Genomic DNA, 40,881 nt, shown 5'->3' on the forward strand with positions numbered 1-40,881 from the left:
AGAGGCCGGATACATTTACGCAAACTGCTATCGCCGGAACCTAAAATCCTTGCAATGACAGGGCGGACCATACATTTTTTGAAAGCACATCCTGCAGCATGGCCTTGTCCAGCGACAGGTCGGCAACAATCCGCTTCAGCTTGGCATTCTCTTCCTCAAGCTGTCGCAGCCGCTTCATCTCCGAGGGCATCAAGCCCGCGTATTTTTTGCGCCAATTGTAAAACGTCGCGTCCGAAATTCCTGCCTTGCGGCAGACCTCGCCGATCGGCGTGCCATCCTCTGCCTGCTTCAACACGAATGCGATCTGCGCTTCCGAAAACTTCGAGACCTTCATCGAATTCTCCTCTTCTTCCCACCAGGGATCATAAGTGGAAAATTCCAGTTCTAAATGGCCTAATTTAATGGGGGCACGTCAACTTTTACTGACAATTCCGCGCCTTCATCAACACAGCAACGATCCGCCGGACAACATCGCGACCGGCACCGCCGATCCGCTCTAGCGTACAATCCGATTTTGACCTGTTGATACAAACCGGTTGCATCTCCATACAAATCGCTCTGGCATTGAGATAATCTCAGTGTGGGGATATCATGATTTGTCTTGTGAAATCGTTCTATTGTTCCCCGTATCTACGAGATTGCCTGATCAACCAATCCCTGAACAACACAACATTCGGATTGTTCGCTTTTCTTTCAGGGTAAACGACATAATAGGAATCGTCGGAATGTGTAGCTTCTCCGAACGGCATATGTAGTTGCCCGTTTGCAATTTCGTGTTCGATGTAAAACGTCGGCACGACTGCTATACCAAGCCCGCTGACTGCGGCATTTATGATCGTCTCATAGTGACTAAATCGTATTCCCTGAATACGACCGCTATAAGATAATCCGGCAAAACGCAGCCAGTTCAGCCAGAGGCTCGGCCTGCCGGCATTTTGTATCATAGGGAAATTCGCAAAATCGAGTGGATCGAGTTTCTCGCCCAATGGAATGAGGCTGGGTGCTGCAACGACAGCAAGTTTTTCAGGGAAAAGTTCAATCGCGCGGGCATGAAGCCACGTGCCAGCCCCCCTCAATACCGTTATGTCCAGACGTGTCGTTTCAAAATCTGTCGCAGGGGTCGCGAGTGTGAATTCGAGAGGTATGTCGGGAAATGCCGAGATGAACGTGGACAGCCTTTGCGGCAACCAGCGGGCCGCAAAAGTTGGATGCGTTCCCACCATCAGGGAGGAATCCACACTACGGCCCCGAACCGCATCGATCGAGATTTCCTCAAGCCGGTCCAGCGTGAACGCAAGGTCGCGATAATAGTTGGCCCCCACTTCCGTCAGCACCAAACGTGGGCCTGAACGGTGAAAAAGGGTAGTCCCCAGAAAATCCTCCAGATTACGGATCTGCCGACTGATACCGCTCTGCGTGAGACCGAGATCATCAGCGGCGCGCGTGAAGTTCATATATCGGGCAGCAGCTTCGAAGGCATGCAGCGCCGAAAGTGATGGAAGATACCGCCTCAATGCCCAACCCCTTCATCATGACTAAAGCTCATGCAAGGTGGAGTATTCGATGTTTTGTTTTAAATGCAAGATCGTCAAGACTGACTCATCCGGCGAACGTGCCTGTAACCCGAAGGGAAAAGGTAGCTGCCGAGACTGCCACGCGGATAACTGGGAACCCGCCGAAGCAGGAGTACCATCAAATAATGTAAAAAAGGGGATGACATGAACAGACGTGATTTTGGAAGCCTCCTTGGACTTGCCGGTGCGGGCGCGGTTGCAACCGCGCTTGCTGCACCTGCACTCGCACAGGCGCCCGCTGCTGGCTCAACATTTGAACGCATACGCAGCAGTAAGAAGCTGCGTGTCGCCGGGATCGTTGGAACCGAACCATATTATCATAAGGATATCGCGACTGGTGAGTGGTCTGGCTTTTGTATGAGCATGGCCCGCGATCTGGCAAAGTCGCTCGAGGCTGAAGTCGAAATCAGCGAGACCACCTGGGGCAACGCAGTTCTCGATCTTCAAGCCAACAAGATCGACATCATGTTCGGCCTTAGCCCCACACCGTCACGTGCACTGGTGGTCGAATTCACCCGTCCGATCATGCAGAATACCTTCACCATTATCGCCAAGCCTGGCCTTGAACCGAAGACCTGGGAAGAGCTGAACAAGCCGGAAATCCGCATTGCGGTCGATATCGGATCGACACATGATCTTTTTGCCCGTCGCGTTCTGCCAAAGGCGACACTCGTCGCGCTGAAGACCCCTGACGAGGCGACGCTCTCGGTTCAAACCGGTCGCGCTGACGCTGTCATCCAGGTCGCAATGCTGTCACTGGTAACTGTCAAGAAGAACGCGAATGTCGGCAAAATCGTTGTTCCCGGACCAATCGTGCGTCAGCCGACCTGTGCTGGCGTTCGTGCAGAGGACAGCTCACGATTCCGGACTTTTGTAGACAACTGGCTTGAATTCAATCGCTCTTCCGGCGTGGTGACGAGTTGGATTACCTCAAGTCTCGATCTGGTCGGCGTCCAGAAAGAGGATATTCCGGCCGATATTCAGTTCTGATGATCGGGTGTGGACAGGGTCACCCGTGATCCTGTCCCTGTTTCCAACAGGAGCTACCGTTGCGTCATGCACGGCGGCCATTGTATTTTCCGGTGAAATCATGGCCAACTCGCTTGGTATCATGATGCTCGACACAACGTTCGAGCGTCCTTTGGGTGATGTGGGCAACGCGGGAAGCTGGCCATTCCCTGTCGTCTACAAAACTGTCAAAGGCGCAAGCGCCAGAAAGATCGTCAATGGTGAAGACGATGCGGCGTTGCTCGATGCCTTTGTGGCCGCCGGTGAAGAGCTGGCGAGAGAAGGCGCCTGTGCATTGACGACATCATGCGGTTTCCTGGTGCTGCGACAAAGCGCGCTCGCAAGCCGCCTGACGCTTCCTGTCGCAACGTCCAGTCTGCTGCAAATTCCGCAAATCACCGCCTTTCTTCCCGCTGGAAAGAAGGTCGGAGTGATTACATATGATTTCAACTCTCTAACGGATCGTCATTTCCGGGAAGCAGGCGTCAAGGATATTCCTCCGGTTGCCGGACTGCCCAAAGGCGGCGCGTTTCACCAGTTGATCGAGGGCGGCAAGCCCTATGACCGCGAGGCCCTCAGCAACGAGTTATTGCAGACGGTTCAGGATCTCGTCGACAAGCAGCCTTCCATCGGCGCGCTCGTATTTGAATGTACAAACTTGCCGCCTTTTTCAGCGGAGATATCGAAGCGTTTTGGTCTTCCGGTGTTCGATATCCTCACACTTGGCCGGTGGCTTCATGCAGGAGCTTCGATACGTGAAGCGCGCTAGAGCATTTCCAGGAAAAGTGGACGCCGGTTTTCCGTCCGGAAATGCGTAAAACAAAAAGTGGGAACGATATGCAATATCAATGGGATTTCAATTTTCTCATACAGTACCAGAGCCTGATCTGGACGGGTGTCCTTTATACAATCGGGTTTACGATTGGCACTGCGGTTTCAGGCTTGATTGTCGGTTGTCTGGTTGCCCTGGCTCGCCTTGGGAACGTAAAAATCTTCGGCGCGCTTATCACGGGCTTCATCGAGATATTCCGTTGCACGCCGGTCCTGGTCCAGCTTGTGTGGTGCTATTATGCGCTGCCGATCCTGACCGGAATAGAGTTGTCTCCGGGTTCGGCAGCCTTCATCACGTTGACACTTTATGGCGCATCCTTCTTCGGCGAAATCATCCGTGGCGGTATCATTTCAGTCGATCTCGGCCAGTGGGATGCGGGACGCGCGCTTGGCATGCGGCGACATCAGCTCATGGCTCGGATCGTCCTGCCCCAGGCATTTCGCAGAATGATCCCGCCCTTGATGAACCAGACCGTTCTACAGTTGAAGAACACGTCGCTTCTGTCGGTTCTGGCCGTTCCTGATCTGCTTTATCAGGGCCAGTTGATCACATCGGCGAGCTATCGGCCGCTGGAAACCTACACGATGATCGCTGTCATCTATTTCATCCTCCTTTTCCCGCTGACACGCTTCGCCCACCGGCTTGAAGCGCGCGCAGGCCGCTGATCACGAAAGGCTTATCATTATGTCAGAACACACTATGATCGAGCTTGTCGGCGTGAAAAAGTCCTTCGGCGACTTCGAGGTACTGAAAGACATTACGCTGAACGTGAAGAAAGGAAGCGTTGTCGCCCTCATCGGCCCCAGCGGCTCAGGAAAGTCGACATTACTGCGAAGTGTCAATTTGCTGACGGTTCCGGAGCAGGGCTTCATTCGCGTGGGGGATCAAGCAATCGACTTCTCCAGCACGCGAAAGCTGCCCGGCGACAAAGCGCTTGCCGCCTTCCGTGCAAAGACAGGAATGGTTTTCCAGAGCTTCAATCTTTTCCCGCACATGAGCGTCGAGCAAAACGTGATGGAAGGTCCCATCACGGTTCTGCGAAAATCCAAGGCCGAAGCAAGGGAAATCGCCCGCGGGCTGCTCGAAAAAGTCGGGCTCGCCGACAAGTCCATGGCTCATCCGGACAGTTTGTCCGGTGGACAGAAGCAGCGAGTTGCGATTGCACGGGCATTGGCGATGAAGCCCGAAGTCATGTTGTTCGACGAGGCGACGTCGGCGCTCGATCCCGAACTCGTGGGAGAGGTGTTGTCCGTGATCCGCTCCCTTGCCGCCGAAGGTATGACGATGCTGCTGGTCACGCATGAAATGGCATTTGCCCGCGATGTGGCGGACCGTGTGGTTTTCATGCGTGACGGATGTGTCATCGAGGAAGGCGAAGCGCGCCAGGTTATCGACAATCCGGCTCAACCGGCGACGCGATCCTTCCTGAGCCATTTCCATAATGGTCTTGGTCCGAACTGATTTGCCGATTGGCCCACTCGCTGGTCCTGGTTGGCACGCAAACTGAAAAACAGGTCATCCCGGTTCTGCCCCGGGGTCCATTAAAGTGATCGAAAAGCGTTGAACCCAACTTCCGCTCACAGCAGGAGACAGATTTTTGCGCCCATCGATCAGCGATCGTCTAACCGCTGTAATGCTCGGGAATGATAGACATGCACGTAATCGTAATTGGCGCAGGCATAGTGGGTGCAAGTGCGGCGCTGGAATTAATCCGGGACGGCCATCAGGTTACAATTCTTGAAGCCGGTGAGCCGGGTGGGCGCCAGAGCGCCAGCTATGGACACGGCTGCTGGATCAGCCCTGCATCGGTCGTACCCATGTCGATGCCGGGTCTCTGGAAGCAGATTCCGAGTTATCTGTTCAATCCAAAAGGTCCGCTCGTCATCAGTTGGCGGCATATTCTCAAGCTCCTGCCTTGGCTGGTGAGGTTTCTCATTGCCGGCTCGACGGTCGCCCGGGTCGAGAAAACCGCGCGTGCGCTGTCAACCCTTCTTGGAGACAGCCCGCAACGCCACCTCAAACTGGCTGAAGAATTGGGCCTCGGCCATCTCATTCGACAGGAAGGCCTGCTCTACGCTTATCCCGGCAAACAGAATTTCGAAGCGGAAAAATTGTCATGGCATCTACGATCGATGACAGGTTTGCGCTGGAGGGAATTGAATGCCGAACAATTGCATGAGCGGGAGCCACACCTTTCCAGCCATTACACCTTCGGAGTTCTGGCGGAAGATGGCGCCCATTGCGTCGATCCCGGTACATACGTCGCCGCGATTGTTGCAAACGCAGTTGTACGGGGCGCGCGTCTTGTCAAAGCGCGGGCGAAGGATTTTGTTTTCGACGGCGACAAACTGGTAGCAGTTGAGACGGATAACGGTCGCCTCGAATGCGACAGGGCCGTGATCGCATCCGGTGTCTGGTCCAAAGTACTCGCACGCAAGGCTGGCGACCGGATTCCCCTCGAAGCAGAGAGGGGCTACCATGGCGTTCTTGTTTCCGAGGAGAACGGGCCTTCGCGCCCAGTCATGCCAAGCGATGGCAAGATGGCGAATACACCGACATCACAAGGTCTGCGCCTCTCCGGACAGGTCGAACTGGCATCGGTAGAAACACCACCCAACTGGAAGCGTGTCGATATTCTGATCGAGCACGCCCTTGCCACATACGATCACTTGACGCCACGCGCGGAGATGAAGCTCGACCGTTGGATGGGGCATCGCCCGTCTACACCGGACGGTCTGCCGGTCATTGGCGCCTCCTCCCGTTCGAACAATGTTTTCTATGCCTTTGGGCACGGGCATGTCGGGTTTGCGTCTGGTCCGATCACTGGCCGAATTGTAGCTGACATGGTGAGCGGCAAGGTACCCACCTCCGGTATCGAAGCGTTTTCGCCAAGGCGTTTCACCTGAGTGCGTCCGGGCCATGAAAGTTGGGAAAAAATCTCATCATGCCTCCCGCGGCATGGATCGGTCACTGTGATCATCCTCAAACCGCGTCAGGTTTTGACTGAATTTTAAAGTAGCGAAAGGAGACCGTCGTGCGCGGTGCAGATATTCTAGTGGACATGCTGATCGGATATGGGGTCGAAGTGATATTCGGCGTACCGGGGGACACCAACGTTCCTCTTTATGAGGCCTTGCAGGAACGCGAAGACAAGATTCGCCACGTCATGGCACGCGACGAACGCTCTGCCGGTTACATGGCCGATGCCTATGGACGCTTTACCAGCAAGCCCGGCGTCTTCGAGTGCCCATCGGGCGCAGGCGCCATGTATTCGCTGCCTCCGGTAGCTGAATCGAATTCCTCTTCGGTTCCGGTCATTCTGCTGACGATCGACATTCCCCTCCCCGGTGAAGGCCGTGGCGTCTTGACCGAACTGGATTGCGCTCGCCTGTTCGACCCGATCACCAAAATGTCGGTGCAGGTGAAATCAGCGGAGAAACTGCCGGAAATCATTCGTCGCGCATTCCGCGTTGCGTGCTCTGGCAAACCAGGTGCAGTCCACCTACAAATTCCGGAAGACATGCTGCTGGCCGAGGTAGACCCGGCGCGGATATCGCTTCACGTCGAGACGGAATGCAGACAGTTTCCCGCATATCCCACGCTTCCGCCGCAGGACAAGCTAGACGCGGTGATGTCGATGCTGACAAGCAGCAAGAAACCTCTGATCGTTTCGGGCGGCGGCGTCAACCGCTCCTGCGCCGGACCGGAGGTCACTGAGCTCGCTGAACGCCTGAATATTCCAGTTTGCACCACAATGACTGGCCAGGGCACCATGCCTGATGATCACCGGCTGGCTGTGGGCGTCATTGGCGACAACGGATTTCATCCGCATGCCAACTGGTCTCTGGAACACGCCGATTTTGTCCTATTCGTCGGATCAAGAATGGGTTCGGTCGTAACCATCGGTTGGACCTTCCCGAAGATCACGCTCAACAAGCGTGTCGCCCAGATCGATATCGATCCTGAGATCATGGCCAACAACTACGAAAATGTCGTATCGGTACAGGGTGATGCACGCCTTGTGCTCCAACACCTCATCGACATGGCCCCTATTGATAATGATGCGGCAAGGACGCAGGAATGGGTCGATGAACTGAACGGGTTGCGTGCCAACTTCTGGCAGAATGCCGAAGCGCTCTTGAGCTCCGAAGCCGCTCCGCTGCGCCCCGAACGCGCGGTGCGCTGCTTTAACGAGGCGCTCGAAGCCTACGGAAAACCGGCTCACATCTATTCCGACGCGGGCACGCCAACCCCGCACATGACACGCTTTCTCAAATTGAAAGACCGCAGGACCCGATTTGCCATACCGCGCGCGTTCGGCGGCCTGGGGTCTGCGCTGCCAGCCACAGTTGGAGCGTGGTTTGCGAACAAGGACCGGCGGCCGATCGGCATGTTCGGTGACGGCTCGTTCGGCATGACGGTAGGCGAGCTTGAAACCTTGGTGCGCCTTCAGGTTCCCGCCATTCTCCTGCTGTTCAACAACGGCACCTTCGGCTGGATCAAGGGGCTTCACCGCCTGAAGGGCCACAACCAGTGCTTCGGCGTGGATTTTATGCCGCCGCGCGGGCAGGCGATTGCGGAAGCATTTGACGTCAAGGCCTGGACAGCCACCAATTCGAAAGAACTCGACGAGGCACTGGCCGAAGCCTTTGCATATACATCCGGCCCATGCTTGATCGACATTCACGTCGAATCGATCGCTGATCGCGTTCCGCCCGTCTATTCGTGGCTAACCAAGCGCGGCAAAGACCCTCTGAGCATCAAAGCTGAGGAAGTTCGCTACTTCTGAGCCGCAGCACAAAACCAGAGCGCCGGTGCAGTTCACCGGCGCTTTTGTTGCAGGACAGGCGTCGAGGAAACGCTCGCATTGGTCGGCGCCCGGTCCTCCAATGGAATTCCTGGAACGTCCGACAAGATCATCCCGGGCCTCTTCTATGGTTTTTTTTAAAATGGGTCTTTTGAGCCGATAAGCCGATCTATCACCTGCAACGGGTGCGGCAACGACTTCTCCTCAATCACCTTCACCTGCGAGCGGCAGGAATAGCCCGTGGCCATGACCACATTATTCCCGTTTACATTTGACACCGGCGCCGACCAGCTCATGCCGTAAAGCTTTTCGGATATCGCGCGGTTGCGCACCTCATGGCCGAAGGTTCCGGCCATACCGCAACAGCCGACATCGATGATATCGAGGCTTATTCCCAACCCTTCGAAAATCCGTTTCCACTGCCCTCCTGAGGCGGGAATATTGCTGCGTTCGGTACAGTGCAGCAACAGTCCGAAGCTGGAGCCCTCTTCCCGAGGCAGGGTTTCCGGAAGCCGCCCGGTTTGTGCAGCCAGCCACTCCTGTGGCAAAAGAACAGTGGCCTTTAATGCCGCACCCGGCAGCGATTTGTATTCGCTGCGAAACGCCAGCGTCATCGATGGATCAAGCCCGACAAGCGGCACCTTGAGATCGGCAATCGATTGGAGATAACGCGCCGTTTGCGCCGCCGCACGCTCGAAACGGCCGAGATAGCCATATACATGCAACGCCTTGCCATTGATCTGCGGCTCGGCAAGAAAGGGCAAAAGCCCCATCTTGCGGGCAAGCCTCACTGCCGCAAGCACGACATCCGGATCAAAAGAGGCCGTGAACACATCGGGCACGAACACCACCGCCCGGCACCGGTCCGCCGGGGTGAGCTTTTTGATCCGCTCGCGGGTGGCGGTGGGGACGCTGAGGCGACGAACCTGGTCTGAAAGCGAAACGGCCGGCAGCAACGGCAGCGATGTCAGCCCTGCCATATGTATGAACCGCCTGCCCGTTTCTGTCCCGGCAATAAGATTGTAAAGCAGCCGCGCCCGCATCATCAGGGGCAATGTGGTCTCGATAGCAGCAACCAACGGGTCTTTCAGGGGGCGCAGATAACGGCTGTAATAGAGTTCCAGAAACCTGGCGCGGAACGCAGGCACACTGACCTTTACAGGACATTGGCCTGCACAGGCCTTGCAGGCCAGGCAACTGTCCATGGCCTCACGCACTTCATGGGAGAAATCGCTTTTGTTGGCCGGATTAAGCGTGTTTGCCGCCCGACGAATAAATGCCGGCAAGGCCGCAATTCCGACGCGCAACGCCGCAGCCTCCTTTCGCGGATCGGTTCCCTTTTCGGCAAGCAATCGCAGCCATTCCCGCATCAGCATCGCCCGACCCTTCGGCGACAGGCGTCTGTCGCCCGTTGCCTTGTAGGACGGGCACATCGGGCTGGTCTCATCGAAGTCGAAACAGGCGCCATTGCCGTTGCAATAAGCGGCATTATCGAAAGCGGATCGGATTTCGTTGCCGATAATTCGATCGACGCTTCCTCTCAGCGGCACTTCGTCGATTTTCAACAGGGCTTGTGAAGCCGGTGTGGCGATCTTACCGGGATTAAGGCGATTATCGGGATCGAACGCCTGCTTGATGCGCTGCAAATCCGGGTAAAGGTCCTGAAAGAACTGCGGCACATATTCCGAACGCACGCCCTTGCCGTGCTCACCCCACAACACGCCGCCATATTTGCGGGTCAGCGCTACCACGGCATCGCTGATGTGGCGTACCATCGGCATATGGTCATCGCGGGTCAGGTCGAGCGCCGGGCGCACATGCAGAACGCCCGCATCCACATGGCCAAACATGCCGTAGGACACGCCGGCATCATCGAGCAGCGCCCGAAACTCCCGGATATAGGCCGCAAGGTTCTGCGGCGGCACGGCCGTATCTTCCACAAAGGCCACCGGCCTCACCGGCCCCTCGACATTGCCCAGCAGACCGACGGCGCGCTTGCGCATCGCCCAGATCGCTTCGGCATCATCATGACCACGGGCAATGGTATATCCCCGATGGTTGGCGTCAATGTCGAGCGCTGCAATGACCTGCGCCAGATGCCGCTCCAGCTCAGCCTCGTCATCGGCCAGCAGTTCGACAATATTGATTCCGTTGGCTGCACCGGCCGCATCATCGGGAAAGAAACGGGCTATGCCGTTCCAGACGATATCGCCCTTCGCGAGGCGGAGGACCTTCTCGTCAACAGTCTCGACAGACGCAACCTTCAGCGCAGTGAGTTTACGGCCATGTTCCAGCGCGGTATTGAAATCGCCATAGCGAATATTCACCAGCGCCACATGTGCCGGGATCGGCAGCAGATTGAGTTCGGCTTCGCCGATCATCGCCAACGTGCCTTCCGAGCCACACAGAATGGCGTTGAGATCGAAATCACCATTGTCGCGCCGCACATGGGCAAGGTCGTAACCCGTCATGTAGCGGTTGAGATCGGGGAAAATCTCGCGGATACGGGCGGCCTTTTCGCGGGTAATCTGCTCGACAGTGCGGTAAATTTCGCCTGTCCGGTCATCACGGGCCATCGTTTCAGCCAATGCGGCGCTATCCAGCGGGCGTGACCACAGGTCCGAGCCATCCATGAGCACCACGCGCAGGCCGCGAACATGGCCTGAGGTCTTGCCATAGAGGCATGATCCCTGGCCGCAGGCATCGGTGGAAATCATCCCGCCTATGGTTGCGCGGTTCGAAGTCGAGAGTTCCGGTGCAAAGAACAGGCCATAGGGTCTGAGTGCCCGGTTAAGCTGGTCCTTGACCACACCCGCCTCGACACGAGCCACCCGCGTCACAGGATCGATCTCAAGGATCCGACGCATGTGGCGGGAACAATCCACCACAACGCCTGATGTCAGCGACTGACCGTTGGTGCCGGTGCCACCGCCGCGCGGCGCAATGACCATGCTGCGAAAGGCAGGCTCTGAAAGTACCTTGGCAACAATTTTCAGGTCACCGGTATCTTCGGGAAAAAGCACCCCGGCAGGCTCCATCTGGTAGATGGAGTTATCGGTGGCAAGGACCGCGCGAGAGGAAGCCGATGTTTCTACATCCCCTCGGAACCCGGCTTCAATGATACGCTCAAAGAAACCGGCGGGAGCCTGCACTTCTTCGCAAGCGGACCGGAGATGTGGAATCATCGGCTTGCACGTTTCATTGCGTTCAGCCCTTCAGGGCTGCGCAGGCGCGGGCGATACGGTCAAGTGCCTCGACCAGCTCGGCTTCCGACGTCGCGTAGGAAATACGGAAGAAAGGCGAGAGGCCGAATGCCGAGCCGGGAACGACTGCCACATGGGCATCTTCCAGCAGATAATCGGTAAAATCATGATCCGCCTCAATCCGCTTTCCTTTCGGAGTGACCTTGCCGATGATGCCCGCACAGCTGGAAAACGTGTAGAACGCCCCCTCCGGTGTGCGGCACTCCAGCCCCTCGATGGCATTGAGACGCGCCACGACAAGATCGCGGCGATGGCGAAAACTCAGCTGCCGTTCCTTCAGAAAATCCTGAGGCCCGTTGAGCGCTTCGACGGAGGCTGCCTGGCTGATAGAGGAAGGACACGATGTCGCCTGACTCTGGATAACCGCCATTGCCTTTATCAGCGCCTTCGGGCCGCCAGCATAACCGATACGCCAGCCAGTCATGGCATAGGCTTTCGAAACGCCGTTAATGGTCAGCATTCGCTCTTTCAGGCGCGGCTCTATTGCCGCCGGCGTTACAAAGCGAAAATCGTCATAGACGATGTGCTCGTACATGTCGTCAACCATCAGCCAGACATGCGGGTGGCGCAAGAGCACATCGAGCAGCGGCCGGTAATCAGCCTCGCTATAGGCGGCACCGGAGGGATTGGAAGGTGAGTTGAGAAGCACCCAGCGGGTTTTCGGCGTGATCGCCTTCTCGAGCTGCTCTGCCTGCAGCCGGAACCCAGCGCTCGCATCGCTGGGGATCAGAACGGACACGCCTCCGCAAATCTCCACGATATCCGAATAGGACGTCCAGTACGGCGTGGGAATAATCACTTCATCGCCCGCATCGAGTGTCGCCATGAAGGCATTGAACAATATCTGCTTGGCGCCGGTCGCTACGGTGATTTCATCAGGCGTGTAGTCGATGTGATTTTCGCGGCTGAATTTGGCGACGATCGCCTTTTTCAACGCGGGGGTGCCGTCGAGTGCGGTATATTTCGTCTCGCCCGCATCGATGGCCGCTTTCGCGGCATGCTTGATGTTATCGGGCGTGTCGAAATCCGGCTCGCCCGCGCCGAGCACGATGACAGGAAGCCCCTCGCGTTTCATCGCCGCCGCACGCGCACCGATCTGGAGAATTTTCGATACCCCGACCGAGGCAATCCTTGAGGCAGGTCTGAAACCCGCCTCCACTATGGCGGTGGAAATTGTCATAATCACACCTCAGTCGATATCAAACGAAACGCCCTGCGCCAGCGGCAGCGATTTGGAATAGTTGATGGTGTTGGTGGCGCGGCGCATATAGGCCTTCCAGGCGTCGGAGCCGGATTCACGGCCCCCGCCGGTTTCCTTCTCGCCACCGAAGGCGCCGCCAATCTCCGCGCCCGATGTGCCGATATTGACATTGGCGATGCCGCAATCAGAACCATCGGCGGCCAGAAAACGCTCCGCCTCGCGCATATCGAGCGTGAAGATCGATGACGAAAGACCGGCGCCAACAGCATTATGGCATTCGATGACAGCCTCAAGATCGCTATATTTCATGACATAGAGGACAGGTGCGAAAGTCTCTTCCAGCACCGGGCCTTCATGCTTCGGCATCTCGACCAGCGCGGGCTTGACGTAAAATGCCTCCGCAGCAGCGCAATCGACGCGTTCGCCGCCATGAACCACGCCGCCATGCTGGCGCGCCTCAGCCAATGCTTTCTGCATGCTGTCAAATGCCAGCCGGTCGATCAGCGGGCCGATCAAGGCGGAGCCATCCAAGGGATTGCCCACGGAAACGCTGCCATAAGCTTTTTTCAGACGCGGCACGAGCCTGTCATAGACGCTTTCATGGACAAACAGGCGGCGAAGCGTGGTGCAGCGCTGACCCGCAGTGCCCATGGCTCCGAACGCGATGGCGCGCAGCGCCATATCGAGATCGGCGGAAGGGCAGACAATGCCGCCATTATTGCCGCCCAGTTCAAGGATGGCGCGGGCAAAACGTGCCGCGAGACGCGGCCCGACCGCACGGCCCATACGGGTGGAGCCCGTGGCGGAAACCAGCGGCACTTTCTGATGGTCCACGAGGACTTCACCGATTTCGCGATCGCCGATCAGCACCTGCGAAAGACCGTCCGGCGCATCGCCGAAGCGACTGATGGCCCGCGCAAGAACCGCATGCGCCGCAAGCGCCGTCAGCGGGGTCTTTTCCGAAGGTTTCCACACAACGCTATTCCCGCAGACGATGGCGAGCGCAGCATTCCAGGCCCAGACGGCGACCGGGAAATTGAAGGCGGAGATAACGCCGATAACACCGAGCGGATGCCAGGTCTCCATCATCCGGTGGCCCGGCCGCTCGGTGGCGATTGTCAGGCCGTAAAGCTGACGGGAAAGACCGACCGCGAAATCGCAGATGTCGATCATTTCCTGCACTTCACCAAGTCCTTCGGAGGGGATTTTCCCGGCTTCAATGGATACGAGACGTCCGAGATCAGCCTTGGCGGCACGCAGTTCTTCGCCGAGCAGGCGCACCAGTTCGCCGCGCCGCGGCGCAGGAACCAGACGCCACTGGCGGAATGCGTCATCGGCCTTATCGATGGCAGCGTTGGCCTGCTCCGGCGTTACGGTTTTCAGCTTCGCAATTTTCTCGCCGGTGACCGGCGAAAACGAACCCATATCACCTGCGGTATAAAGTGACTTTTCGACACCAAGGCGTTCGAGAATGGCGGCTGCTTCTTCTGCAACGGATGCGGATTTAACGGTGATGTTCATCGTTCAAAACTCCGGTTTGGGAATCGGGAAATTGCCGGTGCGGCAGATCAGCCGGCCAGGAGACGGCTGGAAAACGTTGCAAGGCAGGCCTCGATGGAGGCCTTTTCAATGGTGGCGTAATGGTCGAACTCGTTGAGCACACTCGCCCCAAGATCGGCCTCGAAACGCGTCTGGTTGGGGCTTGCAACAAACTCATGCTGCGCGCCGTCACCGAGATTGGACTGGAATATACCCGCCGCACTTACCGGCAGAAAGTCCTCGTAGACAACAGGATCGAATCGAACGAAGCCGTCTGCAATGAGTGTTTCAAGATCGGGAACAGAGGCGAATTCGGCGCCGGTTGCCTTCGGGGTCAGCGAGTAGCTGAAATATCCCAGACCTTCTGTGCGGATTTGCGCCCAATTATCGGGGAATGCCCCGAATGTGCCGTCCAGGGCAGCTTCGTATTCACGAGCATTGGAGCCATCGGCAGCCGGGCGAACCAGCTTTCGCGTTTGATCAAGCAGCCGGTCGTAGAGGCCACGCCCCTTCGGGGTCAACGCGATGCCCCGCTGCTCTATCTCCCCAAAACGCGCCGTGTGCGAGCCGGTTTTCCATCCCCCCTCGCCATCGGGGAATAAAACGGCTTCTTCAAGCGCCTTGAACGAGGTCTGACGCAAGAGAATCGGACATTCACGGGTCGGCGGCCCCTCGACAACGGCCTTGGGCGCTATATCAAAAGCGGACATCAGCGCCTGCACCTTGTCGATATCCAGCGTGCGTGGCGTGAGGTGATTGATATGCGGGCCACGGAAGGAAACCACATCCGCAATCAGGCGGTGCGCATCATGGAGGCGGTGATACATATTCACATCGACATTGGCCTTGTCATGCCAACGAAATGTTTCCAGCACCTCCTGTACAAAACAATCGGCATCCTCTTTCGACAGGCCGCCATCCCGCTCCGCCTTCTCTACAAGGACGATAGCTCCAGGCGTGAATATCCGGCGTTGCGCCAGAATACGGGCGGCCTCGGTGCGCAAAGCCTCGTCGGGGATCAGATCGAGCCGCAGCAACGATGTGAAGACACGGAAAGGATTGCGCTTCAGCGCCTCGTCACCGACCGGCCGGAAAGCTGTCGAATGGACCGGCACACCCGCCGTCGAAAGATCGTAATATCCTACCGGAGACATGCCCATCACGGCGAAGACGCGGCGCATGGTGGCCAGTTCCTCCGCAGTACCGAGGCGAATGGCCCCATGGCGCTCCTCGGAAATGCGGTCGAGATTGTCGGTTGCCGAAAGGCGCTCCTTGAGATCAGGCTTTTGAGCCAGCGTCTCGTCATTGACGCGTGCCACGAGTGCCATCAGCGTGCCGTAGGCAGGAACCTCCTCACGGTACATTTCTGACATGGCGCTGGAAAACGCTGCACGGATCTCGCTGGTGGAAACATAGTTGGACATGCGGGTGCGGCCCTCTGAAATATTGCGACTTCATTCTTAAAACGCACTATAACAGGTGAATATGAGCCATTGTTGTGAGGAATTATGCTAAGTTGATGCCAAATTGGAATAGATATCCCTGGAGGCATGGTCCCGGATATCGTTATCGAAAACCGGGGCGGAACTACAATGAGGTGCGACCTTACCGATCGCTCGGCGACAAGCCGCCGCCAGCCTTCTTGCAACTTCCCATCTTTTTATGGCCGGGACGGCAGGTTGGAGTTCGCGGGAACCGGGCCTGTCGCAAACGGTTCAGTAGAGTGAGACTACGCTTCGATTCTCAGCATTTTCATGCTTTGTTAACCTTTTGAAGTCCGAAGAGGTACGCGAGCAGATCATTCTGATCGTTGACGTTCCAACTGCCGGAAAAGCCAAAGCCTTTCCGCAACCAGAGCATTGCTTCGAAGCCGGCGATCGTCCGGCGTGCCGTGTTGAAAGATTGGAATCCACCGATCTCCGGCATGTTCTTCCTCACTCTGAAATGGTCGCTTTCGATGCCTTGCTGGAGATGTTTGGTAACGTAGTGCACAGGGTCGGGATGCAGCAGGCCGTCATCGACGGCCGCTTTGATCGTTAAAGGAAAGGTATTGGCGCCGTCGGTGCCTAACTTGCCCGGCGAGAGCAGGGGCTCGTCCTTCAGCATCTTGCGGAAGAACCGCTTGGCGGCATCGAGGTCACGTTTTGCGGTCAAAAGGAAATCCACCGGGTTTCCATGCTTATCGATGGCGCGGTACAGGTAGCGCCACTTGCCGCGGATCTTGACGTAGGTTTCGTCAATGCGGACCGAACCACAATGCAATCGGAGAAACTGGCGCAGCCGTTTCTCGATCATCGGCGCGTAGGCAAGAACCCATCGGTTGATCGTGCTGTGATCCACTTCGAAGCCGCGCTCTCGGAACATCTCCTCCAAATCGCGATAGCTCAGCGGATAACGCAGGTACCAGGCAACAGCCTGAACAATGAGCCATGCCTCGAAATGCCGCCCCTTGAAGTCGTCCTTCGATTGGCGCTTCAATTTCTCCGTAATGGCATTCAGAATCATCGGTACGCTCCATAATTCGGGAGCGCGAATTTCTCCGCTGATGGTCAACAGGCCGTTAACTACGAAAATTTGCGACAGGCCCTGATTCTGCTCGGTGTTGATCGTGGAGACAAGCATTCACCCTTCATGAGAGAGGTGACGTGACAGAAAACCACGGAACCGATCCGTTTGGGGATTGGTCATGATCTCTTCTGGCGGACCTTGCTCGACCACAACGCCACCATCCATAAAGACAACCCGATCGGCGACCCCCCTCGCAAATCCCATTTCGTGGGTAACAACAATCATTGTCATGCCTTCTTCGGCCAACTCGCGCATGACTTTGAGTACTTCCCCGACGAGTTCGGGATCGAGCGCCGACGTGACCTCGTCGAAGAGCATGACGGATGGTTCCATCGCAAGCGCCCGGGCGATAGCTACGCGCTGCTGTTGACCACCCGAAAGTCGCCCGGGATAGGCGTCGGCCTTGTGTTCCATTCCGACCTTGGCAAGGAGCTTCATGGCGATGTCACGCGCCTTGCTGTTGTCCATGCCCTTCACCTTGACCGGACCCATCATTACGTTCTGAAGAACGGTACGATGGGGGAAAAGATTGTAGCTCTGGAACACCATGCCGACGTGTTGGCGAAGGCTGGCGTTGTCAACTTCGCTTACCGGCCTGCGCGTGCCGTTCACCATCTTGTAGCCGACCGGGCGGCCCTCAACGGTAATGGTCCCCTGGTCGAAGTTCTCAAGGAAATTCACACAACGCAACATTGTGGATTTTCCCGACCCGCTCGGCCCAAGGATGACGACGACTTCACCGCGCTTGACGGATATGTCGATGCCCTTCAGGACTTCGAGTGTCGAGTAGGATTTGCGGAGACCTCTGATAGCAACAATATCGTCGCTCTGAGAAATCGGGGCAGCAGCTTGGTTCATGTTGGTCTCCTTAACTGTCAAAGGCCAAACGTTTGTCGAGCGCGCGTGCAGCGAGCGAAAGCGGGTAGCAGATGATGAAATAGATGAGCATAACGCCGAGAAAGATCTGGAATGCAGCAAGAGTGCGCTCCACCACTTCGCGGGCAGCGAAGGACAGCTCCCACGCTCCTACAATGGATGCATAGGATGTCTGCTTGATTGCCATAAGTGAGATATTGAGGACTGGCGCGATAACCAGGCGCATTGCCTGCGGAATGACAATCTCCCGCATCATTTTGCCTTTGCGCATTCCAAGGCTTTTAGCAGCCTCTGTCTGTCCCGTCGGCACGCCGGCAATCGCCCCGCGCGTCGCTTCGGCAACAAAAGCACCCACATAAACGATCATGGAAATGGCGACCGCCGTATATGCATCCAGCCGCAAACCCAAAGCGGGAAAGCTGTAGAAACCGAGAAACATGATCACCAGAACCGGCACGCCACGGAACAGGAAAATGTAGGCAGTGATGATGGAACGGAGGATTGCTCCGCCAACAGATGCCAGGACGCCAATCCCGACGCCGAGCGCCGTGCCGCAGGAGACGACGATTGCTGACAGTATGACGGTGTATACCGCGCCTTGTAGCAGGTAAGGCAAATTCGATTGAAGGACAGGAAACATCAGCCATACCTCCGGGCCGCACACACTTCGATGATACGAAGGACCAGGCCGAGCGTGCTTGTGAGAATGAGGTAGAAGAACGCGACTGCAATGAAGGCTTCAAAGGACGCGCCCGATCGTTCGATCGTCATCTTACCGGTCAAGGTCAGATCCATGACGCCGATGGCCGATACAAGTGAGGTGTCTTTGACGAGGACGATGAGTTGGTTACCGAGCGCCGGCAGCACCTTGATAAACGCCTGCGGCAGAATGACGAGACGGATGACCGCGAATCTGCGCATGCCAATCGCGCTACCGGCTTCCCATTGCCTCTGGCTTAGGGATTGAATTCCGGAACGCAGGATCTCGGAAAGAAATGCCCCGTGCTGCGAGGCGATTGCGATTACACCGCAGACGATGCTGCTCCAGAAGAGGCCGAGAAGAGGCAGCCCGAAATAAAGCAGGTACATTTGCACCAGAAGCGGCGAATTGCGCATAACCTCGACATAGGCATCAACCAATCTGCTGGCCCATGTCCAGTGGGCGAGCCGGGGTATAATCAATACAATGGCCCAAATCAGTGCCGCAGGGGCGGCGAGAGCCGCTACCCCCGCAGTAATCAGGAACCCATCGGCAAACGCCGGAAGATATCTGGTGAAGAAAATTACGAACGCGTCCAATGGTGTTCCCCTTGTTATTTTGAAGCCAAAGACCGACTACTTCTGTGGCTGATTGAGATACCATTTGACGTTCAAGGGCTTCGTACCAAACCACTTTTCATAAATCTTGCTGTAGTCGGCAAAGAGGTATCCACCGGTCATTTCGCTGACCGTGAGATCTAGATACTGCCACAGGCGGAAGTCGCCGGGTTTCATGAAGATGCCAGTATTTACGACATCTGTCAGCCGCTCCTCGATGACGCGCATGTCGGGGTTCTGTTTGACATACCAGGCGGCGACCGGGCCATCCAACTGTGCCCCTTGCGTACGACCAAGCTTCACGGCATTGAATTGGGCCGCAATGCCGTCGAAGGTGGCGATCTGTGCACTCGGGAAGAGGCGTTTGGCGCGTTCCTCCTGGGTCGGCGTCGTCAGATTGGCAATCGTGACGTCCGACTTGTTGAAGTCGGCGAGCTTCTGAAACGGCGCGTCCTTGCGAACGATCATCACGACACCACCGTCGATGTAACTACGGGTGAAAGCGACCTTCTGAGCGCGATCAGCATAAATGCTCGTAGTCTGCGCGCCGAAGTCGATTGTGCCGTTCTGAGCATTCGGCCAGCGTTGGGCTGCACTCTGACGTACAAACTCGACCTTGGTTTCGTCGCCGAATGTCGCCTTAGCAATCAGCTTGGCTATGTCGATATCGAAGCCGACCAGTTCGCCCTTCTCATCGACAAATCCGAACGGGGGAGATTCGCTCGACACGCCAACGATCAGTTTTCCGCGGGACAGAAGCTCATCAAGCCGCGATGTTTCTTGGGCATGGGCTGCTCCCGCAACGACCATGGTTGCCAACGCGCCGGCGAAGACCGAACGCAGCTTAGAAAGAAATCCATATTTCATTTTCATTCCCCTTTTGGTTATATTGCGCCTGCACAATCAGCGCAGCGCGGGTCGAACGATCCCCTCGATAATCTCGGAAATCGCAAGATGGGTGAAAAGTGGTATACCATCGACATTTGCGTCGATCAGTCCGTCGACAGAGTTGATCAGGCCGATATCGACACCACGCTTGAGAAGAGTGGCTTCCATTTCTGGCTTGTGAAGGAGCCGGATGTCCTTCAACCGAGCGGCGAGCGCGCCGACGATAGCGTAGCAACCCCAATTTGAGACCGCCGCCGTGACGAGAATATCGGAGCCGGTCATGGCGCCGATCCCGGCGCCACCTTCCGGTCGCGCGTCACCAAAACGGACGTGCTTATGAACTGCTTCCTTGATCGCACCCATTCCGATTTCATTGCCGCCGTCGCCGACTGCCACGGTCAAAACGCCGCGCTTGTTGGCTTCATCGAACACATAATCGATGCGCGCGCGGTCCATGCCGTAGTCCACACCACGCATGCTGCAATAGATGCCGTCGGCATTGCGACCGACGCGTTCCGTCGAAAACAGCAGGACCGGCTTTAATTCGTCCAGAATGCGGCAAGCTTCGGCGGGGGCGTCCTCATCCTTGGTCGTAAATGGCAGAAGCGATACGACGGCGAGGCTCTTGTCGCGGGCGGCAATCTTAGCCTGTTCGACTGGAACGACGGTCAGGCCCGCCGTCGTCATGAGTTTGCCGATTGGCTCGATCAAGGTCGCCTCCGCGAGAACGATACACAGCGCCTTGCGGGAAAGGCTGATTGCGCGCACCACCGCCGCCAGACCAGCCGGACCGTCATTCTCGCCGATCTCTGGGGAGATCCAGGCGCGCGAAACCGAACCCGTTGTAACCAGTACGACATCCTCGTGGTTCAGCGCGGCAAGTTTATCGGCCGCTGCTCCCACCGGCGATGCTCCAAGCAATAGACGGGTAGCCGCAGAAAGATGCTCGACGCCGCGGCCGCCCAGGTCGAGATTGACCAGCCGGTCGAGCCGATCGTCCATGGCGGCGAAATTCGAAGTGGTCATGCTAAATCTCCTAGGATCAGCGTCTTCATTGCGTTTTTATCCGTGACGATGGCTGCAACCTTGGCAATGCACTCATCGACTGCATCGACGACGGCGCTCACGCCACCGACACTTGCAAGAGCATCAAGAGTCGGTTTCAGACGCAGCGAAACGCGCGCACCGGGCTGGCCATGCGTATTGACCGTCAAAATGCCGTGGTCTGCCAGAAGGAGCATGCCGAGTGCTGCGGTCGCCTCGCAGGGCACGACGCTGAGCGCACCGGCCGAGATCGACGCACGTTCGAGAATGATAGCGAGCACGGCGTCTTCATTGATCATGGGTCCAAGGTCGCTGCGCATGACAACGCCCCCGCCCATCGCTGCCTCAAGTGCGGCGGCAAGTTCCTGACCGGCCGCCGCCTCCTGTTTCAGATGACGAGGATCGAATTTTTGAAGAGAGCGAAGCACGGCCGCCGCGATTGGAGCACGAGCTTCCATACCATACTCGGCAGCTTTGGCGGCTGCCGCCATGACGAGACCGGAGCGGCCGACCAGCACGCCAGCGCGCGGCCCCGAAAGTCCGGCCTTATCGCAATTGGTGATCGCGATATCCGCACCGAGTGCAAGAGCTTTCTGCCCTCCGTGCAGCACAGGGCGAAGGCGAGCGCCGTAGGCTTCATCGAGAAAGACAATAGCTCCAGCTCTGTGGGCTTCCTCGACCACGGCTATCGTAAGAGCGTCATCGAGCCGAGCCAGCGCACTCGTAACGGTGGTTACGATAACCAGATAGCAATCCGCAATGTGAATGCGCCAATCTTTGTCTGAGGTAACTTCCTTCAGCCCGACCCTGGCGAGTGCACATCCACGTACGACCGACGCGTGAGATCGATCGCCGGCAGGTACGACCGAAAGAACCGGCTTTCCGCCGGCGAGTGCGGCGATCGTCGCTACGATCCCGGCGCTGGTGCGATTGAAGACGGCACATCCGTCGTCACTTCGTCCGCCAAGATGTTCGATGGCGACCGTGCGGAGCTCCTCGGCATAAAGACCAGGGCCAATCCATTCCTCGCAATTCGTGTTGAGGTCTTCCGGACGAACTGGAAAATCGCGCTGGTTTCCTGTGAAAACGCCGATCGATCGCGGTCCAAGTGCCTGGACGCGCTTTGCCGCGACGGTCTGTCCATGGCGAAGGCGTTTAGCCTCCTCGATACTGGATTTGATGATCGAGCCACGTGCGAAACCGACGACCGGATCGATCTCATTCCCGAAGGTATCCCGGCGAGCAGTCTGACTTTCGCTCTTTTGCGTGGATAGGCTCATAGGTGATAACCTCCTTTGGCCTGGGCATCATTGAGCACCGAAAAAATCGGCAGGTCCGCCTCGCTGGATGCTGTGACCGCGTTTTTGAGTTCGAATTTCGAAGTTGCAGAAATTGCGATGCTGCGCATCAGCTCGGCGACGCCTGAGTGACCACGCCAGTCGATACCATCCACAGCGAGAGCGGGCCGCGACGTTGCCCCGTCAAGCGCGCCCGCTGCAATGCAAGCGACAATGAATGCATGTTCCCGATCGCCACTGTGCGCGAGGTTCTCATCGTCGAGCGCTATCGCGAGAGCCCCGGAGACCGCATAGGCTCCCCAATTGGATACGGATGCACTGACGAGAACGTCGGTTTCGGTGATGGTGACCACACCCGTCTCGTCAGGCTGCGAGCGACCGCCGCATGGCAAGAGGGCGGCGACCGCTTCACGAATTTTTCCGAACCCGATTTCGTTACCGCCGTCGCCGATTCCGACCGTCAGCACGTTTCGCTGTCTCGCCTCGTAGGCCAGGCGATAGACATCTGCGACGGTTCCCGGCGGGCGGCGATCGCCGCGAATGCCATGATAGTGGCCAGCTTCGTTCGGACCATCGCGCTCTACGAAAATGACGGCCGTCGGTTTCAGACGATCAAAAATATCGGTGGCGGCGGCTAGACCTTCTGCCTCGCCTTTCGGAAAAATGGCTGTGGTGATCGAGCCCTGCGACTGCGCAACGTCCTCGATGACTCGAACGCAGGCATCGACAGCGGGCATGTGCTCGTCCTGGGCGACAAGCGTAACATTCGCGCCAAATCCGAGCGCCAGGCTGCGCGCCAGCGCCACAGCACCGGGCGGACCGTCGGTCTCCCCGAGAGGCAGCTTCGGCGCAACGCCTGCGCCGGTCGCGACAATGACATCTGAACCTGGGCGTATCGCTGCAAGCAGCTTTCTTGCCGCGAGTGTCGAGGAAGGCTCGCCTTGTACCGCGCGACAGGCCAGATACGTCGGGACGACGATTCCAGCCGGAAGCCCGCCCGTTAGCGGGCGGACCTCTAGTGTCATAAGTCGATCGAAACGCTCGCCAAATACGCATAGGCGCTCGATATCGGCCGTCGTCAGCTTGCTATTGATGGAAAGCGTTTTGGGCATCGACTTGGCTCTTATCCGTAACTTCAGAGGTTGACCGTGACGCTTTTGCGGGCCGTATAGGCCTCAAGAGCACCTTCGATGGAGTATTCGGATCCAATACCGCTCTGCTTGATGCCGCCATAGGACATGCCGGGGATCTGGCCGCCGGCGCGGTTGATCTGGAGCCAACCGGCGTCGATCCGGCTCGCCGCATTGAGAGCCGTGGTTAGGTCATTGGCAAAGATATAGGCGGCAAGGCCATAGTGGGTGTTGTTTGCCCACTCGATAACCTCGACTTCACTCGTCCATGGAATGGCAACGAGAACAGGGCCGAACACCTCTTCCTGCACGATGCGCCAGTCGTTGGTGAGGCCTTTGAGGACGGTCGGCTTCGGGAAGAATCCGACGTTCCTGCCAGCCGCGGGCGGGACTTCACCGGTTACCACTTCGGCGCCCGAGTTAACCGCCTCGGAGATGAACTCCCGAACAGCGCTGTAGCGCTCCTCGTTGATGATCGCGCCGATGTCGGTCTCTTCGTCAAGGGCGTCGCCGATCTTCATTACGGCAAGCTTCTCGACGACCTTCTTCAAGACAGGCTCGAATACGTCCTGATGGACATAAAGACGTGAACCGGCAGTGCAGGACTGCCCCTGACGAGCAAACCGCATCGCATTAATGATGTTCGCTGCAAGGCCATCGATCCTGTCGTCGGTCGCGGCGTCCGGATAGACGATGGTTGGGCTCTTGCCCCCAAGCTCCAATGTGGCGCGAGCAATACGGTCGGCGGCGGCATGGGCGACCAGTTTACCGACCTCGACCGAACCCGTGAAAGAGATCTTTGCAACGTCCGGATGGCCGGATAGGGCAGCACCTGCTACTTCACCTACGCCGGTCACGACGTTGAAGACGCCGTTCGGGAACAGATCGGCTGCAAGCTCTGCGACTCGGATGACCGCAAGCGGCGCGTCTTCGGCAGGCTTCAGGACGAGCGTATTGCCAGTGCCGAGAGCCATGCCTATCTTGACGGCGGCGAGAACCAGCGGTGAATTCCACGGTATGATCGCACCGACGACGCCAAGCGGCTCGCGCGTCGTGTAGCTGAACAGACCCGGGCCAAGCGGAAGCGTTTCGCCCTTTTGTTCGGCGACCGTTCCGCCATAGTAACGCAGCACTTCAATGGAACTCATGACTTCCGGACGGCTCTGCGTACGCAGCGCGTTTCCGGTTTCTGCAGCGAGAATGCGAGCGATCTCTTCCGAATGCGCTGAGACACGATTGGCAAGCTCCGTCAGGAGCGCGCCGCGCGTACGCGATGCCAGACGCCGCCACGAGGGAAACGCTGCCTTCGCCGCGGCAACTGCAGCATCGACATCTTCTCTGTCCGCCACGCCGATCGTCGTAATGACGCTGCTGCGGCAGGGATTGATGATGTCGAGCATCGCGCCAGATACGGGCTTGACCCATGCTCCATTGATCAGTTGACCGGAAAGGCCAGCGGTTGGCAAAATGACTTCCGCCGTGTCATTCCGGACTTTAGCTGTCTGAGACATTGTTCGTTCCTTGGTTGAATGCGGGTGATCAGGCGCTTGCGGGCAGGCGCAGTTCGACTTTCAGAAGATTTTCGAAAACTTCTGCTACGCTCGTGGAATCCTTGCCTCCAAGGCCTTCGGCGCGTGCCATATTGTAGATTTGGCGGACCATCTGACCGAGCGGCATGGGGTAAGCCGAGAACTCCTCGAGGCACAGGGAGATGTCCTTGTGCATCAGATCGAGTGCGAAGTTTGCAGGCCGCTCTTCGGTGAAAAGCGTTTTTGGGAGGTAGTCGAGCATCTTGCTGCCCGCGAGTCCGCCGGACAGGACTTCCGTCAGAACAGATAGGTTCGCGCCGGATTTGACGCTGGCGGCAAGCACTTCGCCTAGGGCAACGGTATTGATTGCCGTCAGGAGGTTATGGGCGAGTTTGGTCAGTTGGCCAGAACCGACAGGGCCGCAATGCACAATGTGGCCGGCGATCGGGCCGAGGACCGGGCGGGCTGCATCGAGAACGTCTTGGCTTCCGCCAGCCATAACCAGAAGAGTCCCGGCGCTGGCGCCGGCGACACCGCCGCTGACCGGCGCGTCCATGAAGTGAACGCCCTTCGCTTCGCACTGTGCTGCAATGGCCTTGGTTGTCGATGCATCGACTGTGCTGAAGTCGATAACCGTAGCGCCCGCGGCCACTTTCTTGAGGATACCATTCTCGCCGGTAATGGCGTCGCGAAGAGTGGCAGGACTCGGCAGGCTGCTGAGAACAAACATGGCTGGCGCGGCGGCGGCACTCGGCGATGCCTCAACGACAGCGCCTTTTACAGCAAGCTCAGCGGTAGCTGCCGTGTTGGGATCAAAAACGTGGACCACATGACCTGCATCGAGTAGGCGAAGCGCCATTCTCGAACCCATCCGACCAACACCAATAAAAGCAACCGTAGTCATCTTGTACCTTCCTCGTGATGAGCCAATAGACTCTGTCCAAAAAAGGGGAGGCCAAGAAAGACGATCCGACAGCACGCGCGGTCGAGCGATCACTCTCTAATTGTTCCCTTTTTTTACGTATTGATCGCAGAAAATGAGTGAAAGAAAAGGCGACGCTTGATAACACTACATGTAAGAGAAACTTACGGACTGCGTTTATCATGCTCAATCTCTCACGGCTGCAACTTCTTCATGAGCTCTCGGTCCTTGGCACGATTTCGGCGGTTGCAAGATCCCTGAACCTGACGCGGCCCGCTGTCTCGCAGCAACTCTCTCTCCTTGAGAAGGAGCTTGGCCTCGTTCTGTTCGAGCGCTCCGCGAGAGGTGTACGCTGGACATCGGCCGGCGAGCGTTTGTTGGCCGGCATTGGCGGAATACTTCAGGCCGTGAACGAAGTAGAAGCGGATCTCGCGCGAACTGCACAAACGGTGACCGGCGACTTGCGTATCGCTGCCTTCGGTTCAGCAGCTGCAACTATCATCCCACAAGCGATTACCCAGCTGGCAAAACAGCACCGCTCGCTGGAGATCTTTTTCAACGAAATGGAGCCGGGTGACGGCCTCAAAGCGACTGCGACGAAGCAGGTCGACATCGCAATCGTAGACGATCTAACTGGGACGGAAAACTTCGCGCACCAGCTGGACTTCCAGCCCCTTTACATCGACCCCTTTAAAGCCGTTGTTTCAGTCGATCACAGATTAGCGGGCACTGGACGAAAGTCGGTCGAACTATGGGAACTTGCCCAGGAAAAATGGGCCCTGAACCAATCAGCCATTGGCTATCAGACGTTCATCGTGAACGCGTGCCATGCGGAGGGATATACGCCACAAATCATGTCGAGCTGCCGCAACATTGCAGCGACATTGGAGTTTGTGCGAACCGGAAGCTTCGTTACCGTTCTTCCAGGTCTTGCGACGCACAATATACTGCTCGATCCCGATTTTCGGTGCCTGGACCTACGCCCTGTAACACAGCGGCGACTTTTTTCGGCATTCGCAAAGGGAAGCAAAGCTCGGCCCGCCATTTCTGCTGCATTGGAAGCGTTCGAACACGCATGTTCGATATTCATCGATCATCGATGATCGCCAACCAGACAGGAGAAGCTCGCACGGCTCGGTTTGTCTGAACAGTTTCGGGCGGGTGTGACCTGGCCCTGGTTTGGAGGCGTTAGGGCGACGGTATATTGTCTCGATGCCCACCTTGTTTATCAGTGTGGCGACGTGCCGCCGCCCAGTTTCCAGGCCTTCTCCTCTCAAGAGTCCTTGCAAGATACGACTTCCGGCAAAAGGGTAGTCGAGATGTAGTTCGTCGATCCCCGAGCGAATGCGACGCATTCGTCCGCCGCCGCCTCAGAGCCAGATCGCTGTGCCACACTGAACGTGGAGAATAGTAGACGGCTGCCACGGCTGAAGCCGAGAAGCTTCACCTGGCGCACGACGGATAGCCTATGATCGCGGTCGATCATTTGTTGTCCCGCATCAATCCGCCTTGCCCAGCGCACCGGATAAAAAATCGTTCTCCAGCGTCAGTGCGCCGATTTTGGCGTGCAGCGTTTTCACATCGACGGTTGGACGCGCCGGTTCCGCCTTCGCTTCATCACCGAATACGCCTGTCGCCCCCTCAAGGAGCGGTCGTCTTGTATGGTCTCTCCTGTTCCCGGCATCTAAGCCGAAGTCAGGCAGAAATTCTACCTATCCTAGCTGTGCAGATTTCCCGAGCCAGCTCTTACTACGACAACGAGGAATTCCATAAGGCGATCTATGCGGCCAGCCGAAGCGAGTTTCTCGAGGAACAATGCCTGTAACTGCACCGGCGCCTGCGCGCCCTACCGCCGCCTGCAATTGCGCATGCGCAATCGGTTGTCGACGTCTTTCTCGGAACATTGCGCCATCGTCGATGCGATCTTTGCTGGAAACGGAGAGGACGCCCGCCGCCTGCTGCGGGGACATGTCGGCATTCAGGGCGAGCGGTTCAGCGATCTCGTTGCAAGCATGGCGGCCAGACCATCCCGGCAACGCCGAACGCACGGGTATTGTCGCTTAGCAACGCTGGTCGGTCAGCCAGTCGGCAAAAATGCGTGCCAGTCGCCTCTGGCTGCCCGATTTCGGATAGGCGATATAATGCCCGATATATCGGTTGTCCCGGAATTTCCCGGCAAACGCTTTGACCAACCTGCCGCTCTCGAGCTCTCTCCGGGCGAGAACATTGGATTCCAGCGTTATCCCAAGGCCGTTGGCTGCCGCGTCTATCGCCAGGAAACTTCTGTCGAAACTAATCGACGGAGCGGGGGGAGGGCCAAGGTCATTGATTTCGAACCAGTCGATCCACTGAATCCGTTTTAGATCGCTCCGGATGAGAGGCAGGCGGAAGAGGTCCCTCGGGGATTTAATCTGTACCGCCATCTCCGGCGAGCAAAGCGGGGCTATGATTTCCTCAGACAGTGGAATGACGATGAGGTCTTCGCGGTTGAGGGGCTCTCCGTAAACGACATCGGCATCGAACAGACCGTCGACAAAACGGGCATAACTTGTGCTGGCCGCCACTCTGACCTCCACGCCCGGGTTCTCCTTCAGAAACTGCGGCAATCGCGGCGAAAGAACCTGCGCAGCAAAGCTTGGGGCACAATGGAGACGCAGCAACTGCGCTTTATTCGATGAAATTTTCTCAACACCTCTGCGCAGTTCCTCGAAGGCATTCGAGGCATGCGTCAAGAGCGTCTGGCCGGCAAATGTCAGCTTGACACTGCGCGTGCTGCGTTCGAACAGCGCGACACCCATGTCTCTCTCCAGCCTGAAAATCGCGTGACTTATGGCACTTGGCGACAGATTCAGCTCCTCGGCAGCGGACCGGAATGTTCCGAGCCGTGCGGCGGATTCGAAAATACGCATGGCGGATAGTGATGTCATGTGCAGCATCGGATTAGTGAATCACAGTCACCTACCGATGTAAACTTGGCGTTTGTCGAACATGCCCCTTTCAGCCACAAATTCCAGCAGCAGCCTTGATCCGCTGCCGGAACATCAACCAGATGCTTTGAGAAAGGCATTGGGAGGAGACATAGATGCTACTGAAGGGGAAGACCGCGGTCATTTCGGGCGCGGCGAGCAAACGCGGCATTGGCCGTGCGACTGCAGAACTGTTTGCAGAACATGGAGCGCGTCTCGCCATACTGGATCTTGATGGTGAATCCGCGAAGGAAGCGGCCCAGACTTTGCCGGTGAATGGCCAGGGTAGCCACATCGGCCTTCGCTGCGACGTTTCGAACAAGGCTGAATGCGATTCGGCCGCCCAAACTGTAGTATCGGCATTCGGCAAGGTTGACGTGCTGATCAACAATGCGGGCATCACCCAGCCCGTCAAGACGCTCGACATCACAGAGGCCGACTGGCATCGCATTGTTGACGTCAACATGACTGGCATCCTGTTTCTCAGCCAAGCCTTCATTCCCAATATGCGCGACAATGGCGGCGGTTCCATCGCCTGCATTTCGTCCGTTTCCGCACAACGTGGCGGCGGCATCTTTGGTGGGGCCCATTATTCCGCAGCCAAGGCAGGCGTGCTCGGGCTCGCAAAAGCCATGGCGCGCGAGTTCGGGCCGGTCGGCATCCGCGTGAACTCCGTCACACCCGGCCTGATCCAGACCGACATCACCGGCGGAAAGCTGACGGACGAAATGCGCGCCGACATCATCAAGGGCATTCCCTTGAGCCGGCTCGGCGACGCACGCGACGTCGCGAATATCTACCTGTTTCTCGCATCCGATCTCTCGGCCTATGTCACGGGCGCGGTGATCGACGTCAATGGCGGCATGCTGATCCACTGATCCGGCTCAGGCTCGCCACAGGAGAATTCAATGACCCAGATCGGTCACAATGTAAGCCTGCCGGAGCGGGCAAGACGCATCCGGCACCACGCCTTGCGGATGGGCGAAGTTCAGGGCCAGGGTTATATCGCCCAGGCGCTCGGGATCGCGGATGTTCTGGCTGTATCCTATTTCCATGCGACGAATTACCGCCCGGACGATCCCGAATGGGAAGAACGAGACCGCTTTCTGCTGTCGATCGGCCACTATGCGATCGCTCTGTACGCTGCTCTGATCGAGGCAAAAATCGTGCCCGAGGACGAACTGGAAACCTATGGCACAGATGATAGCCGGCTGCCCATGTCTGGAATGGCGGCCTATACGCCAGGCATGGAAATCACCGGCGGTTCGCTTGGCCATGGGCTCGGAATTGCTGTCGGCATGTGCCTTGGCCTGAAGCGCAAGAATTCCAGATCCTTCGTCTACAACCTGTTCTCCGACGGTGAACTCGATGAGGGATCGACTTGGGAAGCAGCGATGTCGGCCGGCTCGTACAAACTGGACAACCTGATCGCAATCGTCGATGTCAACCAGATGCAGGCCGATGGCCCTTCCCTTGGCGTCATGAACTTCGAGCCGCTCGGTGCAAAGTTCGAGGCGTTCGGCTGGTTCACGCAGCGGGTCGATGGCAACGACATCGAAGCCGTGGTCCGTGCATTCGATGCCGCGCGCAACCATGTCGAGGCACAGCCCCGCATGATCATCTGCGATACCAGGATGGCGAAGGGCGTGCCGTTCCTCGAAGCAAGGGAACGCAACCATTTCTTGCGAGTGGAACCGGAGGAATGGGTCGAAGCCCTCAGGATCATTGATGCGGGAGTGACAGCATGAGGCGCTCGAAGTACATTCGTCCGGATTTCCTGACTCTGGGCGAAAATCGCCCCCGGTTGACGACGTCGGCGATGATCGCGTCGATTGCCGGGGCCGACCAGTCGACTAGACCTGCTCCGTTTGGCCACACGCTGGCGACACTGGCGGAGAAGAACGAGCGCATCGTCGGCATGTCCGCGGATCTTGCGAAATACACGGATCTGCACGTCTTCAGGGCCGCCCATCCGGATCGCTTCTATCAGATGGGCATGGCCGAACAGTTACTGATGATGGCGGCAGCGGGAATGGCACGCGAAGGTTTCCAGCCTTGGGTGACTACCTATGCCGTCTTCGCGTCACGCCGGGCTTACGATTTTATATGCCTGGCGATCGCCGAGGAAATGCTTGACGTCAAGATCGTCTGTGCATTGCCGGGCCTGACAACGGGCTATGGCCCAAGCCATCAGGCAACCGAAGACTTGGCCATGTTCCGCGGCATGCCGAACCTGACGATTATCGATCCCTGCGACGCCCTGGAAATCGAGCAGGCGGTGCCTGCGATCGCCGCCCACAAGGGGCCCGTTTACATGCGCCTTCTGCGCGGCAACGTGCCGTTGGTCCTCGACGAATATGGCTACACGTTCGAACTGGGCAAGGCAAAACTCCTTCGCGGCGGTCGTGACACACTCGTGATTTCGACTGGTCTCATGACGATGCGTGCGCTGGAGGCCGCAAAAGAGCTTCAAAAGGACGGGGTCGACGTGGCCGTCCTGCATGTCCCTACAATCAAGCCGCTCGACGAGCAGACCATTCTTGCCGAATGCCGCAAGCAAAACCGGCTCGTCGTGGTCGCGGAGAATCACACGGTCATCGGCGGGCTTGGCGAAGCCGTCGCGGCAGCCCTGATGCGCTCGGACGTTCGGCCTACCGGCTTCCGGCAAATCGGTCTGCCTGACGAATTTCTCGACGCCGGTGCCCTGCCGACGCTTCATCACCGTTACGGCCTTTCCACAAATAGCATTGCAACGTCGATCCGGCGATGGCTGGGCACATGACAAACATATCCGGTCCTGAAGGGAGGAGCCGTCAGGGCCGGGTTTCATGAAAGTAAATTCGGGAGGAGACTATGAACTTGCCTATTGATAGACGCGCATTCCTGGCAACTGCGGCAATAGCAATTGCCGCACCGGCAATCCTTGCAACCGTGCGACCCGCGAGGGCAGCCACGACACTCACCCTCGGTCACGGAGCAGCGCCGGGGAACCCCCGAACGGTTGCCGCCGCGAAGTTCGCCGAACTTGTCTCCGAAAAGACATCCGGCCGGGTGACAATCAACGTCGCAGGTGCGGAAACGCTCGGCAGCGATGCCGCCATGCTGACCAGCCTGCGGACAGGTGCCCTCGACTTTACGGCAAACAGTCAAGGCGCGACATCCGCCCTTGTGCCCGAATTGGCTGCCCTCGGATTGCCCTTTCTGTTCGAAAATGCAGAAAAGGCCATTGCACTGCTCTCAGGGCCCGTCGGGTCGGAGTTCAATGCGCGTTTTGACGCCGTCGGCGTTGTGCCGCTTGATTGGTGGGACAATGGCGTCCGCCATCTGACCAATTCCAAGCGCAAGGTGGCAATCCCGGAAGACGTTGCCGGCCTGAAGATTAGAACGCCCGCCGACCCGATGACGATCGATATCTTCCAGGCTCTGAGTGCGAGCACCGAGCAGATTGCGTTTGGAGAGCTTTATATCGCCCTTCAACAAGGCGTGGTCGATGGCCAGGAAAATCCGCTCGCCAATGTCGAGAGTTCAAAGCTCTACGAGGTGAACAAGTACATCAGCCTCACTGCGCACAAATGGGAATCGACACCCTTCCTGATGTCGAAAATCGCCCAAGGGCGCGTCGGCAGCGATATGGAGGCTATCCAAACGGCAGCCAGGGAGGCGGGCGAACTCCAGCGTCGCCTGTCGACGCAGAAAGCCGCCGAGGTGCTTGCAAGCTTCAAGGGCAATGCTGCGATCGAGGTGAGCGATGTTGATCGCGCCGCCTTCATTAAGGCCACTGCGCCGGTCTATGACCTTTGGAAGGCCAAGCCATTCGGAGACTTCGTCAGCCAGATCGAAGCTGCAGCGAGGGCTTAAGGCTCTCGCACTCACCCGGAGGCTATCATGGACATGCTGCAAAACCTCGTAGAGGCAGTAGCGCGGCTCGTCGTGCAGGGTTCACGTGTTGTTACAATCGTCACTGGTATCGCCCTGACGCTGGTGACAACGGCAAACGTCGTCGCGCGCTACACGCTGAAAAGTGGCGGTTTCTCGTTCGCGCAGGAACTGCCAATGCTGATCTTTCCGTGGTTCATCCTCGCGGGAATCGTGCTGGCGGCCCATGCCGGAGGCCATATGGCGGTCGAATGGCTGTACGACAAACTGGAGGGACGATCTCGTTTCATAGCCTTCAGCGTCGTCAATGTTATCAGCGTAGCGACGTTTCTGGTGCTGGCCTACCAGGCGGGTGTCGTCGCCGAGATTGCAGGGATCGAGCGCAGCTCGGTTCTGCAGCTGCCCAACAGCATCGGCTACTACTCCCTGGCCATAGGAGCCCTCTTCGTCTCCATCGTTACGGTCGCGGCGACTCTTCGCGTCCTGCGCCTGGGCTGGGATCGTCGGGTCCAAATGAGTGCTGAGGAGGTGTCGCTATGACCCTGATCATGATCGTTTCGTTCTGTATTCTAATGGTGATGGCCGTGCCAGTCGGTTACGCCCTGATCATCGCGGCCGGTGCTGCCGTCCTCTTCAATGGTTACGTGCCACTGTCAGTCGTCGCCCAGCAGGTTTATGATCAAACCCAGTCCTTCCCGATGCTCGCCTTGCCGTTCTTCATGCTCGCAGGCACGCTCATGCTTGGCGGCGAACTCGGACGGCAACTGCTGGAACTCGCCTCAAGAGCGATGCAACGCTGGCGCGGCGGACCTTTGTCGACAACCGTCGTCTCTTCGGTGGTCTTCGGAGGCGTCTCCGGCTCGGCGGTGGCGAATGCCAGTGCGCTCGGTTCCGTCCTCATTCCATGGCAGAAAAAGCACGGCTATCCACCGGCACTCTGTGCTGCAAACAACGCGACGTCCTCTGTCATCGATGTGCTCATTCCGCCATCGATCCCGATGATCCTCTTTTCACTAGTGAGCGGAGTGAGTGTCGGCAATCTCTTCATAGCAGGGATTCTGCCTGGTCTGCTGATGGCTGTTGGCTTCATCTTCGTCTGCTGGTTCATTGCGGTGCGCCGCGGCTACGAGACCAGCGCCGAAGCCATACGTAAACGCGATCTGGGATTGTTGTTTCTCACAAGTTTCCCGGCCATTCTTCTTCCGATCCTGATTATTCTCTTCCTGCGGTTCGGACTGGCGACGCCTACCGAGGTTGCAGTGCTGTCGGTGGTCTACTCCTTGCTGCTGAGCCTGCTATTTTACCGGGACCTGACCTGGAAACGCTTCTGCGACAACGTCGTCGAGGCGGGCACGGGCACGGGAATCGTCATGCTGGTCATCATGGGCAGTGCTGCTGTCGGCTGGGTGCTGACATTCGACCAAGCTCCGCAACAGATGGCGGCTTGGGTGTCCAGCAACATTTCGAACCCCATCATGATCATCCTGATGATGAACCTGATCATGTTGGTGGTCGGCATGCCTCTCGATATGCCGCCGGCAATCCTTCTTCTCGGCCCGATCTTCGTGCCACTGGCGGATTCCATCGGTCTCGATCGCGTGCAACTGGGCCTGATGATGGTGGTCAACCTCGGCATCGGCCTCTACACGCCGCCGATCGGGACAACCTTGTTTATCTCGTCGTCGATCGCAAAGGCCCCGTTGGGCGAAACAACCCGTGAGCTCTGGCCCTTTTTCACCATGGCCATGCTCGTGCTGTTCTGCGTGAGCTTCATCCCAGCACTGACCATCTATTGAGGGCAAGACATGGGCGCGACACGTCAAATCGTCCTTTCAGTCAGCGGACTAACTAAGGCCTATGGCGCAACATCTGTCCTGAAGGGGGTGGATTTCTCCGTCGATCGCGGTGAGGTGCATGCCCTGCTGGGGGGCAATGGCGCGGGCAAATCGACGATGATCCGGATCATCACCGGGTCAGCTGCAAAAGATGCCGGCGACATCGTGTTTCGTGGCCCCTCGGGAGAGCTTCGAACAGAAACCGAAGGCCGAAGGAAGATTGCCGTCGTGCATCAGGAGCTGGCCCTTTTGCCGCATCTGAGCGTCGCCGAAAACATCGCCCTTCCCTACTTCGTCCATGGCGCCGCCCTGTTCAACAGAAAGCGTGCGGCCCGGCAGGCCTACGATGCCCTCGCGATGATCGACCGTGAGTTTGCGGGAACGTCTCTCCAGCGGCTCGTCGGCGATCTGAGCCTGCACGAGGGACAGATGGTCGAGATTGCCCGCGCGCTCGCCTCGGGCGCCGAGCTTATCCTGCTGGACGAGCCGACGGCCAATCTGACCGCCCAGGAAACGGAACGGCTTTTCATGGTGGTGCGACGGCTTACCCGGGAGGGCGGGCTGTCGGTCGTCTTCGTCTCCCACCGCATGAAGGAAATCCGCGAGATAGCCAATGTCTGCACCATCATCCGTGATGGACGCACCGTCGTCGATCGCGCCGCGACCACCAGCCTGACGGATGCGGATATAATCGAGAAGATGGGTCAGGCGGCGACCTCCCATACGCCGGAGCGCAAGGCCCCGACGCGACGCGCCTTTAACGGCGACGCATTGACCATACGGGAAAGCGATTTCAGTCTCGATCTCAAGCCGGGGACCATTCTCGGTGTCGCCGGTGCGCCGACAGGCCCTTCGACGCTCATCGCAACGCTGGTCGGGGCGGCGCGGTCCAGACGCTGGACGGTATCCCATGCGTCCTGGCCGGGCAGTTTCAGTTCTCCGCGTCAGGCCGCCAGGCTCGGCTCCGGCTTCATCACCGGCGATCGTTCCCACAAGGGAATCCTGCACAGCCTGCCCATTGTCGACAATGTCCTTGCGTCCCGGCGTGTCGTCCGCGGCAGCATGCTGACCGGTGCGCATGAACGGACGGAATGTCTCGACCTGATGCAGGCACTCAAGGTGAAAGCCGCCTCGATCTGGAATCTCCCCAGCACGCTTAGCGGTGGCACGCAGCAGAAGCTGCTGCTTGCCCGCTGGCTGGGACTGCCCTCCAGGCTGCTCGTCCTGGAAGAGCCCACCCGCGGCGTCGATATCGGTACCAAGCGGGAAATCTATCAGCTTATCCGGCAGATGGCGGCGAGCGGGACCGTCATCGTCTGGTGGTCGACCGAGAATGCCGAACTGCTCGAGGTCTGCGACCGCGTCATGGCATTCGATTCGCAAGGCCGCTGCGCCGGGGTGATCGAGAATGAAGACCTGAGCGAGGACAGGCTCGCGGAACTCACGGGAATGGCAGCATGACAGAGAATACGACCCAGGCGTCGGCGGACCCAAAACAGACGGCATTTCAGATTCGACACAGGGAAAGCATCATCGGATCCTACCGGACCGAGATCGCAATCGCGATTGCCATCATCGTTCTGGCGCTCGCCGTTGGATCGCAGGTTCCCCAGGCTTTGAGCTGGGGCAATTTTGCCAATATCACCCAGGCGGGCGCGCCGCTGATCATCATGTCGCTCGGGGTTCTCCTCGTGGTTATCACCGGCGGCATCGACCTTTCGGTCGGGTCGGTCTTCTCGTTGACGGGCATGGTCACAGCCCAGGCGATGGCCTACGGTTTCGACGGCTTGGAGGCAAGTTTAATCGGACTGTCCGTTGGGCTTGTGTTCGGTTCGATCAACGGATTTCTCGTCACCATCGCCGGGCTTGCCCCCTTCGTCGTCACGCTCATCACCTTCGCTGTCGCGGGCTCCCTCGCCTTCATCGTCACCAATGGCCGCTCCATGCCCATCGGCGATCCCGACTTCTGGCTTCTGAACAGCGGCAGCCTCGTTCCCGGCATGCCCAACTACATTATGTTCTGCATCGTGCTACTGGTGGTGATCGAGCTTTTTCTGAAGAAGATCGTGGCCGGACGCTGGTTCTATGCCGTTGGTAGTAGTGCGGCGGCGGCCCATCTGCTCGGCATCCCCGTGAAGCGCACGACATTCTTTGCCTACGTCGCCTCGTCGCTTCTCGCCTCGTTTTCCGGGCTACTGACGATTTCCTACATTCTGAACGCAGAATCGACAGCAGGCTCCAGCCTTATGCTGCAGGGGATCGCCGCGGTCGTGATCGGCGGGGCAAGTCTTCTCGGTGGAACAGGCACGGCGGTCGGCGCGGTGCTTGGCGCCCTGATGATCACGGTCATTCAGAACGGCGTCAATCTGATCGGCATCAACAGCTTCTGGCAGGGCTCGGTCACCGGCGTGGCGATCCTGATCGCCGTCCTGATCGATCGTTTCAGCAAATCCCGGCGGGGAGCCGGATGAAGAAAGGCCGGTACAGTGCTGGCATCGTGGAGGAGGAAGAAATGAAAAACAGTCTGCATAGACATGCCACGCTGGCGACGGTTGTTGTCGCGATGGCACTTGGCGCGGGCGTGGCGCACGCGCAGGAGAAAAAGACGGTCGCCTATCTCGCGCCGTCGCTCGACATCTCCTACTGGCAGTGGGTTGGCTACGGCGTCAAGCAGAAGGCAGAGGAACTCGGCATGGACTATGTCGAGCTCACGTCCGAAAACTCGCCGGCCAAGCAGATGGACAATGCCCGCACGGCCGTGACGAAAGGTGTCGATGCGATCGTGATCGGGCCGGTCAGCTCGACCAGCACGCCACCGCTGCTGGCATACCTGAAATCTCAGAATATCCCGATCGCCTTTGCCGGCATCGGTCCGCAGCCGGGACAGACCGACTACACATCTTCGGTTACCGCCAACAATTACGAGACGGGCAAGGCGCAAGGCAGCTTCGTCTGCAAGCTCGCAAAGGAGCGCGGCGGCAACCAGGTGGGCATGCTATCCCTGCCCCAGGATCGTGAGAACGCCCAGAAATACCTCAAGGGAGCCGAGGAAGCCTTCAAGGCGGATGGCTGCGATCTCGCGCAGATGCTGGAGACACGCGGCCTGACGATCAACGAGGCGGTCACCCAGGCAAACGACATGCTGACCGCCCATCCCGATATTAAGGCCATTTATGGCATGTATGACGAGGCGGGTACCGGGGCGGCCAAGGTTCTGGAGACGCGCGGGCTGACCGGTAAGGTGGGCATCGCCGTCGCCGACGGCAGCCCGACCACCATCGGATTGCTGAAAGCAAACGCCATCCAGGGCATTTTCTTCCAGGAAGCCGTCGGCCAGGGTATCGACGGAACGCAACAGGTCTACAATGCGCTGACGGGTGCAGCCGTCGAGAAGGATCTGGCACTGGTCATGCCGCTGGTCACCGCCGACAAGGTTGATTCACCGGAGGCCAAGGCCGTCATCGCGCGCGTTTTCCCGCCAGCCAACTGATAGTCGACGGGGGTGTCCGTGCTGAAACGGGCACCCCGATTGTCCACCCGATCACGATCACTGGAAGCCACCATGGAAGATTTTCCCATCATCGACCCGCATTTCCATCTCTGGGACCTCGAGAACGGCTACTATCCCTGGCTGTCCAACGGTGTGAAGCCGTCGGCATTCGGCGATTATACCGCCATCAACAAGACCTACCTGATCGATGATTTCCTGGCCGATGCCAGCGGACAGAACCTGGTCAAAGCCGTGCATCTCGACGTCGGATATGATCCGGCGGATCCGGCGGGTGAAACCCGCTGGCTGCAGAGCATCGCGGACCGGCATGGATTTCCGCACGGCATCGTCGGTTATGCCGACCTGCGCAAGCCGGATGTCGGAAGACTGCTCGATGAGCACGGGCAATACGCCAACTTCCGCGGTATCCGCCAATCCATGAACTTTCATAAGGACCCCGCTAAGACCTATCTGACGGAAACCGAAGTCAGCCGCACGCCGGAATGGCGACGCGGTTTCCGGGAGCTTGCCCGACGGGGCCTGAGCTTCGACCTGCAGCTCTACTACTGGCAGATGGAAGAGTTTCTCGAACTCGCCCGCGATTTCCCAGACGTCCAAATCATTCTCAACCATACCGGCATGCAGGTCGACGGCCCCGCGCATTTCGACGGCTGGAGCAAAGCCATGAAGACGCTTGCGCAGGCGCCAAACGTCGCCTGCAAGATCTCGGGCCTCGGCATGGGTGACTGGACCTGGACCACTGAAAGTATTCGCCCCTATGTCGAGGAGGCAATCGCCGCCTTCGGGGTCGAGAGGGCGATGTTCGCCTCAAATTTCCCTGTCGACAAGCTGTTCTCGAGCTATGACGCGATATGGAACGCTTTCAAGGATATCACAGCGGGCTATTCGGCATCGGAACGCTCGGCACTTTTCCACGACAACGCCGAGCGACTATATCGATTGTAACAGAGTCGCCTGTAAGATCAGCAGGTGGGCTATTGGTCACGGCGCAACCAATGGGTCCCACGAAATGGTGCGGCGATGTATACCGGACCTCGCTGCGATGCCTTAAGCAGAACTCCCTTGCCGACCGGTATCAATAAAAGGTCCGATACCGTTACAATCGGCTCGGGCCTCAAGAGGGGCGCATACCGTTGTCCGCGCGGAAGTCAGACGTTTCCGAGTTATCGCTGTCGCCCCGCCACCAGAGTTCGCCATAACCCCATTTTGACGTTCACCACGATGACGCAACTACTGAAATCCGCACTCAATTTGGGCTCTGCCATTGTGGCGAAATGAATAGATGGCGTGGTTGCCGCTCTACCCACCCGGCACGTTCTGTCAGAGGATGGTCGGGTTAAATCCAACGGGTGGAAGGATGGCAGCATGACATACGACACGATGATTGGGATCGATCTGGCGAAGAACGTTTTTCAGGTTCACGGAGCTTTGCTTTGCGGAGAGGTGAAGTTCCGGCGGAAGCTATCCCGGCAGCATTTTCGCAGATTTATGGCCGGGCAAGGCGCTTCGATCGTCGTGATGGAGGCGTGCGGGAGTGCTCATTACTGGTCACGCGAGATGACGAAACTCGGTCATGAAGTACGGCTGATAGCGCCACAGTACGTTCGTCCGTTCGTGAAGCGTCAGAAGAACGATGCCGCGGATGCCGAAGCGATTGTCACAGCCGCACAGCGACCTGGGATGCGCTTCGTTACGCCGAAGCTCGAGGAGCAGCAGGCACAGGCGCTTCTTTTTCGTGGGAGAGAACGACTTGTACGTCAGCGTACTGAGTTGGTAAACGCATTGCGATCAGCCCTCTACGAGTTCGGGCATCCAATTCCTCCGGGCATTGGGCAGCTTACGCGGATTGAGGCGATGGTTGAGGCTGAGAACAGCGATCTGCCAGAACTGGTTCGCGACGAATGCCGCGATCTTCTGCTGCAGATCGCCGAGAAGACGCAACGGATCGAGGTGAAGACAAAACAGATCGGCGCTCTGGCATCACTGACTGACACAGCACGCCGTTTGCAAACAATGCCGGGCATTGGACCAATGAGCGCGTTGGCCGTTGAAGCGTTTGCTCCACCCATGGAAAGCTTTCGGCGTGGGCGAGACTTCGCGGCTTGGTTAGGCCTGGTGCCACGGCAGCATTCGTCAGGAGGAAAGGAGCGGCTCGGACGAATATCAAAGGCCGGACAAGCCGATATACGCCGGCTTTTGATCATGGGAGCGATGTCGCGCTTGAACTGGCTCGGGCGGAGAACGATCCTGGAAAGGTCTTGGCTATCTGGAATGCTGGCCAGGAAACCGAGAATGCTTGTGGCTATCGCGCTCGCGAACAAAATGGCCAGAGCGATCTGGGCCATGCTGACAACAGGCAAGGATTATCAGAACCCGGCACAGACTGCTGCTGCGTGACAGAGGTGTGGCACAAGGTAGTTTAGAGCCGGTGACGGAGGTGTGAGAAAGTCGACGACCCATATGGGCAAAATGATCGAACAGATCTGGATCAGGAAAACCAGTTCGGGGCATAGAGCCAATCAGCTCGCTGAATAGATTTGGACCTGATCCGCTGATCACCATATCGGCCAGCGGCTTCTAAAGTGCCGCATTTAAAGGCCTGACAGAAGACCGCACTCGATCACACCCAATGGTTCAGAAACTTCTTGCATTACGGGCGGCAACCACAGAAGGACTGCAATCTTCCGCGCCGTCGCTGTCACTGCCTTCTGCTTGCCGATGCGCCCTGCCAACCGTCGGTAAAACGCACCAAGCGCGGTGTCACTTCGCCCGATCGTGGTGGCAGCCAACCGCAACAGCGCCGCTGCGCGGCTAGAGCAGAGAGCTGGCTCGGGAAATTTGAACAGCGGGGATAAGTGGAATTTCTGCCTGACTTCGGCTTAGATGCCGGGAACAGG

General features: G+C 57.9%; 34 protein-coding genes and 4 pseudogenes. 19 read left to right on the forward strand and 19 right to left on the reverse strand.

Annotation, left to right across the window (positions count from 1 at the left end):
• Window positions 1-76 precede the first annotated feature (76 nt).
• A pseudogene (locus V6R85_RS25045) lies at window positions 77-334 on the reverse strand (transposase); the annotation flags it as partial.
• 280 nt (window positions 335-614) lie between these two features.
• Window positions 615-1,514: a LysR substrate-binding domain-containing protein gene (locus V6R85_RS25050; RefSeq protein ID WP_111785190.1), complete on the reverse strand. Its 900-nt coding sequence runs from the start codon at window positions 1,512-1,514 to the stop codon at window positions 615-617.
• 204 nt (window positions 1,515-1,718) lie between these two features.
• Between V6R85_RS25050 and V6R85_RS25055 the strand changes: the two genes are divergently transcribed.
• The 6 genes from V6R85_RS25055 (at window position 1,719) to V6R85_RS25080 (ending at window position 8,203) form a co-directional block, all read left to right on the forward strand.
• Window positions 1,719-2,564 (forward strand): transporter substrate-binding domain-containing protein, encoded by an 846-nt coding sequence (locus V6R85_RS25055; RefSeq protein ID WP_111785191.1) that lies wholly within the window; start codon window positions 1,719-1,721, stop codon window positions 2,562-2,564.
• Window positions 2,565-2,664: 100 nt separating this feature from the next.
• On the forward strand, window positions 2,665-3,351 hold the full coding sequence (locus V6R85_RS25060; protein ID WP_111785192.1) for an aspartate/glutamate racemase family protein: 687 nt from the start codon (window positions 2,665-2,667) through the stop codon (window positions 3,349-3,351).
• Window positions 3,352-3,419: 68 nt separating this feature from the next.
• On the forward strand, window positions 3,420-4,079 hold the full coding sequence (locus V6R85_RS25065; protein ID WP_111785193.1) for an amino acid ABC transporter permease: 660 nt from the start codon (window positions 3,420-3,422) through the stop codon (window positions 4,077-4,079).
• Window positions 4,080-4,098: 19 nt separating this feature from the next.
• Window positions 4,099-4,875: an amino acid ABC transporter ATP-binding protein gene (locus tag V6R85_RS25070; protein WP_111793151.1), complete on the forward strand. Its 777-nt coding sequence runs from the start codon at window positions 4,099-4,101 to the stop codon at window positions 4,873-4,875.
• 191 nt (window positions 4,876-5,066) lie between these two features.
• Window positions 5,067-6,320, forward strand: a complete 1,254-nt coding sequence (locus V6R85_RS25075) for an NAD(P)/FAD-dependent oxidoreductase (protein WP_111785194.1) — start codon at window positions 5,067-5,069, stop codon at window positions 6,318-6,320.
• 128 nt (window positions 6,321-6,448) lie between these two features.
• On the forward strand, window positions 6,449-8,203 hold the full coding sequence (locus tag V6R85_RS25080; RefSeq protein ID WP_111785195.1) for a thiamine pyrophosphate-binding protein: 1,755 nt from the start codon (window positions 6,449-6,451) through the stop codon (window positions 8,201-8,203).
• A gap of 155 nt (window positions 8,204-8,358) precedes the next feature.
• Here the strand turns inward: V6R85_RS25080 and ydiJ are convergent, their stop codons facing one another.
• From ydiJ to V6R85_RS25150, 14 genes are all read right to left on the reverse strand, one after another.
• Window positions 8,359-11,406: a D-2-hydroxyglutarate dehydrogenase YdiJ gene (ydiJ, locus tag V6R85_RS25085; protein ID WP_111791480.1), complete on the reverse strand. Its 3,048-nt coding sequence runs from the start codon at window positions 11,404-11,406 to the stop codon at window positions 8,359-8,361.
• Window positions 11,407-11,428: 22 nt separating this feature from the next.
• Complete coding sequence (locus tag V6R85_RS25090; protein ID WP_111785197.1) at window positions 11,429-12,664, reverse strand: pyridoxal phosphate-dependent aminotransferase; 1,236 nt, start codon at window positions 12,662-12,664, stop codon at window positions 11,429-11,431.
• Window positions 12,665-12,673: 9 nt separating this feature from the next.
• The gene (gene amaB / locus V6R85_RS25095) at window positions 12,674-14,206 is read right to left on the reverse strand and encodes an L-piperidine-6-carboxylate dehydrogenase (protein WP_111785198.1); all 1,533 of its coding nucleotides are present in this window, start codon (window positions 14,204-14,206) and stop codon (window positions 12,674-12,676) included.
• A 47-nt stretch (window positions 14,207-14,253) separates the two neighbouring features.
• Entirely contained in the window at window positions 14,254-15,648 is a 1,395-nt protein-coding gene (hglS, locus tag V6R85_RS25100) for a 2-oxoadipate dioxygenase/decarboxylase HglS (protein ID WP_111791479.1), read from the reverse strand.
• 328 nt (window positions 15,649-15,976) lie between these two features.
• Window positions 15,977-16,729 carry an IS6 family transposase gene (locus tag V6R85_RS25105; RefSeq protein ID WP_111785221.1) on the reverse strand — a complete coding sequence of 251 codons (753 nt, stop codon included), beginning with the start codon at window positions 16,727-16,729 and terminating at the stop codon, window positions 15,977-15,979.
• A gap of 117 nt (window positions 16,730-16,846) precedes the next feature.
• Window positions 16,847-17,650, reverse strand: coding sequence for an amino acid ABC transporter ATP-binding protein (locus V6R85_RS25110; protein WP_014857732.1), 804 nt, complete (start codon window positions 17,648-17,650; stop codon window positions 16,847-16,849).
• A 10-nt stretch (window positions 17,651-17,660) separates the two neighbouring features.
• The gene (locus V6R85_RS25115; protein WP_111785200.1) at window positions 17,661-18,308 is read right to left on the reverse strand and encodes an amino acid ABC transporter permease; all 648 of its coding nucleotides are present in this window, start codon (window positions 18,306-18,308) and stop codon (window positions 17,661-17,663) included.
• The gene (locus tag V6R85_RS25120; protein ID WP_111785201.1) at window positions 18,308-18,967 is read right to left on the reverse strand and encodes an amino acid ABC transporter permease; all 660 of its coding nucleotides are present in this window, start codon (window positions 18,965-18,967) and stop codon (window positions 18,308-18,310) included. Before V6R85_RS25120 ends, V6R85_RS25115 begins: the two co-directional genes overlap by 1 nt.
• 36 nt (window positions 18,968-19,003) lie before the next feature.
• Entirely contained in the window at window positions 19,004-19,852 is an 849-nt protein-coding gene (locus V6R85_RS25125) for a transporter substrate-binding domain-containing protein (RefSeq protein ID WP_236760352.1), read from the reverse strand.
• 36 nt (window positions 19,853-19,888) lie between these two features.
• Window positions 19,889-20,899: a glutamate cyclase domain-containing protein gene (locus tag V6R85_RS25130; protein WP_111785203.1), complete on the reverse strand. Its 1,011-nt coding sequence runs from the start codon at window positions 20,897-20,899 to the stop codon at window positions 19,889-19,891.
• Entirely contained in the window at window positions 20,896-22,197 is a 1,302-nt protein-coding gene (locus tag V6R85_RS25135) for a selenocysteine synthase (RefSeq protein ID WP_111785204.1), read from the reverse strand. Before V6R85_RS25135 ends, V6R85_RS25130 begins: the two co-directional genes overlap by 4 nt.
• Window positions 22,194-23,327, reverse strand: coding sequence for a glutamate cyclase domain-containing protein (locus tag V6R85_RS25140; RefSeq protein WP_111785205.1), 1,134 nt, complete (start codon window positions 23,325-23,327; stop codon window positions 22,194-22,196). Before V6R85_RS25140 ends, V6R85_RS25135 begins: the two co-directional genes overlap by 4 nt.
• Before the next feature lie 23 nt (window positions 23,328-23,350).
• Window positions 23,351-24,856 carry an aldehyde dehydrogenase family protein gene (locus V6R85_RS25145; RefSeq protein ID WP_111785206.1) on the reverse strand — a complete coding sequence of 502 codons (1,506 nt, stop codon included), beginning with the start codon at window positions 24,854-24,856 and terminating at the stop codon, window positions 23,351-23,353.
• A gap of 28 nt (window positions 24,857-24,884) precedes the next feature.
• Window positions 24,885-25,778 (reverse strand): NAD(P)-dependent oxidoreductase, encoded by an 894-nt coding sequence (locus tag V6R85_RS25150; protein WP_111785207.1) that lies wholly within the window; start codon window positions 25,776-25,778, stop codon window positions 24,885-24,887.
• A 137-nt stretch (window positions 25,779-25,915) separates the two neighbouring features.
• Here V6R85_RS25150 and V6R85_RS25155 point away from each other — a divergent pair, with 137 nt between their 5' ends.
• Complete coding sequence (locus V6R85_RS25155) at window positions 25,916-26,899, forward strand: LysR family transcriptional regulator (RefSeq protein ID WP_236761784.1); 984 nt, start codon at window positions 25,916-25,918, stop codon at window positions 26,897-26,899.
• A gap of 60 nt (window positions 26,900-26,959) precedes the next feature.
• Here the strand turns inward: V6R85_RS25155 and V6R85_RS25160 are convergent.
• Window positions 26,960-27,508: pseudogene (locus tag V6R85_RS25160) on the reverse strand (IS3 family transposase); the annotation flags it as partial.
• 35 nt (window positions 27,509-27,543) lie between these two features.
• Between V6R85_RS25160 and V6R85_RS25165 the strand changes: the two are divergent.
• Window positions 27,544-27,820: pseudogene (locus V6R85_RS25165) on the forward strand (FCD domain-containing protein); the annotation flags it as partial.
• Between the two features lie 36 nt (window positions 27,821-27,856).
• Here V6R85_RS25165 and V6R85_RS25170 read toward each other — a convergent pair.
• Window positions 27,857-28,732 carry a LysR substrate-binding domain-containing protein gene (locus V6R85_RS25170; protein ID WP_111785208.1) on the reverse strand — a complete coding sequence of 292 codons (876 nt, stop codon included), beginning with the start codon at window positions 28,730-28,732 and terminating at the stop codon, window positions 27,857-27,859.
• A gap of 146 nt (window positions 28,733-28,878) precedes the next feature.
• On the opposite strand from V6R85_RS25170, the gene V6R85_RS25175 reads away from it, so the two are divergent.
• The 11 genes from V6R85_RS25175 (at window position 28,879) to V6R85_RS25225 (ending at window position 40,381) form a co-directional block, all read left to right on the forward strand.
• On the forward strand, window positions 28,879-29,640 hold the full coding sequence (locus V6R85_RS25175; protein ID WP_336377334.1) for an SDR family NAD(P)-dependent oxidoreductase: 762 nt from the start codon (window positions 28,879-28,881) through the stop codon (window positions 29,638-29,640).
• Between the two features lie 30 nt (window positions 29,641-29,670).
• Window positions 29,671-30,510 carry a transketolase gene (locus tag V6R85_RS25180; protein ID WP_111785210.1) on the forward strand — a complete coding sequence of 280 codons (840 nt, stop codon included), beginning with the start codon at window positions 29,671-29,673 and terminating at the stop codon, window positions 30,508-30,510.
• Window positions 30,507-31,544 carry a transketolase family protein gene (locus tag V6R85_RS25185; protein WP_111785211.1) on the forward strand — a complete coding sequence of 346 codons (1,038 nt, stop codon included), beginning with the start codon at window positions 30,507-30,509 and terminating at the stop codon, window positions 31,542-31,544. The genes V6R85_RS25180 and V6R85_RS25185 overlap by 4 nt, the downstream gene beginning before the upstream one ends.
• Window positions 31,545-31,615: 71 nt before the next feature.
• A complete protein-coding gene (locus tag V6R85_RS25190; protein ID WP_111785212.1) occupies window positions 31,616-32,620 on the forward strand; it encodes a TRAP transporter substrate-binding protein in 1,005 nt (334 codons plus the stop codon).
• Between the two features lie 27 nt (window positions 32,621-32,647).
• Entirely contained in the window at window positions 32,648-33,178 is a 531-nt protein-coding gene (locus V6R85_RS25195; protein WP_111785213.1) for a TRAP transporter small permease, read from the forward strand.
• Window positions 33,175-34,434 (forward strand): TRAP transporter large permease subunit, encoded by a 1,260-nt coding sequence (locus V6R85_RS25200; protein WP_111785214.1) that lies wholly within the window; start codon window positions 33,175-33,177, stop codon window positions 34,432-34,434. Before V6R85_RS25195 ends, V6R85_RS25200 begins: the two co-directional genes overlap by 4 nt.
• A 9-nt stretch (window positions 34,435-34,443) precedes the next feature.
• Window positions 34,444-35,934 carry a sugar ABC transporter ATP-binding protein gene (locus V6R85_RS25205; protein ID WP_111785215.1) on the forward strand — a complete coding sequence of 497 codons (1,491 nt, stop codon included), beginning with the start codon at window positions 34,444-34,446 and terminating at the stop codon, window positions 35,932-35,934.
• Window positions 35,931-36,944: an ABC transporter permease gene (locus tag V6R85_RS25210; RefSeq protein WP_111791809.1), complete on the forward strand. Its 1,014-nt coding sequence runs from the start codon at window positions 35,931-35,933 to the stop codon at window positions 36,942-36,944. Before V6R85_RS25205 ends, V6R85_RS25210 begins: the two co-directional genes overlap by 4 nt.
• A 41-nt stretch (window positions 36,945-36,985) precedes the next feature.
• On the forward strand, window positions 36,986-37,963 hold the full coding sequence (locus V6R85_RS25215; protein WP_111785223.1) for a substrate-binding domain-containing protein: 978 nt from the start codon (window positions 36,986-36,988) through the stop codon (window positions 37,961-37,963).
• A 72-nt stretch (window positions 37,964-38,035) separates the two neighbouring features.
• Window positions 38,036-38,929: an amidohydrolase family protein gene (locus V6R85_RS25220; protein ID WP_111785217.1), complete on the forward strand. Its 894-nt coding sequence runs from the start codon at window positions 38,036-38,038 to the stop codon at window positions 38,927-38,929.
• A gap of 420 nt (window positions 38,930-39,349) precedes the next feature.
• Window positions 39,350-40,381, forward strand: a complete 1,032-nt coding sequence (locus tag V6R85_RS25225; RefSeq protein ID WP_111785218.1) for an IS110 family transposase — start codon at window positions 39,350-39,352, stop codon at window positions 40,379-40,381.
• 266 nt (window positions 40,382-40,647) lie between these two features.
• Here the strand turns inward: V6R85_RS25225 and V6R85_RS25230 are convergent.
• Window positions 40,648-40,797: pseudogene (locus V6R85_RS25230) on the reverse strand (IS110 family transposase); the annotation flags it as partial.
• Window positions 40,798-40,881: the final 84 nt, after the last annotated feature.

This window comes from Agrobacterium sp. CCNWLW32 (assembly GCF_037083425.1).
Lineage (GTDB): Bacteria > Pseudomonadota > Alphaproteobacteria > Rhizobiales > Rhizobiaceae > Agrobacterium > Agrobacterium radiobacter.

Bases quoted from the DNA above. Each gene is read 5' to 3' on its own strand.
- ydiJ (WP_111791480.1), bottom strand. From the start codon at position 11,406: ATGATTCCACATCTCCGGTCCGCTTGCGAAGAAGTGCAGGCTCCCGCC.
- V6R85_RS25220 (WP_111785217.1), top strand. From the start codon at position 38,036: ATGGAAGATTTTCCCATCATCGACCCGCATTTCCATCTCTGGGACCTC.
- V6R85_RS25135 (WP_111785204.1), bottom strand. From the start codon at position 22,197: ATGAGCCTATCCACGCAAAAGAGCGAAAGTCAGACTGCTCGCCGGGAT.
- V6R85_RS25205 (WP_111785215.1), top strand. From the start codon at position 34,444: ATGGGCGCGACACGTCAAATCGTCCTTTCAGTCAGCGGACTAACTAAG.
- V6R85_RS25090 (WP_111785197.1), bottom strand. From the start codon at position 12,664: ATGACAATTTCCACCGCCATAGTGGAGGCGGGTTTCAGACCTGCCTCA.
- V6R85_RS25070 (WP_111793151.1), top strand. From the start codon at position 4,099: ATGTCAGAACACACTATGATCGAGCTTGTCGGCGTGAAAAAGTCCTTC.
- V6R85_RS25110 (WP_014857732.1), bottom strand. From the start codon at position 17,650: ATGAACCAAGCTGCTGCCCCGATTTCTCAGAGCGACGATATTGTTGCT.
- amaB (WP_111785198.1), bottom strand. From the start codon at position 14,206: ATGAACATCACCGTTAAATCCGCATCCGTTGCAGAAGAAGCAGCCGCC.
- V6R85_RS25065 (WP_111785193.1), top strand. From the start codon at position 3,420: ATGCAATATCAATGGGATTTCAATTTTCTCATACAGTACCAGAGCCTG.
- hglS (WP_111791479.1), bottom strand. From the start codon at position 15,648: ATGTCCAACTATGTTTCCACCAGCGAGATCCGTGCAGCGTTTTCCAGC.
- V6R85_RS25055 (WP_111785191.1), top strand. From the start codon at position 1,719: ATGAACAGACGTGATTTTGGAAGCCTCCTTGGACTTGCCGGTGCGGGC.
- V6R85_RS25225 (WP_111785218.1), top strand. From the start codon at position 39,350: ATGACATACGACACGATGATTGGGATCGATCTGGCGAAGAACGTTTTT.
- V6R85_RS25075 (WP_111785194.1), top strand. From the start codon at position 5,067: ATGCACGTAATCGTAATTGGCGCAGGCATAGTGGGTGCAAGTGCGGCG.
- V6R85_RS25175 (WP_336377334.1), top strand. From the start codon at position 28,879: ATGCTACTGAAGGGGAAGACCGCGGTCATTTCGGGCGCGGCGAGCAAA.
- V6R85_RS25180 (WP_111785210.1), top strand. From the start codon at position 29,671: ATGACCCAGATCGGTCACAATGTAAGCCTGCCGGAGCGGGCAAGACGC.
- V6R85_RS25125 (WP_236760352.1), bottom strand. From the start codon at position 19,852: ATGAAATATGGATTTCTTTCTAAGCTGCGTTCGGTCTTCGCCGGCGCG.
- V6R85_RS25215 (WP_111785223.1), top strand. From the start codon at position 36,986: ATGAAAAACAGTCTGCATAGACATGCCACGCTGGCGACGGTTGTTGTC.
- V6R85_RS25170 (WP_111785208.1), bottom strand. From the start codon at position 28,732: ATGCTGCACATGACATCACTATCCGCCATGCGTATTTTCGAATCCGCC.
- V6R85_RS25200 (WP_111785214.1), top strand. From the start codon at position 33,175: ATGACCCTGATCATGATCGTTTCGTTCTGTATTCTAATGGTGATGGCC.
- V6R85_RS25130 (WP_111785203.1), bottom strand. From the start codon at position 20,899: ATGACCACTTCGAATTTCGCCGCCATGGACGATCGGCTCGACCGGCTG.
- V6R85_RS25185 (WP_111785211.1), top strand. From the start codon at position 30,507: ATGAGGCGCTCGAAGTACATTCGTCCGGATTTCCTGACTCTGGGCGAA.
- V6R85_RS25115 (WP_111785200.1), bottom strand. From the start codon at position 18,308: ATGTTTCCTGTCCTTCAATCGAATTTGCCTTACCTGCTACAAGGCGCG.
- V6R85_RS25145 (WP_111785206.1), bottom strand. From the start codon at position 24,856: ATGTCTCAGACAGCTAAAGTCCGGAATGACACGGCGGAAGTCATTTTG.
- V6R85_RS25060 (WP_111785192.1), top strand. From the start codon at position 2,665: ATGGCCAACTCGCTTGGTATCATGATGCTCGACACAACGTTCGAGCGT.
- V6R85_RS25210 (WP_111791809.1), top strand. From the start codon at position 35,931: ATGACAGAGAATACGACCCAGGCGTCGGCGGACCCAAAACAGACGGCA.
- V6R85_RS25195 (WP_111785213.1), top strand. From the start codon at position 32,648: ATGGACATGCTGCAAAACCTCGTAGAGGCAGTAGCGCGGCTCGTCGTG.
- V6R85_RS25140 (WP_111785205.1), bottom strand. From the start codon at position 23,327: ATGCCCAAAACGCTTTCCATCAATAGCAAGCTGACGACGGCCGATATC.
- V6R85_RS25150 (WP_111785207.1), bottom strand. From the start codon at position 25,778: ATGACTACGGTTGCTTTTATTGGTGTTGGTCGGATGGGTTCGAGAATG.
- V6R85_RS25105 (WP_111785221.1), bottom strand. From the start codon at position 16,729: ATGATTCTGAATGCCATTACGGAGAAATTGAAGCGCCAATCGAAGGAC.
- V6R85_RS25190 (WP_111785212.1), top strand. From the start codon at position 31,616: ATGAACTTGCCTATTGATAGACGCGCATTCCTGGCAACTGCGGCAATA.